This is a genomic window from Actinokineospora alba (assembly GCF_004362515.1).
Lineage (GTDB): Bacteria > Actinomycetota > Actinomycetes > Mycobacteriales > Pseudonocardiaceae > Actinokineospora > Actinokineospora alba.
On sequence record NZ_SNXU01000001.1, the window covers coordinates 1,939,746 to 1,995,277 of the forward strand.

Annotated in this window: 57 protein-coding genes, 2 tRNA genes and 1 other RNA gene (2 of these 60 cut by a window edge); 34 read left to right on the forward strand and 26 right to left on the reverse strand. The window is 69.7% G+C overall.

The window, feature by feature from the left end:
• Positions 1-325, forward strand: the 3' end of a protein-coding gene (locus C8E96_RS09305) for a DUF2786 domain-containing protein (RefSeq protein WP_133794295.1). The gene continues 848 nt to the left of window position 1, outside the view; the window shows 325 of its 1,173 coding nt (coding positions 849-1,173); the start codon falls outside the window, past its left edge; its stop codon occupies positions 323-325.
• An 83-nt stretch (positions 326-408) separates the two neighbouring features.
• Here the strand turns inward: C8E96_RS09305 and C8E96_RS34455 are convergent, their stop codons facing one another.
• Positions 409-951 (reverse strand): LysM peptidoglycan-binding domain-containing protein, encoded by a 543-nt coding sequence (locus C8E96_RS34455; RefSeq protein ID WP_324187093.1) that lies wholly within the window; start codon positions 949-951, stop codon positions 409-411.
• 296 nt (positions 952-1,247) lie between these two features.
• On the opposite strand from C8E96_RS34455, the gene C8E96_RS09315 reads away from it, so the two are divergent.
• Positions 1,248-1,334 (forward strand) — tRNA-Ser (locus tag C8E96_RS09315).
• 102 nt (positions 1,335-1,436) lie between these two features.
• Positions 1,437-1,531: signal recognition particle sRNA small type (gene ffs / locus C8E96_RS09320), an RNA gene on the forward strand.
• 14 nt (positions 1,532-1,545) lie between these two features.
• On the opposite strand, the gene C8E96_RS09325 is transcribed toward ffs, so the two are convergent.
• Positions 1,546-2,538, reverse strand: a complete 993-nt coding sequence (locus C8E96_RS09325; RefSeq protein WP_228770094.1) for an LLM class flavin-dependent oxidoreductase — start codon at positions 2,536-2,538, stop codon at positions 1,546-1,548.
• Positions 2,539-2,615: 77 nt separating this feature from the next.
• Between C8E96_RS09325 and C8E96_RS09330 the strand changes: the two genes are divergently transcribed.
• Positions 2,616-4,868 carry a DNA polymerase III subunit gamma and tau gene (locus tag C8E96_RS09330; RefSeq protein ID WP_133794297.1) on the forward strand — a complete coding sequence of 751 codons (2,253 nt, stop codon included), beginning with the start codon at positions 2,616-2,618 and terminating at the stop codon, positions 4,866-4,868.
• A gap of 1,006 nt (positions 4,869-5,874) precedes the next feature.
• Here the strand turns inward: C8E96_RS09330 and C8E96_RS33180 are convergent.
• Entirely contained in the window at positions 5,875-6,774 is a 900-nt protein-coding gene (locus C8E96_RS33180; RefSeq protein ID WP_166657932.1) for a TolB family protein, read from the reverse strand.
• Between the two features lie 25 nt (positions 6,775-6,799).
• Positions 6,800-7,687, reverse strand: a complete 888-nt coding sequence (locus C8E96_RS09335; RefSeq protein ID WP_228770093.1) for an N-acetylmuramoyl-L-alanine amidase — start codon at positions 7,685-7,687, stop codon at positions 6,800-6,802.
• A gap of 117 nt (positions 7,688-7,804) precedes the next feature.
• Between C8E96_RS09335 and C8E96_RS09340 the strand changes: the two genes are divergently transcribed.
• From C8E96_RS09340 to C8E96_RS09375, 8 genes are all read left to right on the forward strand, one after another.
• Positions 7,805-8,116, forward strand: coding sequence for a YbaB/EbfC family nucleoid-associated protein (locus C8E96_RS09340; RefSeq protein WP_228770092.1), 312 nt, complete (start codon positions 7,805-7,807; stop codon positions 8,114-8,116).
• A 7-nt stretch (positions 8,117-8,123) separates the two neighbouring features.
• Positions 8,124-8,720 (forward strand): recombination mediator RecR, encoded by a 597-nt coding sequence (gene recR / locus C8E96_RS09345; protein ID WP_091380237.1) that lies wholly within the window; start codon positions 8,124-8,126, stop codon positions 8,718-8,720.
• The gene (locus C8E96_RS09350; protein ID WP_228770091.1) at positions 8,717-9,262 is read left to right on the forward strand and encodes a uridine kinase family protein; all 546 of its coding nucleotides are present in this window, start codon (positions 8,717-8,719) and stop codon (positions 9,260-9,262) included. The genes recR and C8E96_RS09350 overlap by 4 nt, the downstream gene beginning before the upstream one ends.
• Before the next feature lie 302 nt (positions 9,263-9,564).
• Complete coding sequence (locus C8E96_RS09355; protein WP_091380233.1) at positions 9,565-10,569, forward strand: ABC transporter permease; 1,005 nt, start codon at positions 9,565-9,567, stop codon at positions 10,567-10,569.
• A 54-nt stretch (positions 10,570-10,623) separates the two neighbouring features.
• Positions 10,624-12,384, forward strand: coding sequence for an ABC transporter substrate-binding protein (locus C8E96_RS09360; protein WP_091380231.1), 1,761 nt, complete (start codon positions 10,624-10,626; stop codon positions 12,382-12,384).
• A gap of 95 nt (positions 12,385-12,479) precedes the next feature.
• Complete coding sequence (locus C8E96_RS09365) at positions 12,480-13,493, forward strand: ABC transporter permease (RefSeq protein ID WP_091380596.1); 1,014 nt, start codon at positions 12,480-12,482, stop codon at positions 13,491-13,493.
• Positions 13,490-14,575, forward strand: coding sequence for an ABC transporter ATP-binding protein (locus tag C8E96_RS09370; protein ID WP_091380229.1), 1,086 nt, complete (start codon positions 13,490-13,492; stop codon positions 14,573-14,575). Before C8E96_RS09365 ends, C8E96_RS09370 begins: the two co-directional genes overlap by 4 nt.
• A 20-nt stretch (positions 14,576-14,595) precedes the next feature.
• The gene (locus C8E96_RS09375) at positions 14,596-15,657 is read left to right on the forward strand and encodes an ABC transporter ATP-binding protein (RefSeq protein ID WP_166657933.1); all 1,062 of its coding nucleotides are present in this window, start codon (positions 14,596-14,598) and stop codon (positions 15,655-15,657) included.
• 46 nt (positions 15,658-15,703) lie between these two features.
• Here C8E96_RS09375 and C8E96_RS09380 read toward each other — a convergent pair whose 3' ends face one another.
• Positions 15,704-16,210, reverse strand: a complete 507-nt coding sequence (locus C8E96_RS09380) for a DinB family protein (RefSeq protein ID WP_091380224.1) — start codon at positions 16,208-16,210, stop codon at positions 15,704-15,706.
• A 113-nt stretch (positions 16,211-16,323) separates the two neighbouring features.
• On the opposite strand from C8E96_RS09380, the gene C8E96_RS09385 reads away from it, so the two are divergent.
• The 6 genes from C8E96_RS09385 to C8E96_RS09410 all read left to right on the forward strand — a co-directional run bounded on the left by C8E96_RS09385 (position 16,324) and on the right by C8E96_RS09410 (position 21,762).
• Positions 16,324-17,247 carry an alpha/beta fold hydrolase gene (locus tag C8E96_RS09385; protein ID WP_091380222.1) on the forward strand — a complete coding sequence of 308 codons (924 nt, stop codon included), beginning with the start codon at positions 16,324-16,326 and terminating at the stop codon, positions 17,245-17,247.
• Between the two features lie 73 nt (positions 17,248-17,320).
• Positions 17,321-17,644 carry a hypothetical protein gene (locus C8E96_RS09390; protein WP_091380219.1) on the forward strand — a complete coding sequence of 108 codons (324 nt, stop codon included), beginning with the start codon at positions 17,321-17,323 and terminating at the stop codon, positions 17,642-17,644.
• Positions 17,645-17,674: 30 nt separating this feature from the next.
• Positions 17,675-18,778 carry a flavin-containing monooxygenase gene (locus C8E96_RS09395; RefSeq protein ID WP_091380215.1) on the forward strand — a complete coding sequence of 368 codons (1,104 nt, stop codon included), beginning with the start codon at positions 17,675-17,677 and terminating at the stop codon, positions 18,776-18,778.
• A gap of 16 nt (positions 18,779-18,794) precedes the next feature.
• The gene (locus C8E96_RS09400; protein ID WP_091380212.1) at positions 18,795-20,420 is read left to right on the forward strand and encodes a helix-turn-helix transcriptional regulator; all 1,626 of its coding nucleotides are present in this window, start codon (positions 18,795-18,797) and stop codon (positions 20,418-20,420) included.
• A gap of 116 nt (positions 20,421-20,536) precedes the next feature.
• Positions 20,537-21,106, forward strand: a complete 570-nt coding sequence (locus tag C8E96_RS09405; protein WP_091380209.1) for an LppU/SCO3897 family protein — start codon at positions 20,537-20,539, stop codon at positions 21,104-21,106.
• A gap of 89 nt (positions 21,107-21,195) precedes the next feature.
• A complete protein-coding gene (locus tag C8E96_RS09410) occupies positions 21,196-21,762 on the forward strand; it encodes an AAA family ATPase (RefSeq protein WP_091380206.1) in 567 nt (188 codons plus the stop codon).
• 44 nt (positions 21,763-21,806) lie between these two features.
• On the opposite strand, the gene leuA is transcribed toward C8E96_RS09410, so the two are convergent.
• Complete coding sequence (gene leuA / locus C8E96_RS09415; RefSeq protein WP_091380202.1) at positions 21,807-23,597, reverse strand: 2-isopropylmalate synthase; 1,791 nt, start codon at positions 23,595-23,597, stop codon at positions 21,807-21,809.
• A 237-nt stretch (positions 23,598-23,834) separates the two neighbouring features.
• Here leuA and C8E96_RS09420 point away from each other — a divergent pair, with 237 nt between their 5' ends.
• From C8E96_RS09420 to C8E96_RS09430, 3 genes are all read left to right on the forward strand, one after another.
• Complete coding sequence (locus tag C8E96_RS09420; RefSeq protein ID WP_091380197.1) at positions 23,835-24,131, forward strand: hypothetical protein; 297 nt, start codon at positions 23,835-23,837, stop codon at positions 24,129-24,131.
• A 46-nt stretch (positions 24,132-24,177) separates the two neighbouring features.
• Entirely contained in the window at positions 24,178-24,516 is a 339-nt protein-coding gene (locus C8E96_RS09425; protein ID WP_091380193.1) for a hypothetical protein, read from the forward strand.
• A 70-nt stretch (positions 24,517-24,586) separates the two neighbouring features.
• Entirely contained in the window at positions 24,587-25,177 is a 591-nt protein-coding gene (locus C8E96_RS09430) for a hypothetical protein (RefSeq protein WP_091380189.1), read from the forward strand.
• Here the strand turns inward: C8E96_RS09430 and C8E96_RS09435 are convergent.
• Together C8E96_RS09435 and C8E96_RS09440 are read right to left on the reverse strand one after the other, a co-directional pair.
• Complete coding sequence (locus C8E96_RS09435; protein ID WP_091380186.1) at positions 25,174-25,758, reverse strand: nitroreductase family protein; 585 nt, start codon at positions 25,756-25,758, stop codon at positions 25,174-25,176. The genes C8E96_RS09430 and C8E96_RS09435 overlap by 4 nt on opposite strands.
• Positions 25,748-26,959, reverse strand: a complete 1,212-nt coding sequence (locus C8E96_RS09440) for a DUF2029 domain-containing protein (protein WP_091380183.1) — start codon at positions 26,957-26,959, stop codon at positions 25,748-25,750. Before C8E96_RS09440 ends, C8E96_RS09435 begins: the two co-directional genes overlap by 11 nt.
• A 179-nt stretch (positions 26,960-27,138) precedes the next feature.
• Here C8E96_RS09440 and C8E96_RS09445 point away from each other — a divergent pair, with 179 nt between their 5' ends.
• The gene (locus tag C8E96_RS09445) at positions 27,139-28,404 is read left to right on the forward strand and encodes an aspartate kinase (protein WP_091380180.1); all 1,266 of its coding nucleotides are present in this window, start codon (positions 27,139-27,141) and stop codon (positions 28,402-28,404) included.
• On the forward strand, positions 28,401-29,462 hold the full coding sequence (locus C8E96_RS09450; RefSeq protein ID WP_091380177.1) for an aspartate-semialdehyde dehydrogenase: 1,062 nt from the start codon (positions 28,401-28,403) through the stop codon (positions 29,460-29,462). The genes C8E96_RS09445 and C8E96_RS09450 overlap by 4 nt, the downstream gene beginning before the upstream one ends.
• Positions 29,463-29,527: 65 nt before the next feature.
• On the opposite strand, the gene C8E96_RS09455 is transcribed toward C8E96_RS09450, so the two are convergent.
• The 3 genes from C8E96_RS09455 to C8E96_RS09465 all read right to left on the reverse strand — a co-directional run bounded on the left by C8E96_RS09455 (position 29,528) and on the right by C8E96_RS09465 (position 32,382).
• On the reverse strand, positions 29,528-31,234 hold the full coding sequence (locus C8E96_RS09455) for an LPXTG cell wall anchor domain-containing protein (protein ID WP_133794299.1): 1,707 nt from the start codon (positions 31,232-31,234) through the stop codon (positions 29,528-29,530).
• A gap of 92 nt (positions 31,235-31,326) precedes the next feature.
• Positions 31,327-31,530 carry a DUF397 domain-containing protein gene (locus tag C8E96_RS09460; RefSeq protein ID WP_091380172.1) on the reverse strand — a complete coding sequence of 68 codons (204 nt, stop codon included), beginning with the start codon at positions 31,528-31,530 and terminating at the stop codon, positions 31,327-31,329.
• Positions 31,531-31,536: 6 nt separating this feature from the next.
• Entirely contained in the window at positions 31,537-32,382 is an 846-nt protein-coding gene (locus C8E96_RS09465) for a helix-turn-helix domain-containing protein (protein WP_091380169.1), read from the reverse strand.
• Positions 32,383-32,526: 144 nt separating this feature from the next.
• On the opposite strand from C8E96_RS09465, the gene C8E96_RS09470 reads away from it, so the two are divergent.
• Positions 32,527-34,260: a protein kinase domain-containing protein gene (locus C8E96_RS09470; RefSeq protein WP_091380166.1), complete on the forward strand. Its 1,734-nt coding sequence runs from the start codon at positions 32,527-32,529 to the stop codon at positions 34,258-34,260.
• Positions 34,261-34,327: 67 nt separating this feature from the next.
• Here the strand turns inward: C8E96_RS09470 and C8E96_RS33695 are convergent, their stop codons facing one another.
• Genes C8E96_RS33695 through C8E96_RS09485 form a run of 3 tightly spaced genes read right to left on the reverse strand, consistent with a single transcriptional unit; the run spans position 34,328 to position 37,504 of the window.
• A complete protein-coding gene (locus C8E96_RS33695) occupies positions 34,328-35,125 on the reverse strand; it encodes a hypothetical protein (RefSeq protein ID WP_176926804.1) in 798 nt (265 codons plus the stop codon).
• A 56-nt stretch (positions 35,126-35,181) separates the two neighbouring features.
• Positions 35,182-36,414, reverse strand: coding sequence for an MFS transporter (locus tag C8E96_RS09480; RefSeq protein WP_091380161.1), 1,233 nt, complete (start codon positions 36,412-36,414; stop codon positions 35,182-35,184).
• A 40-nt stretch (positions 36,415-36,454) separates the two neighbouring features.
• A complete protein-coding gene (locus C8E96_RS09485) occupies positions 36,455-37,504 on the reverse strand; it encodes an alpha/beta hydrolase (RefSeq protein ID WP_091380157.1) in 1,050 nt (349 codons plus the stop codon).
• An 81-nt stretch (positions 37,505-37,585) separates the two neighbouring features.
• Between C8E96_RS09485 and C8E96_RS09490 the strand changes: the two genes are divergently transcribed.
• Positions 37,586-38,143, forward strand: a complete 558-nt coding sequence (locus C8E96_RS09490) for an NADPH-dependent FMN reductase (RefSeq protein WP_091380593.1) — start codon at positions 37,586-37,588, stop codon at positions 38,141-38,143.
• On the opposite strand, the gene C8E96_RS09495 is transcribed toward C8E96_RS09490, so the two are convergent.
• Positions 38,144-39,985 (reverse strand): S9 family peptidase, encoded by a 1,842-nt coding sequence (locus C8E96_RS09495; protein WP_091380155.1) that lies wholly within the window; start codon positions 39,983-39,985, stop codon positions 38,144-38,146. It abuts the gene before it with no gap.
• Positions 39,986-40,046: 61 nt separating this feature from the next.
• Here C8E96_RS09495 and C8E96_RS09500 point away from each other — a divergent pair, with 61 nt between their 5' ends.
• The 3 genes from C8E96_RS09500 to C8E96_RS09510 are packed head-to-tail and all read left to right on the forward strand — an operon-like array spanning position 40,047 to position 41,579.
• The gene (locus C8E96_RS09500; protein WP_091380152.1) at positions 40,047-40,694 is read left to right on the forward strand and encodes a hypothetical protein; all 648 of its coding nucleotides are present in this window, start codon (positions 40,047-40,049) and stop codon (positions 40,692-40,694) included.
• A 32-nt stretch (positions 40,695-40,726) separates the two neighbouring features.
• The gene (locus C8E96_RS09505) at positions 40,727-40,936 is read left to right on the forward strand and encodes a ferredoxin (protein ID WP_091380149.1); all 210 of its coding nucleotides are present in this window, start codon (positions 40,727-40,729) and stop codon (positions 40,934-40,936) included.
• A gap of 58 nt (positions 40,937-40,994) precedes the next feature.
• Positions 40,995-41,579 carry a hypothetical protein gene (locus C8E96_RS09510; protein ID WP_091380145.1) on the forward strand — a complete coding sequence of 195 codons (585 nt, stop codon included), beginning with the start codon at positions 40,995-40,997 and terminating at the stop codon, positions 41,577-41,579.
• 38 nt (positions 41,580-41,617) lie between these two features.
• Here C8E96_RS09510 and C8E96_RS33935 read toward each other — a convergent pair whose 3' ends face one another.
• From C8E96_RS33935 to C8E96_RS09540, 5 genes are all read right to left on the reverse strand, one after another.
• Entirely contained in the window at positions 41,618-42,250 is a 633-nt protein-coding gene (locus C8E96_RS33935) for a hypothetical protein (RefSeq protein ID WP_228770090.1), read from the reverse strand.
• A gap of 28 nt (positions 42,251-42,278) precedes the next feature.
• A complete protein-coding gene (locus tag C8E96_RS09525) occupies positions 42,279-42,611 on the reverse strand; it encodes a hypothetical protein (protein WP_091380142.1) in 333 nt (110 codons plus the stop codon).
• 28 nt (positions 42,612-42,639) lie between these two features.
• Entirely contained in the window at positions 42,640-43,521 is an 882-nt protein-coding gene (locus C8E96_RS09530) for an AraC family transcriptional regulator (RefSeq protein WP_091380138.1), read from the reverse strand.
• 134 nt (positions 43,522-43,655) lie between these two features.
• Positions 43,656-43,729: transfer RNA gene (locus C8E96_RS09535), tRNA-Pro, on the reverse strand.
• Between the two features lie 17 nt (positions 43,730-43,746).
• On the reverse strand, positions 43,747-44,691 hold the full coding sequence (locus C8E96_RS09540) for a metallophosphoesterase (protein ID WP_091380588.1): 945 nt from the start codon (positions 44,689-44,691) through the stop codon (positions 43,747-43,749).
• A 90-nt stretch (positions 44,692-44,781) separates the two neighbouring features.
• Between C8E96_RS09540 and C8E96_RS09545 the strand changes: the two genes are divergently transcribed.
• Positions 44,782-45,252: a GatB/YqeY domain-containing protein gene (locus C8E96_RS09545; RefSeq protein ID WP_091380134.1), complete on the forward strand. Its 471-nt coding sequence runs from the start codon at positions 44,782-44,784 to the stop codon at positions 45,250-45,252.
• Between the two features lie 888 nt (positions 45,253-46,140).
• Here the strand turns inward: C8E96_RS09545 and C8E96_RS09550 are convergent.
• Complete coding sequence (locus C8E96_RS09550; RefSeq protein WP_166657934.1) at positions 46,141-48,636, reverse strand: penicillin-binding protein; 2,496 nt, start codon at positions 48,634-48,636, stop codon at positions 46,141-46,143.
• A gap of 268 nt (positions 48,637-48,904) precedes the next feature.
• Between C8E96_RS09550 and C8E96_RS09555 the strand changes: the two genes are divergently transcribed.
• Positions 48,905-49,219 carry a WhiB family transcriptional regulator gene (locus C8E96_RS09555; RefSeq protein ID WP_091380130.1) on the forward strand — a complete coding sequence of 105 codons (315 nt, stop codon included), beginning with the start codon at positions 48,905-48,907 and terminating at the stop codon, positions 49,217-49,219.
• Here C8E96_RS09555 and C8E96_RS09560 read toward each other — a convergent pair.
• The 3 genes from C8E96_RS09560 to C8E96_RS09570 are packed head-to-tail and all read right to left on the reverse strand — an operon-like array spanning position 49,177 to position 51,630.
• On the reverse strand, positions 49,177-50,337 hold the full coding sequence (locus C8E96_RS09560; RefSeq protein WP_091380127.1) for an ArsA family ATPase: 1,161 nt from the start codon (positions 50,335-50,337) through the stop codon (positions 49,177-49,179). The two genes, C8E96_RS09555 and C8E96_RS09560, sit on opposite strands and share 43 nt — an antisense overlap.
• Positions 50,334-51,338 (reverse strand): ArsA-related P-loop ATPase, encoded by a 1,005-nt coding sequence (locus C8E96_RS09565; protein ID WP_091380124.1) that lies wholly within the window; start codon positions 51,336-51,338, stop codon positions 50,334-50,336. The genes C8E96_RS09560 and C8E96_RS09565 overlap by 4 nt, the downstream gene beginning before the upstream one ends.
• A 43-nt stretch (positions 51,339-51,381) precedes the next feature.
• Positions 51,382-51,630, reverse strand: coding sequence for a hypothetical protein (locus tag C8E96_RS09570; RefSeq protein ID WP_091380121.1), 249 nt, complete (start codon positions 51,628-51,630; stop codon positions 51,382-51,384).
• Between the two features lie 49 nt (positions 51,631-51,679).
• On the opposite strand from C8E96_RS09570, the gene C8E96_RS09575 reads away from it, so the two are divergent.
• Genes C8E96_RS09575 through C8E96_RS09590 form a run of 4 tightly spaced genes read left to right on the forward strand, consistent with a single transcriptional unit; the run spans position 51,680 to position 53,834 of the window.
• Positions 51,680-51,838, forward strand: a complete 159-nt coding sequence (locus tag C8E96_RS09575) for a DUF4177 domain-containing protein (RefSeq protein WP_091380118.1) — start codon at positions 51,680-51,682, stop codon at positions 51,836-51,838.
• Positions 51,838-52,293: a RidA family protein gene (locus tag C8E96_RS09580; protein ID WP_091380115.1), complete on the forward strand. Its 456-nt coding sequence runs from the start codon at positions 51,838-51,840 to the stop codon at positions 52,291-52,293. The genes C8E96_RS09575 and C8E96_RS09580 overlap by 1 nt, the downstream gene beginning before the upstream one ends.
• Positions 52,290-52,895: a hypothetical protein gene (locus tag C8E96_RS09585; RefSeq protein WP_091380113.1), complete on the forward strand. Its 606-nt coding sequence runs from the start codon at positions 52,290-52,292 to the stop codon at positions 52,893-52,895. The genes C8E96_RS09580 and C8E96_RS09585 overlap by 4 nt, the downstream gene beginning before the upstream one ends.
• A gap of 24 nt (positions 52,896-52,919) precedes the next feature.
• Complete coding sequence (locus tag C8E96_RS09590; protein ID WP_133794301.1) at positions 52,920-53,834, forward strand: hypothetical protein; 915 nt, start codon at positions 52,920-52,922, stop codon at positions 53,832-53,834.
• On the opposite strand, the gene C8E96_RS09595 is transcribed toward C8E96_RS09590, so the two are convergent.
• Together C8E96_RS09595 and C8E96_RS09600 are read right to left on the reverse strand one after the other, a co-directional pair.
• Positions 53,831-54,703 carry a Gfo/Idh/MocA family protein gene (locus C8E96_RS09595; RefSeq protein ID WP_091380108.1) on the reverse strand — a complete coding sequence of 291 codons (873 nt, stop codon included), beginning with the start codon at positions 54,701-54,703 and terminating at the stop codon, positions 53,831-53,833. The genes C8E96_RS09590 and C8E96_RS09595 overlap by 4 nt on opposite strands.
• Positions 54,704-54,791: 88 nt before the next feature.
• Positions 54,792-55,532, reverse strand: partial view of a peptidoglycan-binding protein gene (locus C8E96_RS09600; protein ID WP_166657935.1) — the 3' portion only. 3 nt of this gene lie beyond the right edge of the window; only the last 741 of its 744 coding nucleotides appear in the window; the start codon falls outside the window, past its right edge; the stop codon is at positions 54,792-54,794.

Consider the following 55,532-nt stretch of genomic DNA (forward strand, 5'->3'; position numbering starts at 1 on the left):
CCGGTCCCTGCAGGTGCAGGCCGAACACGCCCTCGGTGGGTCGCCGTCGCGCGGCCGCGCGTACCGGCACTCGTTCCTGGTCGCCTACGCCCACCGCATCCGGGAGCGACTCGCGGGCGCGGGAGCACCGGCGGCTTCTGCCGACACCCGGCTCGTGCCGGTCCTGGCCAAGCGGGACGCGGCGGTGACGGCCAGGTTCGAGGCGATGTTCCCCGGCGTCCGCGTCCGCCGCTCGTCGGTGAGCAGCGCCGACGGCTGGGGCGCGGGCGTGCTGGCCGCCGACCGGGCCGACCTGCACCCGGGCCGCAGGCGAATAGCGGGCTGACCCCGGACATGGGCGAACGGGCCCACCGGTCATCCGGTGGACCCGTTCACAGTGCTCGATCAGAGCGGTCGATCAGTCTCCGCTTACGCGGGGATGGTCAGCACCTGGCCCGGGTGGATCATGTCCGGGTTGGAGACGCCGCTGGCCTGCGCGATCTTCATGTACTGGTTCGCGTCGCCGTAGAACTGCTTGGCGATCTTGGACAGCGTGTCACCCGGCTCGACCGTGTAGGTCTGGGTCGCGGGGGCGGCGGGCGCGGCCTGCGCCTGCGGGGCCGCCTGAGCGGGCTCGGGCTGCGGGGTGTTGCTGGCCCACACGTTGGTGCCGCCCTGGCGGACGCACAGGTTGCCGTCGTTCTCCAGCACCAGGCGGGAGCCGTCCTTGCCGCTGGTCTCGCTCGACCACACAGCCTCGTTGTTTTCCTTGTACAGAACGAAGTTTCCGTCGGCCTGCATCTCGGCCCGGACCGCGCCGGAGCCCTTGGCGTTGGCCGACCAGGTGGGCATTCCCTCGGTGGCCAGGACCAGGTTGCCGTCGTCCTGCATCTCCAGGTAGTGCCTGCCGTTGGCGGAGTGAATCTTCTGGCCCACGGCCAGGCTCGAACCGGATTCCAGTGCGTCAGCCACGTGATTTCCTTTGCTCTTCGACGATAACCGCGACCTGGGGCCGCGGGCCGAGGCTAAGCCCGCGACACCCATCCCCGCGCGTTGGTGGATCCGCTGCGCAGGACCCCGGGTTGCGTGCGCTTTTCCTGTGCCGCAACAACTTCTGACCACCGTTCACCGGGCGGCCATGGGGCATATTCACCCGACCGGGGGGTTTCCGGTGAACGTTGGGCCCGGCGGGGGCGCGCACGCCCGGACCTGCGTCCGACCTCCCGTTTTGGGTGGCCAAACCCGCCTGCGGTACCCTCTTGCGCGTTGGAGGATTCGCATAGTGGCCTAGTGCGCACGATTGGAAATCGTGTTGGGTGTAAAAGCCCTCAGGGGTTCAAATCCCCTATCCTCCGCACCGCGAGAGCCGGTCACCAGTGGTGACCGGCTCTTCGCTTTCACCGGTGTGGGCGAACAGGGTCTTCGGCACGCCGCCGCGGGGGACCGGTACACTCGTCCATGGACCCCGTGCGGTGTTCATCTCGCGAACCTCCCCAGGGCCGGAAGGCAGCAAGGATAAGCGGGCTCTGGCAGGTGCACGGGGTCCCCTTTATTGCCCGGGGTCTCCTATTCGCGCTCTTTGGCCACCAGCTCGTAGCTGCGGATTCGGTCGGCGTGGTCGTACACATTCGTGGTGATCATCAGCTCGTCGGCCTTGGTCGCCGCGAGCAGGTCGGCGATCCCCTTCCGCACGGTGTCCGGGCCGCCGATGATCTGTGAGTCGAGCCGGTCGTCGATGAACAGCCGGTCCATGTCCGTATACGGGTAAGCCGCGGCCTCGGCGGGTGTCGGCATCCGGCCCGGTGTGCCCTTGCGCAGCTGGAGGAACTGCAGCGCGCCCGGCTGGGCCAGCTCCCGGGCCGTCTCGTCGTCGTCGGCGCAGATCACCGACGCGGCCACCATGGCGTAGGGCTCGGCCAGCGCCGCCGACGGCTGGAACCGCTCGCGGTAGAGCGCCAGCGCGGGCAGCGTGTTCTCCGAGCTGAAGTGGTGGGCGAAAGCGAACGGCAGGCCGAGCATCCCGGCGACCTGCGCGCTGTAGCCGCTGGACCCGAGCAGCCACATGGCGGGCTGGTTGCCCAGCGCGGGGACGGCTGTGATGCCGTTCGAGTCCCGGCCGGTGAAGTAGTTGGACAGCTCCGCGAGCTGCTCGGGGAAGTCGTCGACGGAGAGCGGGCCGGTCGAGCGGCGCAGCGCCCGCGCGGTCACCTGGTCGGTGCCGGGCGCGCGGCCGATGCCGAGGTCGACCCGGCCCGGGTGCAGCGCCTCCAACATGCCGAACTGCTCGGCCACCACGAGCGGCGGGTGATTGGGCAACATCACACCCCCGGACCCGATCCGCAGCGTCGAGGTGGCCATCGCGATGTGCGCGAGCAGCACGGCGGGCGCGGAGCTGGCGATGCCGGGCATGTTGTGGTGCTCGGCCACCCAGTACCGGTGGTAGCCGAGGCGCTCGGTGCGCTGGGCGAGGTCGAGGCTGTTGCGGAGGGCGGCGGTCTCGGTGGAGTCGCTGGCGACGGGCGCCAGGTCGAGCACGGAGAGGGGGACGTCGGTGGGCACAACACTGTGCAACGCCCGAAGGCCGCCGGTGCTTCCCGGGCGCGGGGATGTCGGTCGAGCCAGGTAGGGTCGGGCCCGTGGCGCTTGCCCTTTATCGGAAGTACCGACCGGCGACCTTTGCCGAGGTCGTCGGCCAGGAACACGTCACCGACCCTCTGCGCGTCGCGCTGTCGGCAGGCCGGGTCAACCACGCCTACCTCTTCTCCGGCCCGCGCGGCTGCGGGAAGACGTCCAGCGCGCGCATCCTCGCCCGGTCGCTGAACTGCGAGCAGGGCCCGACGGATGAGCCCTGCGGCACCTGCGACTCGTGTGTCGGCCTCGCGCCGAACGGGCCGGGCACGGTCGACGTCGTCGAGCTCGACGCGGCCAGCCACGGCGGTGTCGACGACGCCCGCGAGCTGCGCGACCGCGCCTTCTACGCGCCCGCCCAGTCGCGCTACCGCGTCTTCATCGTCGATGAGGCGCACATGGTCACCACCCAGGGCTTCAACGCGCTCCTCAAGATCGTCGAGGAGCCGCCGGAGCACCTGGTCTTCATCTTCGCCACGACCGAGCCGGACAAGGTCCTCGCGACCATCCGCTCCCGCACGCACCACTACCCGTTCCGGCTGATCCCGCCCGGCGCGATGCGCGAACTGCTCGAACGCAACTGCGCCGCCGAGGGCGCGACCGTCGAACCAGCCGTGTTCCCGCTGGTCATCCGCGCGGGCGGCGGCTCGGCGCGCGACACCCAGTCGGTGCTCGACCAGCTGCTCGCGGGCGCGGGTCCCGAAGGCGTCACCTACGAGCGCGCGGTCGCCCTGCTCGGCGTCACCGACGTCGCCCTGATCGACGACATGGTCGACGGCCTCAGCGCGGGCGACGCCGCCGCTGTCTACGGCACGGTCGACCGGCTGGTCGAAGCGGGCCACGACCCCCGGCGCTTCGCCTCCGACCTGCTCGACCGCCTGCGCGACCTGGTCCTGCTGCGCGCGGTGCCGGACGCCGGAACCCGCGGGCTGGTCAGCGCGCCCGCCGACGAGATCGACCGGATGGTCGGCCAGGCCGAGCGCATCGGCCCCGGCACCCTGACCCGCTATGCCGAGATCGTCCACACAGGACTCGTCGACATGCGCGGCGCCACCGCCCCGCGCCTGCTGCTGGAACTGCTGTGCGCGCGGATGCTGCTGCCCGGCGCGGTCTCGACCGACGCGGCCGCGGATTCCGCTGTGCTGCAACGGTTGGAGCAGATGGAAAGGCGGGTCACCGCGGGCGGCAGCGCGCCGGTCGCCGCGCCCGAGGCCGACACGCCGGCCCGCCCGGTGATCACCCGCCCCTCGCAGCGCCAGGCCGAACAGCCTGCCCAACCCGCCCGAACCGCCGCCGCGACCGGGGCAAGCCCGGCTACCGCACCCGGTCGGACCGCCGCCGCGGCGAACGCTGCTGGTGCACCCGGCCAAACCGCCGCAGCGACCGCATCCGGCCGGACCGCCGCCCCGACCGCGGCGAATGCAGCTGGTGCACCCGGACAAGCCGCCGGCGCACCCGGCCGAACCCCGGCGGTATCGCCTGCCGACGCCGGCTCGCCCGTGTCCGGCACCGCAGCGGGCGCACCCGGCCGACCCGCCGCGGTATCGCCTGCCGACGCGGGCCCGCCCGCCGCCCGGCCAGAGGCCGCGGGTTCGCCTGCCCGGCCGTCCGGCTCGCCCGCCGCAGGCGCCCCGGCGAACGACTGGCCCACGCCGAGCACCCCCGCGAACGGCGCCGCCCCCAGTGCACCCGCTCCGGCGCCCACCCCGTCGGCCCCCGGAGCGCTGGACGCCACCGCCATCCGCCGGGTGTGGTCCGAACTGCTCGGCGCGGTGCGCAAAGCCAGCCGCAGCACCGAAGCCATGCTTACCAACGCGACGGTCCAGTCCGTCGAGGGCAGCACGGTCGTCATCGCGCACACCGCCGCCCCCTTGGCGCGCAGGCTCGGTGAGCCGCGCAACGTCGAGGCGATCGCGCAGGCGCTCAACGCGGTTCTCGGTGGCACGTGGCAGGTTCGCTGCGTCCACGCCGAGCCGGGCAGCACCCCGACAAGCGCGGCCCCCGCCCGCCCGGTCGCCCAGTCACCGCAGCGCACGTACGAGCCGCCCAGCCGGGTGATCAACAACCGCCCGCCCGCCGAGGACGCGCCGCCTCCGCCGCCGGAGCCGGAACTCCCGCCGGAGCCGGAAGACGAAGAAGAGCTGATGGCACAGGCCGCCCACGCCCCGGAACCCGGCGCGGAGGGTTCCCGGCAGGACCCGGAAGAGGCCATGCTCAAGCTGCTCGCCGAGAAACTGGGTGCCAAACCGCTGAAGTCGTGACCGCGCGCCCTCACATCGGCCACCGGTCCGCCTCCGCGTGCTGGTGTCTGCCGTGGTCGCACGGCTAGAGTCCAACGACTTTGCCCACGGGTGGCCGCCGTCCGCGACCCCGAACAGGGGGAGACGATGACCACGGCACGGAAGCGCCGCTGGGTGCGATGGACGGTTCCGTTGGTCGCGGTTGTAGCTGGCTTGCTGGTGGCGAAAACGGTGTCCTTCAACGGAAACCGCCATCTACGAGCGCCGCCGCGGCCGCCTTCAACGCCGCCGCCGACGGTGGGTCGGCGCGGCCGACCCACCGGTCGGTCCCGGGCAGTACCGCTACCTGGGCATCCACGCCTGGCACCTGGGCGGCACGCAGCTGACAGACCGTCGCGAGCAGTTCGCCTACCTCGCGAAAAGCATTACGGAGACGTGGACTCCGGCGGACTACCGGCAGGAATGGTTGCTGCGCAGCCAAGACACGGGCAACCGCCGTTGGGGTTGTCGGCAGCCGGGCGCAAGCGCTGGCCGCGGGCTACCCGATCGACGCGCAGCGGATCCCCGACCGCGAAGAGCGCGCCCCTTGTGGTGACTTCGGGGCGGCCTCCGAGGGTAGGCAGCCCGGTTCGCGTGACGGGACATGGCAGGTACCGACGCCGGAGTTCCTGGCAGGCCTGCCCAAGGACCCGCGTCAGCTCCACGACCGGCTGAGGGCCGACACCGCGGGCCACGGCAAGGGCCCGGACCAGGGGGTGCTCGCCTACGTGGCTGACGTCCTGCGGTCGGGCGTCGCCCCCGCCGACATTCGCGCCAACCTCTACCCCGGCGCCGTCGTCAGCCTCACTTCAGTGGAAACCGCCATCGTCGACTGATCGGCACCCCCCAACCAACCGCGAGTCGCCCCCTCCAGCAAGTGAGTCGCCCCTTCCAGCGACTGAGTTCGACATTCGTGCCATCGCGAATGGCGAACTCACTTGCCGGGAGGGGCGACTCGTTTGCCTGGAGGGGCGACTCGCGGGGTGGGTTAGGGGGTGATGGGGCGGATTCGGGCGGAGTCGGCGGCGACCAGGGCGGCGTCGCCGGATTCGGTGGTCACGGCGACGGTGCGGGAGGAGGGGGACCAGAGCAAGCCGTCGGGGCGCACCGGGGTGGGGAGGTCGGCGGAACGGAGGAAGCGGCCGTTCTCCGTCTGGTGGAACGAGATCCGGAGGCCGTCGACGACCGCGATGCGTCTGCCGTCCGGTGCGAGCCGTGCCTGGGAACCGGCGGGCAGGGACGGGACCAGCGGCTCCCATTCCTCCCCGCCGACCTTGTAGCGCACGATCCGTGCCTCGTCGCCCTGGTAGTCCGTGGCGACCAGGCGCATCGAGTCGGGGAGCCAGCGCAGGTTGCGCCTGCCCGCGTCGGCGGGTTCGGGGGAGATCAGCCGGACATGGTCGTCCTCGGTTACCGGCATCGTGTCGACCAGCAAGAGCTTGCGGGGCAGCCGAATCGCGATGTAGCGGCTGTTCGGGCTGACCGCCGCCTCCAGGACCGCGCCGCCGCGGTCGTACACGGCTTGTTCCTCACCGACCAGCACGTTGCGGATGACCACGGTGAACAGCAGCCGGTGCCGCCGGTTGGCGCGGTAGACGATGCGGCCGGGGAGCACCCCGAGCAACTCGGTGTCGTAGTCGGCCGAGCCGAGCAGCGGGACCATGCCCGCGCCGATCCGCAGCAGCGACAGCCGGGCCGGTTTCCCGTGCTCGACAACGATTTTGCGGTCGCCGGGGAGGTACTTCGCGGCCCGCAGGTCGGTCACCGTCTCCAGGTTTCGGCGCACGCCTTTGGCATCCAACTCGACCAGGCGCGCCTGGTCGCCATCGGTCACCGAGATCAGCAACCGTTCGCGCTCGTCGACATCGAGCACCCGCATCCCCGACATGATCTCCACCCTGTCACAACACGGGTCATCCAAGGAATCCGAGGATCCCGTTCGCAATCCCTTCGGCGTAACGCTGCCTGCCCGCGGCGCTCGACAGCGTCGCGGCCTCCGCGGCGTCACGCATGTTGCCGCATTCGACCAGCACGGTCGGCCGCTCGGTCAGGTTGAGCCCGGCGAGGTCGTCGCGGGCGGACAGCCCATCCTTGCCCGCGTAGTTCGACGTCGGGAACCCGGCCGCGACCAGCTTGTCGCGCACCGCCCTGGCCAGCCGCAGCGACGGCTCACCCTGCGCGGTGTTCAGCGGCGGCGACGAGTACGCGAGGTGGAAGCCGTGCGCGCCCGCCGCGGTCGAGCCGTCGGCGTGCAGCGACACCACGGCCGCCGCGCCCGACTCGTTGCCGATGGCCGCGCGCCGGTCGACGCAGGGCCCGACGCCCGCGTTGTCGGCCCTGGTCATGACGACCTTGACCCCGCGCGCGGTGAGGATCTCGCGCAGGCGGACCGCCAGGTCCCAGGCGAACGCGTGCTCCGGGTAGCCGGTCTGGGTGGCCGTCCCGGTGGTGTTGCACGGCTTGGTCCGCCCGCGCCCGGCGGGAACCTGCCGGTTGATCTCGGCGGTGTGCGTGGCGTTGCCGCCGTTGTGGCCGGGGTCGATCACCACGACACGCCCGGTCGCGGGCGGCGCTATCGCGGTGGTCGTCGTGGTCGGCACGCTCGGGGGCGTGGTGGTCGCCGACGTGCTCGACACAGCGGTCGACACCGCGGTCGACACAGTCGTCGTCGTGGACGGGGAGGTCGAGGTCGTGTCCGCGAGCGTCTGGCCGACCGGCTTGGCCTGCGGGCCGCCGCACGCGGACATGGCCGCGGCGAGGGCGCAGGCGGCGGCCAGCGCGTTCGCGTGTCTTCTCAGCACCGCGCCCACGATGCCACAGGTGGGTGCCCTCTAAGCTGGTAGCGACACCGACGTAGACCGTCGGGTCGTTCCCGGACGAGAGGGGCCGCGGTGTTTCCCGGTGGCGGTGCGCCCGACATGCAGGCGATCATGCAGCAGGCACAGAAGATGCAGGAACAGCTGCTCAACGCGCAGCAGGAGCTGGCCGACGCCGAGGTCCAGGGCTCCGCGGGCGGCGGCCTGGTCACCGCGACGGTGTCCGGCGCGGGCGAGCTGAAGGCCCTGGAGATCGACCCGAAGGTGGTCGACCCGGACGACACCGAGACGCTGGCCGACCTGATCGTCGCCGCCGTGCGCGACGCGGGCGCCCAGGCGCAGAAGCTGGCCGAGACCAAGATGGGCCCGCTCGCGGGCGGACTGGGCGGCGGGCTCGGCCTGCCGGGTATGTGAGCCGAAGATGTACGAGGGCCCGGTCCAGGACCTGATCGACGAACTCGGCAGGCTGCCGGGGGTCGGGCCCAAGAGCGCGCAGCGCATCGCCTTCCACCTGCTCGGCGCCGAACCCGCCGACGTCACCCGGCTGCAGGAGGTCCTGCAGAAGGTGAAGGAAGGCGTCGTGTTCTGCGACGTCTGCGGCAACGTCTCGGCCGAGACGACGTGCCGCATCTGTTCCGACGCCCGCCGCGACCCGTCGGCAGTGTGTGTGGTCGAGGAGCCCAAGGACGTCCTCGCCATTGAGCGCACCCGCGAGTTCAAGGGCCGCTACCACGTGCTCGGCGGCGCGCTCGACCCGTTGTCCGGTGTCGGCCCGGAGCAGCTTCGCATCCGCCAGCTGCTCACCCGGATCGGGTCGGAGGAGATCACCGAGGTGATCCTGGCGATGGACCCGAACACCGAGGGCGAAGCGACCGCCACCTATCTGATCCGGATGCTGCGCGACTTCCCCGGCCTGACGGTCACCCGGTTGGCGTCGGGGCTGCCGATGGGCGGCGACCTGGAGTTCGCCGACGAGCTGACCCTGGGTCGCGCGATGTCCGGCCGCCGCACGGTGTGAGCCTCGCAGGCGACATCCTGGCCGCGCCCGCTCGACTGGGCGCTGTCCGGCTGGTCGCCGTGGACGGTCCGACGGGCGCGGGCAAGTCCACTGTGGCCGCTCGGCTGGCCGACGACCTGCGAACACGCAGCGTGGTCACGACCGTGGTCCCGACTGATCACTTCGCCACCTGGGACGACCCGGTCGCCTGGTGGCCCCGGCTCGTCGAAGGCGTGTTGAACCCGCTGGAGAACGGCGTTCCCGGCGCCTATCAGCGCACTGAATGGCCTGGTGGGGTGCCCTCACCTGGAGCTTGGATCACCGTCGAGGTGCCCGAGGTGCTCATCGTCGAGGGTGTGTCCTCCGGCAGGCGCTCCGTGCACCCCCGGCTCTCCCGGTTGATCTGGGTCGAGTTCGGCGATTTCGCGACCCGCCTGGAGCGCTCGGTGGCCCGCGACGGCGAGTCGAGTCGGGCCGAACTGGTGCGCTGGCAGGCTTTCGAGGCCGGGTGGTTCGCCGTCGACCACACACGGGCGCGCGCTTGCGTGCGTGTCCGTTCCTGACCATATGACGCAGTCGGGTGTCCGCTGAACGGACGAACGATCAAGAATTCTCACGGAACGTAGGCGAACCGTCGCGTAACGGTGATTCTCCGTATACCAGTTGGCCGGATCGTGACCTGACGTAGCTGAGGGAAGTAGTTATGAGCGGCTATGGTCGGCGACCACACGGTGAGATCCCGTGCACAGTTTTGAGCTGAATACGAGGAGTGCGTGATGGCTTACCAGCGATCCGCGCGACTTAGCCGGCAGGCGTACACGCCTCGGCTCGTCGCGCAGTCGCCTCGGCACGGGCGGTACGTCGGATGACGCCGCCGCTCGAAGTGACCGAGTCGACCGCTGCGGCACCGCCGGAAGTCACGCTCGCCGGGATGAGCAAGAAGGCGATCCAGGGCCGTTCACTCAGCCAGATCGCGTGGCTGCGCCTCAAGCGCGACAAGGTCGCCATCGCCGGCGCGTTCGTGATCATCGCGTTGATCCTCGCGGCTATCGCGGCGCTGGTCTTGGACCGGGTCTTCAACGTCATCGGTCCGAACGACTTCCACCAGGACCTGATCGACACCGAGGGCGGGACGCTCGCGCCCAAGGGCACCTTCGGCGGGATGAGCCTTGAGCACCCGCTGGGCATCGAGCCGGTCAACGGCCGCGACCTGCTGGCGCGCATCTTCGCCGGGTCGTGGATCTCGCTGCTGATCGCGTTCCTCGCCACCGTGCTGTCGGTCCTGATCGGCACCGTCATGGGCGTGATGGCCGGGTTCTTCGGCGGCTGGATCGACACCATCATCAGCCGCTCGATGGACGTCTTCCTGGCGTTCCCGCTGCTGGTCTTCGCGATGGCACTGGTCGGTGTCATGCCGGACACGGTCTTCGGCCTCGGCTCGGAGACGGTCCGCATCGGCATGCTGACCTTCATCATCGGCTTCTTCAACTGGCCCTACATCGGGCGCATCGTCCGCGGCCAGACCCTGTCGCTGCGCGAACGCGAGTTCGTCGACGCGGCCAGGAGCCTGGGCGCACGTGGCCCGTACATCCTGTTCCGGGAGCTGCTGCCGAACCTGGTCGCCCCGATCCTCGTGTACGCCACGCTGCTGATCCCGACCAACATCCTCTTCGAATCGGCACTGTCCTTCCTCGGGGTCGGCATCAACGCGCCGACCGCGACCTGGGGCGGCATGCTTTCGGAGGCATCGCGCTTCTACACGATGCCGCACTTCATGCTCTGGCCCGGTCTGGCGATCTTCGTGACCGTGCTGGCCTTCAACCTGTTCGGAGACGGGCTTCGTGACGCCCTCGATCCGCGGGCTCGATAGGTGATTGGTTCCGGTAATCCCATTGCTCCGGGAAAGAAAGGGTGCAACCGCAAGATGAACAACAAGCGCTTGGTTACCGCGGTGGCCGCGGGCGCGGTTGTCGTCATGGGCCTCTCAGCCTGTGGTGGCAACGGCACCGATGGCAAGAACGGTGGCGGTGGCACCAAAACCCCCGCCTTCAATGCTGCGTTGACGGAAACGTTCAACCCTTCCGAAAAGAAGGGGGGAATCGTCAAGATCGCCAACGCGGGTACGTGGGACTCCCTGGACCCGGGTGAGACCTACTACGGCTACTCCTGGAACTTCCTGCGGCTCTACGGCCGTTCGCTGCTGATGTTCAAGCCCGCCCCCGGCGGCGCGAGCAACGAGCTGGTCCCGGACCTCGCCGAGAGCCTGGGCACGCCCAGCGAAGGCGGCAAGACCTGGACCTACAAGCTGCGTGAGGGCATCAAGTACGAGGACGGCACCACCGTCACCTCGAAGGATGTCAAGCACGCGGTGCTGCGGTCGACCGACAAGGAGACCTTCCCCAACGGTCCCGCGTACTTCGAGGGCTACCTCAACCTGCCCGAGGGCTACAAGGGCCCGTACAAGTCCAAGGGCGTGGACACCAATTCGGCGATCGAGACGCCGGATGACCGCACCATCGTCTTCCACCTGAAGCAGGCCTTCGGTGGCTTCGACTACTTCGCGCACCTGCCGCAGACCGTTCCGGTCCCCGAGGCCAAGGACACCGGCGCGAAGTACCGCGAGCACGTGATCTCCACGGGCCCGTACAAGTTCGACAAGAACGAGATCGACAAGCAGTTCAACCTCGTTCGCAACCCGGAGTGGAAGCCGGAGACCGACCCGAACCGTAAGGCGCTGCCGGACGGCTACGAGGTCACGATGAACGTCAACGCCGACGACATCGACAACCGGCTCATCTCGGGTGACATCCACATCGACATCACCGGCACGGGCGTGCAGCCCGCGTCCCTGAGCCGCGTGCTCAGTGACCCGGCGATCAAGGCGAACGCGGACAACCCGACGATCGCGCGTCTCTGGTACACCTCGATCAACCCGACGGTCGCTCCGCTGGACAACAAGGAATGCCGCAAGGCCGTCCTGTACGCCGTGGACCGCACCGGCTACCAGACCGCTTACGGCGGCACGTTCTCCGGTGGCGAGATCGCGACCACGCTGATGCCGTCGCAGATCCCCGGCGCCGAGAAGTTCGACCTCTACCCGGCGGGCCCGGACAACAAGGGCGATGTGGCCAAGGCCAAGGAGGCCCTGACGGCCTGCGGTCAGCCGAACGGCTTCGAGACCAACATCGCCTACCGTTCCGAGCGGCCGAAGGAGAAGGCTGCCGCGGAGTCCATGCAGCAGGCACTGGCCCGGGTCGGCATCAAGCTGACGCTGCGCCCGTTCCCGCAGGGTGACTACTTCTCGCAGTTCGCGGGCAACCCGCCGTACGTCGTGGCCAACAAGCTCGGCATGGCGCTCAACGGTTGGGGCGCCGACTGGAACGACGGCTTCGGCTTCCTGTCGCAGATCGTCGACAGCCGCGTGATCCGTGAGACCGGTGGTTCGTCCAACACCTCCGTGCGCATCCCCGAGGTCGACAAGATGCTCGACGAGGCCATCGGCGAGACCGACACGGCCAAGCGCGAGAAGATGTGGGGCGCGATCGACAAGCGCGTCATGGAGGAAGCAGTCATCCTCCCGGGCGTTCACAGCAAGAGCCTGATCCTGCGTGGCAAGGGACTGACCAACGTGTTCGTCTCCGACGCCTACGGCATGTACGACTACCTCGCCATGGGTCTCGAATAACCACCACGTCCCCTCGGTAAATCCACGTTAGGCAGGTGAAGGCAGCAGGTGGCAGGCCCGGGTGATCCCCGGGCCTGCCACCGGTGCCGGCCACGGTGATCACATACATCTTCCGGCGGCTGTTCGCAGCGGTCGTTCTGCTCTTCATCGTGAGCGCGGTGACGTTCTCGATCTTCTTCGTGATGCCCAAGCTTGTCGGCGGCACACCGGAGACCCTGGCCACCCGCTACGTGGGCCGGGCCGCGACCGCCGAAACCGTCAAGATCACCGCGGAGAAGCTCGGCTTCTACGACCCGGTGGTCGTCCAGTACGGCAACTGGGTCAAGGGCGTCGTCGCAGGCGCCGACTTCGACTACGGCGCCGGTGTGGAGCGTTGCCCCGCGCCGTGCCTCGGTTATTCCTTCCGCACCAAGCAGCCGGTCTGGCCCGAACTGCTCGACCGCGCCCCGGTGACGATGTCGCTGGCCGCGGGCGCGGCGACGCTGTGGCTGATCGGCGGTGTCGCGGTGGGCACGCTCTCCGCGCTGCGCCGCGGCACGTTCTTCGACCGCACGGCCATGGGTATCGCGCTGGCCGGCGTGTCGCTCCCCATCTTCTTCACCGGGCTGATCTCGCTGTCGTTCTTCAGCTATTCACTGGGCTGGGCGGCACCAGGAGGGGCGTACACACCGTTCCTGGAGAATCCGGGGGAGTGGGCGTACAACCTGCTCCTGCCGTGGATCACGCTCGCGTTCCTGTTCTCCGCCCAGTACGCGCGGCAGACCCGTGCGGGCATGCTCGACACGATGAACGAGGACTTCATCCGGACCGCGCGGGCGAAGGGCCTGCCCGAACGCACCGTGGTGGTCAAACACGGTCTGCGCGGCGCGCTCACCCCGATCCTCACGATCTTCGGCCTCGACGTCGGCCTGCTGCTCGGCGGCGCCGTCCTGACCGAGAGCGCGTTCTCGCTGCAGGGCCTGGGCAAGTACGCCATCGAGGGCATCACCAACTACGACCTCCCCAAGGTCATGGGCGTCACGATGCTGGCGGCGTTCTTCGTCGTGGTGGCCAGCCTGATCGTGGACCTCCTTTACGCCGTCGTCGACCCGAGGGTGCGCACCAAGTGACCGAGTTTTCCGAAGACAGCCTCGACGGCGGCGCCGCGACCCGGCCCGAGCCGTCGACGAAACCGGACGCGTTCCTCGAGGTGCGCGGCCTGCGGGTGCATTTCCCCACCGACGACGGTGTCGTCAAGTCGGTCGACGACCTGTCGTTCAGCGTCGCGCGCGGCAAGACCCTGGGGATCGTGGGCGAGTCCGGGTCCGGCAAGAGCGTGACGAGCTTGTCGGTCATGGGTCTGCACAAGGCGGGCACGGCCAAGATCACCGGTGAGATCCTCCTCGACGGCCAGAACCTGGTCGGCATGGGCGCGGAGAAGGTGCGCGCGCTGCGGGGCAAGCGGATGGCGATGATCTTCCAGGACCCGCTGTCGGCGATGCACCCGTTCTACACGGTGGGCCACCAGATCATCGAGGCGTACCGGGTGCACAACAAGGTCACCAAGGCGGTGGCCCGCAAGCACGCGATCGACATGCTCGAGAAGGTCGGCATCCCCAACCCCAAGGGCCGGGTCGACGACTACCCGCACCAGTTCTCGGGCGGCATGCGGCAGCGCGCGATGATCGCGATGGCGCTGTCCTGCGACCCGGAGCTGCTGATCGCCGACGAGCCGACGACCGCGCTCGACGTGACGGTGCAGGCGCAGATCCTCGACCTGATCCGGGATCTGCAGCAGGAGTTCAACTCCGCGGTCATCATCATCACCCACGACCTCGGCGTTGTCGCCGAGCTGGCCGACGACATCATGGTGATGTACGCGGGCCGGGCCGTGGAGTACAGCACCGCCGAGGACATCTTCAACTCGCCGCAGCACCCGTACACGTGGGGTCTGCTCGGCTCGATGCCCAGGCTCGACCGCGACCGCACCGAGCGGCTGCTGCCGATCCCGGGCACGCCGCCGAGCTTGATCAACGTGCCGGACGGCTGCCCGTTCAACCCGCGCTGCGCCTACGCCAACCTCAACGGCGATCTCAGCATGACCGAGCGGCCCGAGTTCCGTGACATCGGTGGCGACCACCACATCGCCTGCCACCTTTCCGCCGAGAACCGGGTCCGCATCTGGGACACCGAGATCAGGCCGAAGCTGTGAGTATCGAAAACGGGGACGCCGTGAGCGCACAGACCGAAACCCAGCCAGTCGAGGCCAAGCGCACCGACGAGGCGCTGCTGTCCGTCGAGGGGCTGACGAAGCACTTCCCGATCCGCAAGGGTCTGCTGCAGCGCCAGGTCGGGGCCGTGCAGGCGGTCGACGGACTGACTTTCGACGTGAAGAAGGGCGAGACGCTCTCGCTGGTCGGCGAGTCCGGCTGTGGCAAGACCACGACCGGCAGGCTGCTGACCAGGCTGCTGGAGCCGACCGCGGGCAAGGTCATCTTCGACGGCAAGGACATCTCGCACCTGTCCGTCGGCAAGATGCGCCCGCTGCGCCGCGACATCCAGATGATCTTCCAGGACCCGTACTCGTCGCTGAACCCGCGGCACACGGTCGGCACGATCGTCGGGGCGCCGTTCAAGCTGCAGAAGGTCAAGACCGAACACGGCGTCAAGCGCGCGGTGCAGGACTTGTTGGCGCTGGTGGGTTTGAGCCCGGAGCACTACAACCGGTACCCGCACGAGTTCTCCGGCGGCCAGCGCCAGCGCATCGGCATCGCCCGCACGCTTGCCTTGCGCCCCAAGCTGATCGTCGCCGACGAGCCGGTCTCGGCGCTGGACGTGTCGATCCAGGCGCAGGTCGTCAACCTGCTGGAGGACCTGCAGACCGAGTTCGACCTGACGTACGTGATGATCGCGCACGACTTGTCGGTCGTTCGGCACGTGTCCGACCGGGTGGCGGTGATGTACCTCGGCAAGATCATGGAGATCGCGGACCGCACCGCGCTCTACGAGCGGCCGATGCACCCGTACACGGTGGCGCTGCTCTCGGCGGTGCCGATCCCGGACACCTCCCGGCGCGGCAACCGTGAGCGGATCCGGCTGCAGGGAGACGTTCCCAGCCCGGTCAACCCGCCGTCGGGCTGCCGTTTCCGCACCCGGTGCTGGAAGGCGCAGGAGATCTGCAAGGTCGAGGAGCCGCCGCTGGCGGAGCTGGCCCCCGGCCACCGCGCGGCGTGTCACTTCCCGGAGAACACGGACAAGCTGACCATCGACCCGACCGGTGCGTCGCATTCCTGAGTAGACAGACCCGAGAGCGGCCGGGGATTCCCTGGCCGCTCTCGCTTTATTCGCCGGTGGCTCCGTCGATGCGCTCGCGGAGAAAGTCGGCATGCCCGTTGTGGCGGGCGTATTCCTCGATCATGTGCGTGAGCACGTAGCGCAGCGAGTACTCCTCATCCCCGTGCCGCCCGATGACGTCAAGCGACTCGGCGGCGTCGACGATGGCCCGCGACTGGGCGCATGCGTCGTGCCAGACCTCGAACGCCTTGTCCGGATCAGCGTCGTCCACGTCGAAATCGGCGCGGTACCCGTCTGCCCCGCGGCCCCAGTAACTCGGAACCTGCTCCCCGTTCATGACGTTGCGGAACCAGCTCCGTTCGACCTCGGCCAGGTGTCGGACCAGCCCGAGCAGCGAGATCGCTGACGGTGGAACGGCTTTCTCCTTGAGCTGGTCCGCGTTCAGGCCCGCGACCTTCATCTCGAGGGTCTGCCGCTGCCAGTCCAGGAACTGAGTCAACGAGGCGCGTTCGTCGGCTACGTATGAGGGTTCGGTTCTCTGCTGCTTGTCCACTCCGCCATGATTTCACCAACCGACCCCGGATCTGACTGAAACAAGCAGGTCATCGGCAGACAACAGAGCCGTGGCCTACTGGGTAGGTGCACACCGGAGGTGGTGATCGCCTTATGCCCGGAGCCGACCCGCTCGCGGTCACCTTGCGGTTCAAGGACATTCACGGTCACCGGCGGGCCTACCGGATGGGCGGCAGCGGCCCGGTGCTGCTCTTCATCCACGGCATCAGCGACTCCTCGGAGACCTGGCGGGACGTGCTCCCCGACCTCGCCGAGCGCTACACCGTCATCGCCCCCGATCTCCTCGGGCACGGTGACTCCGACAAGCCGCGGGCCGACTACGCCGCCGCGGCCTACGCCTGTGGGATGCGGGACCTGCTGGCGGTCCTCGACATCGACAAGGTGACCGTTGTCGGTCACTCGCTCGGCGCCGGTGTCGCGATGCAGTTCGCCTACCAGTTCCCCGAGCGCTGCGAGCGGTTGGTGCTGGTCAGCGGGGGTGGGGCGGGTCGGGCGGTGCATCCGCTGCTGCGCCTGGCGGCCGGGCCGTGGGCGGAGGCGGTGATCCCGCTGGCGGTGTCGCGGCCGGTCAACGCGATCGCCGACGGTCTGCTGGCGGTGCTGCCCCGGCTGCCCGTCTCCAGCCACACCACCGACCTGACCTACGTCCTGCAGCGCTACCGCCTCCTGCGCGAGCGCCGCGCGCGGGCCGCGTTCCTACGGACTCTGCGGGCGGTGGTCGATCACCGCGGCCAAGTGGTGACCATGCTCGACCGCAGCTACCTGGCCGTCGGCATGCCCACCCTGCTGATCTGGGGCGCGCGGGACCGGATCGTCCCGGCCGCCCACGCCGAGGTCGCCCAGGCCGCACTTCCCGGAAGCAGGCTGGAGATGTTTCCCGATTCCGGCCACTTCCCGCACCACGACGATCCGGCGCGGTTCGTCAAGCTGATCGACGAGTTCCTGGAGGGCACCGACCCCGCCGAGTACGACCCGGCCCGGTGGCGGGACATCCTGCGCGGCGGCCGTCCCGACTGACCCACGACGGGGCCGAAGCGGATGCGTGGTTTGCCCGATGCGCCCGCGGACACTGGGCTCCTAGCGTGAGTCCATGACCAGCATGCCGATGTTCGCCGGAATCGCCTCGACGGTGATCTTCGCGTCGAGCACGCTGCCGATGCTCCTCAAGGCCCACCGGACCCGGGACCTCGGCTCCTACAGCCTGGGCCACATGCTGCTCGCCAACCTCGGCAACCTGATCCACTCGCTGTACGTGTTCAGCCTGCCCGCCGGCCCGATCTGGGCGCTGCACGGCTTCTACACCGTCAGCACGGCACTGATGCTGGTCTGGTTCCTGCGCTACGCGAACCTACCCACTGCCCGCCGCCGGCAGATGGGTGTTCTGTCCGACGCGGCGGCCGCGCCCGGTCCATAGCGTCGAAGCCACCACTTCAGGAGGCGCGACATGACCACCCAACACATCGAGACCCTGATCATCGGCGCGGGCCAGGCGGGCCTGTCCACCGGCTACCACCTGCGCGAACTCGGCCGCCCGTTCCTCATCGTCGACGGCAACGACCGGGTCGGCGACAACTGGCGCAGGCAGTGGGACACGCTGCGGCTCTACACGCCCGCCAAGTACGACGGCCTGCCCGGCCTGCCCTTCCCGCAGGACGGCTGGTCGTTCCCGCACAAGGACGAGGTCGCCGACTACCTCGAGAGCTACGCCCTGCACTGGGACCTGCCGGTGCGCATGAGCACCCGCATCGACCTGCTCGAAGCGCGCCCCGGCGGCGGGTACACCGTCGCCATCGGCGCGGACACGATCACGTGCGACAACGTCGTCGTCGCGACCGGCACTTTCGGGCGCACGCCTTACGTTCCCGCCTTCGCGAGCGAGCTCGACCCAGACATCCGGCAGTTGCACTCCAGCGAATACCGCAGGCCCAGCCAGCTCCAGCCCGGCAAGGTCCTCGTCGTGGGCGCGTCGCACTCGGGCACCGACATCGCCTACGAGCTGGCGTCCACCCACGAGACTGTCCTCTGTGGACGAGACTGCGGTCAGATCCCCATGCGCCTGGAGTCGCGCAAGTTCCGCGCGGCGTTCCCCGCGATGCTGTTCGTCGCGCGGCACGTGCTCAACCGTCGCAACCCGATCGGCCGCAAGGCGATGGACGAGATCCGTGCCCACGGCGGCCCGATGCTCCGGGTGAAGCGCGCGGACCTTGAGGAACGCCACGTCGAGCGGGTCCTGTCCCGGGTGACCGGCGTGTACGGCGGCCTTCCCGTGCTCGGCGGCGACCGGGTCGTCGACGCGGCGAACGTCGTGTGGTGCACCGGTTTCAAGCAGGTGTTCGACTGGATCAAGCTGCCGGTCTTCGGTGAGAACGGCTGGCCGACCGAGTTCCGCGGCGTCGTCGACGACGCGCCCGGGCTGTACTTCTGCGGCCTGGCCTTCCAGTACTCGTTCAGCTCCATGGTCCTGCCCGGCATCGGCCGCGACGCCGAGTACCTCGCCCGCCGGATCGCCGCCCGCGCGCCCGTTCCAGCCGGAAAACGTACTCTTTGACCTAGGGAGATGCGTGATGGGCGTAGTCGACGACCTGGCGAGAGCCCGCGCGGCTTTCGAGCACCGCGAGTGGATGGCGGCCTACGAGGCGCTGTCCGAAGCGGACGACGCCGTGCTGACCGCCGACGACTTCGCCCAACTCGCCACCGCCGCCTACCTGGTCGGCCGGACGAACGACTGCGTCCAGGCGATGCAGCGCGCCTACCAGGGACATGTGGACGCGGGCGACACGCTCGGGGCCGCCCGCTGCGGGTTCTGGCTCTCCATGGTCCTGCTCATGAGCGGTGAACCGGCGGTCGCGGGCGGCTGGGGAAGCCGCTGCCAGCGCCTGCTCGACGACGTTCCCGGGGACGTCGTGGAGCGCGGCTACCTGCTGATGCTCGCGATGCTGCGGAGCTTCTTCACCGGCGACCACGAGACCGCCCACCGGCTGGCGCTCGAAGTCATCGACTACGGCCACCGGTACCGCGACGCCGACCTGCTGGCCAACGGCCTCAACGCGCAGGGCAGGCTGCTGCTCTACGCGGGCCGCGTCCCCGAGGGCCTGGCGCTGCTCGACGAGGCGATGATCGGGATCTCGACCGGCGAGGTGTCGCCGGTGTCCGCGGGCCAGGTGTACTGCTCGATGATCGAGGCCTGCCAGGAGGTCAGCGACTACGGCCGCGCCGCGGAGTGGACCAGCGTGCTCACCACGTGGATCGACGCGCAGCCCGGCCTGGTCAAGTTCACCGGCCAGTGCGCGGTGCACCGCGGCCAGATCATGCGGGTCCGCGGCGCGTTCACCGAGGCGGTCGAGGAGTTCGAACTCGCCGCGCACCGCTACGCCGCCGCCGAGACACCGGGGGCGGCGGGTCTGGCGCTGGCCGAATGCGGCGACGTCCTGCGGGTCCGCGGTGACTTCGCCGCCGCCGAGGCGGCCTACGCCCGCGCGGCGGGTTACGGGTATGAGCCACAGCCCGGCCTCGCCCTGCTCTGGTCGGCGCGCGGCCGTGGCCAGGCCGCGGTGGCGGCGGTGAGCAGGCTGCTGGGCGAGCAACGCGGCCCGGTGCACCGCTCACGGCTGCTTCCGGGCGCCGTCGAGGTGTTGCTGGCCGGGGGCGACACCGACCAGGCCGACGAACTCAGCGTCGAACTCGCCGCCATCGCCGGGTCGTTCGGCTGCCCCGCGCTGCGCGCCATGGCGGGCTACGCCCGCGGCGGTGTCCTGCTCGCGCGCGGCGAACCCGCCGCGGCGCTGCCGGAATCGCGCATCGCGGCGCAGGAATGGCAGCGACTCAGCTCGCCATACGAGTTGGCCCGGTGCCGCGTGCTCATCGGCCGCGCCCTGCGTGAACTGGCCGACGAACAGTCCGCGACCACGGAGTTCGCCGCCGCCCGCCAGGTCTTCCACGACCTCGGGGCACTCCCCGCCGAACAGGAAGCGGCCCACCTGGTCGCCCCCGCCGCCCCGGGCGGCCTCACCGCGCGCGAGGTCGAGGTGCTGCGGCTGGTCGCGGCCGGACGCAGCAATCCGGAGATCGCTGCCCGGCTGGTGCTGAGCGAGAAGACCGTGGCTCGGCACCTGTCGAACATCTTCACCAAACTCGACGTCACCTCCCGCACCGCGGCCGCGGCCTTCGCCTACGAGAACCGGCTCGTCTGAAGTGGGCTCAGTTTGGTAAATCGGCCACCCACTGCTGATCAGACTCGGTAACGTGCCGCCGGCCCGCCATGCGATCCCGCGTGTAATTGAGGGCATTCCAGGAATTGAAGGTATTCATGAGCACCGACACGCCCACGCCCGCGCCCGCTCCGCACGTTCCCGCGGAGGAGCCCGCGCCGAAGAAGAAGAGCATCGGCGTCAAGATCCTGTCCTACATCGTCGGGGCGATCGTCGTGGCCGGACTCGTCTACGGGTTCAACTACTTCTCCAGTGACGCGGCGCAGGCCAAGGCAGGCGAGTGCGCGAGTGTCACCGGCACCACCACCAAGCCCGACTTCAAGGTCGTCGACTGCGGCGCCGCCGAGGCGAACTACACCATCGGCAAGGTCCTCGGCTCGACCACCGAGAAGTGCGGCGGCGCGTACGACGAGTACACCGAGACCGCGCGCAAGGGCCCGGACTCGAAGCTGTGCCTGGTCCCGAACCTCGTCGAGGGCGCGTGCTACGAGGACCCCACGACGTCCAAGGCCATGGGCATGGCGAAGACCGAGTGCAAGGCGGGCGCCATCAAGGTCGTCAAGAAGGCCGATGGCGTCGTCGACGAGAAGCTGTGCACGGACTCGTCGCCGCTGTCCTACACCGAGCCGAAGCTGACCCTCTGCCTCACGCAGGTCGAATCCTCCTGACGCTCTGACACTGGAAAGGTGCGCGTGCCGCTCGTCGGCACGCGCACCTTTCGTTTGTCCTCCCGGCCAAGATCGGACACGATCGGCGCATGTCGGGACTGGATCGGCCGGTGGTCGTCGCGGTGTGCGGAAGCCCTGGGGCCGGGAAGACCACCGTCGCCCGCGCGACGGCGCGCCGCCTCGGGGTGCCGTTCCTGACCCGCGATGAGATCAAGACCGGCCTGGGACTGTCGTCGGCTTCGGCGGCCGAGGACGGCGGCGTCCGGTTCACCCCGGACTTCCACGTCGCGGGCGGTCCGGTGAGCCGGCGGGCCGAGGCGGCGATGGTGGACGCGGCCCGGCTGTTCGCGTCGGCACGGGTGAGCTTCGTCGTGGAGTCATCGGTGTTGTCCGACAAGCTGTTGGCCGCCCTGGCCGACGCCAGAGTGCTCGCCGTTCATGTCACCGCTCGCGAAGCGGTCATCGACGGACGCCTCCGCGCCCGGGTGTCCGCGATCGACCGGCAACTCGCGTCCCAGTTCCAGCGGGGTGAGATGGACCCGTCGATCTTCAAGCCGCCCAGCGGGGTCGGCGCCGTCGTCGAGGTCGACACTTCGGATCAGGAGATCCCGGACGTCGGCCCGATCGAGGCGGCAGTCAACGCTTTGCTTCGGTAACCGAGAAGGTGCGCGCGCCGCCGGGCGGCACGCGCACCTCGGTCCTACTTGTGCGCCCGGTTCACCGCGGACACCACGGCCCGCAGCGAGGCGGTGACGATGGAGCTGTCGATCGCCACGCCCCACAGGACCTGGTCGCCCACCGCGCACTCGACGTATGCCGCCGCGCGGGCGTCGTCGCCGGAGGTCAGGGCGTGCTCGGAGTAGTCGAGCACCCGGACGTCGTAGCCCACGCTGGCCAGACCGTCGACGAACGCCGCGATCGGGCCGTTGCCCGCACCGGTGATCTCGTGGTCCTCGCCCTCGACGCCGACCGTCGCCGTGATCTCGTCGCGGCCCTCGCCGTCGTCGGAGATGCGGCTGCGGCGCAGGCGCAGCGGGGAGACCCGGTCCAGGTACTCGCCGGCGAAGACGTCCCACATCTCCTTCGGGCTGACCTCGCCGCCCTCGCTGTCGGTGACAGCCTGGATGACCTGCGAGAACTCGATCTGCAGCCTGCGCGGCAGCTTGAGCTGGTGCTCGGTCTTCATCACGTAGGCCACGCCGCCCTTGCCGGACTGCGAGTTGACCCGGATGACCGCCTCGTACGACCGGCCGATGTCCTTCGGGTCGATCGGCAGGTACGGGACCTCCCACGGGTGGTCGTCGACCCCCACGCCTGCGGCGTCGGCGTCGGCGCGCATGGCGTCGAAGCCCTTGTTGATCGCGTCCTGGTGGCTGCCGGAGAACGCGGTGAACACCAGGTCGCCGCCCCACGGGTGGCGCTCGGCGACGGGCAGCTGGTTGCAGTACTCGACCGTGCGCCGGATCTCGTCGATGTCGGAGAAGTCGATCTGCGGGTCGATGCCCTGGCTGAACAGGTTCATCCCCAGCGTGACCAGGTCGACGTTGCCGGTGCGCTCGCCGTTGCCGAACAGGCAGCCCTCGATGCGGTCGGCCCCGGCCAGGTAGCCCAGCTCGGCCGCCGCGACGCCGGTGCCCCGGTCGTTGTGCGGGTGCAGGCTCAGCACCAGCGAGTCCCGGTTGTCCAGGTTGCGGTGCATCCACTCGATCGAGTCGGCGTAGACGTTCGGCGTGGCCATCTCGACGGTCGCGGGCAGGTTGACGATCATCGGCCGCTCGGGCGTCGGCTGCCAGATCCCGGCCACCGCGTTGCACACCTCGGCGGCGTAGGACAGCTCGGTGCCGGTGTAGGACTCGGGGGAGTACTCGAACCGGAAGTCGGTGTCGCCGTACTTCTCGGCGAAGGACAGCACGACCTCGGCGCCGTCGGTGGCGATCTTCTTGATGCCGTCGCGGTCCTGCCGGAACACCACGCGCCGCTGCAGGATCGACGTGGAGTTGTACAGGTGGACGATCGCGCTGTGCGCGCCCTCGACGGCCTCGAAGGTGCGCTCGATCAGCTCGGGCCGGGCCTGGGTGAGGACCTGGATGCGCACGTCGTCGGGGATCGCGCCCTCGGTGACGATCTCGCGGACGAAGTCGAAGTCGGTCTGGCTCGCGGCCGGGAAGCCGACCTCGATCTCCTTGTAGCCCATGCGCACCAGCAGGTCGAACATGCGGCGCTTGCGGGCGGGCGACATCGGGTCGATCAGCGCCTGGTTGCCGTCACGCAGGTCGACCGCGCACCACAGCGGCGCCTTGGTGATGCGTTTGGTGGGCCAGGTGCGGTCGGGTACGTCGATCGGCTCGACCAGCTCGGGGAACGGGCGGTACCGGTGGAACGGCATCGAGCTGCCGCGCTGCGGGTTCCACGCGGGCTGGCCGTCCGGGATGGGACGCGACGGCGTCCGGATCCGGCTGTTGGCGGAGGAGTAGGCGTCTGAACTGCTCATTGCGGGGGCTCCTGCTTAACGGTGTCGGGGACCGGCGGCATGCCCGAACTCCGCGACGGGGAGCCGGCCTGAATCAGGCCCCGTCGCGGCAGCGAAGCAGGAGGAGAGCGTGAGCCACGCACTCAGAGTAGCCATGGACCGGCCCGATATGGAAACGTGCGTCCACATGGTGGGCGGCAACGCCGTTACGCCAACTGGCCGAGTTTGCGAATCGGCAGGTCGGGGCACTCTTCGGGCATGACTACGCGCAGATGGTACGCAACACGAGGCACCGGCACCGCGGCCCGGATCGTGTCCGGCATCGGTGCACTGTTCGCCCTCATCATCGTCATCTACATCCTGCTGATGATCTTCGGCGCGAACATGGCGAACGCGTTCTCCAGGTTCATCCAGTCGATGGCGGAGCCACTCGCGCTGTTCTTCCCCGGCCTGTTCCCGATCGCCAACGCGACGCTGAACGTGATCGTGAACTACGGCCTCGCGGCGCTGTTCTGGATCGTCGTCACGGGCATCATCGCCCGCGTCGTCTCCTGATCCCGCACGCATAGCCCCGGGCGGGCTGCCGTGCCAGACTGCCCGCATGGCTGACAGCACCGAGGAAACCGGCCGCGAGGGCCGCACGGGCGCGCAGTGGCGGGCCGACATCGTGGGCCTCATCGCGAACCTCGTGCGGTGGGCGGGCCTGCTGATCGCCTTGGTCCTGGTCGTGCACGTCATCCTGGTGATGGGCAACGCGAACACGGCGAACGGCATCACGACCTTCGTCCGCGACACCGCGGACGTCTTCGTGCTGGCGTTCAAGAACCTGTTCGCGCCCGAGGACGCCAAACTGGGTGTGCTGATCAATTACGGCCTGGCCGCGATCTTCTGGCTCGTCGTCACGACGATCGTGGCCAGGTTGATCCGCAGGCTCGCTTAGCCGTGTCTCGGGCGGCCATCCAGGTGATTGGGCTGCCGTCCGAGCGTGATCAACCTCTACGCTGGCGATCATGTCCGCGGAGTGGGCGTCAATTGTCGTAGACATTGTCGGCATAGTGCTGGGTGTTGTCGGCTGGTGGGCTCAGCCATTGATCGAACGCCGAATAATGGAATCGCGCAGGACTGTTCACCCGATACCCGGCGCCCCGCACGGGACCGACCTGACGCGACGGGTGCAAAAGTGGCTCACCGCCGCCACCTTGATCGTCCCGAGCACGATGCTGGCTTATGCCGTGATCGACGTCCGGGTGGGCGTCCAGCACGTCGATCTGGCCGTTTTGCCTGCCGCGGTGCTGGGACTCTTGTTCACCGTGGTCACTTCCCTGCTGGTCGGGCTGATCGGTGTGGGTGATCACCGCGCCATCCGCGTAGCGGCGGTGATCTGCGCTGTCTTCGACAAGGTGTTCATTCTCGCGGCAATGGTTTATCTCTGGTTCGCTTTGACCGCGTTGACCCATGTTCTCGGTATCAGGTATTTCGTAGCCGAACTGGACAGCCCGGTGCTCACCACTTTCCAGGCGGGCGTTCTGGCCGCCCTGTCGACAATCGCGTGGCGGGTTGTCGACAACAGTGCCGACCTGTTGGCGGGTCTCAAACGCTAGAAGGGCGTGCCCCACTCGGTGAAAGCCAGGTCGGAGAGCGGCAGCCGCTTCCGGGGCCGGGTCTCGCGTTCCCGCTTCTCCGGTGGGAGCAGCTCCGGCGGTCCGAGCACGCCGACCGCCACCGCCACCAGCGGCCTGATGTCCCCGGGAAGGTCGAACTCCGCCGCGATCCCCGCCTTGTCGAACCCCGCCATCTGGTGCGCGACCAGCCCCTCGGCCACCGCCTGCAACACCAGGTTCTCCGTCGCCAGCCCCACGCCGTACTCCGCGTACGGCACCTCACCCTTGGGGTTCACCGTCGCCGCGCAGGCGATCAGGAGCGCGCCCGCGTTGACCGTCCACGCCTGGTTTCCCCGGTTGAGCTGCCCGAAGATCCGGTCGAACGTCGGCGTCCCCCGCATCCCCACCAGGTAACGCGCGGGCTGGGTGTTGCCATACGACGGCGCCCACCGGGCCGCCTCCAGCATCCGCCGCATCGCCTCCTCCGGCACGACACCGGAAGGGTCGAGCGCGCGCGGACTCCAGCGCGCCTTGATCAGCGGGTGCAGGTCAGGGTCGGTGGGCCCAAGGTCAGATGGCATAGCCCCAGGCCGTGATCGAGTACGCGCCGAACCACGCCGACGCCACCGCGATCCCGGCGAGCGTGAGCACCACGGTGGACGGGCGCCGCTTGGCCAGCGCCAAGGCGATCGGGATCAGCAGCGTGAACGCCGGGAGCATCAGCCGGGCCTTGGAGTTCATCAGCCCGTTCGAGCACAGGTCCATCGCCAGCACCCCGGCCGCGTACACCAGCAGCGGCCACTCCAGCCGCCGCCGCCAGCCGATGACCAGCAGGGCCAGCGCGCCGACGATCAGCCCGACCGTGGCCACCTCCAGCACCGACCGCGCGTTGCCGAGCACGTCCATCGTGAACCGGACGGTCGCGACCCCGCCGTCGAACTCCGAGTCCCAGCCCCGCCGCTGCAGGGCGAACCAGCCGTCCCACTCACCGGTCTGCACACCGACCCACGCGAGGTAGCCGATCAGCCCGACCGGGGCGAGCACCCCGCCCAGCCAAGGCCGCCAGGAGTCGCGCCGCTGGAACACCGCCACCAGCGCCGCCAGCCCCACGGCCAGGATCAGCGCCGACGCCGTGGGCCGTACGAGTCCCGCCGCCGCGCAGCACAGCCCGGCCCCGATCCACTGCCGTTCGAGCACGAACACCAGCGCCCACACGGCCAGCGCGCAGAACATCGCCTCGGAGTACGCCATCGACAGCACGATCGCCATGGGCGACGCGGCGAACAGCGCGACCAGGATCAGCCCGACCGTGCGGGAGCCGCCGGTGATGATCGTCCCCAGCCGCGTCAGCCCGTACGCGCACACCACACCGAAGGCGACGGTCACCGCCAGCGCCGAGGGCAGCAGCCGGAACCCCAGGTCGCTGAGCCAGCCGACGACGGTCGGGTAGCCGGGGAAGAAGGCGAGCGGTGTCTCGAAGCTGCGCTTGCCGAACGCGTCGACCAGGCCGGACGGGACACCGGCGTAGCCGTTCCCGGCGATCGCCAGGAACCACTGCCCGTCCCACGATTTGAGCGCGTCGGTCGTCGAGATGTCGTTGCGGCCGGCCATCCAGCTCAGGATCAGCAGCCCGAACTCGCGGATGCCGAGGAAGATCACCCCGGGTGCGATGACGTGGGTGATCCGCCGGGCGGTCCACCGCCGCACACGCCTAGGGGCCACCTCAGGCTGTGCCGTCGTGGTTTCCTCAGCGCTCGCGGGCGCCACGTCCGTCGCAGACACCCCGATCCTCTCCACATCTGCTGGCCGTCCGGCCCAGCGTAGCCGCCCGTGCGCAGGCGGTCGGGGAGTGGCGGGAGACACAGAGCACCTCGGGACGAAGCCGGTGCGCAGGTAGGCTCTCCTGCGATAAGCGTGGCGGCCCCGGCCGCCCGCCCGCGGGCCTGAGGAGGTTGCACGCAGTGGCGCTCGTCGTCCAGAAGTACGGCGGATCCTCGCTGGAGAACGCCGACCGGATCAAACGGGTCGCCGAGCGGATCGTCGCGACGCGCAAAGCGGGGAACGACGTCGTAGTGGTCTGCTCCGCGATGGGTGACACCACCGACGAACTCCTCGACCTGGCCAAACAGGTGAACCCGGTCCCGCCGGAGCGCGAGATGGACATGCTGCTCACCGCGGGTGAGCGGATCTCCAACTCGCTCGTCGCGATGGCGATCAGCGCGCTCGGCGCCGAGGCCAGGTCGTTCTCCGGCTCCCAGGCGGGCGTGATCACCACGTCGGTCCACGGCAAGGCCCGGATCATCGACGTCACCCCCGGCCGCGTGCAGGCCGCGCTCGACGAGGGCTACATCGTCCTCGTCGCCGGCTTCCAGGGTGTCAGCCAGGACACCAAGGACATCACCACTCTGGGCCGCGGTGGTTCGGACACCACAGCGGTCGCTCTCGCCGCGGCGCTCAACGCCGACGTGTGCGAGATCTACACGGACGTGGACGGCGTCTACACCGCCGACCCGCGCATCGTGCCCGACGCCAAGCGCCTCGACCGCGTCACCTATGAGGAGATGCTGGAGATGGCCGCGGGCGGAGCCAAGGTGCTCATGCTCCGCTGCGTCGAGTACGCGCGCCGCTATGGCGTCCCGATCCATGTCCGCTCGTCGTACAGCACTAAGTCCGGCACGATCGTCGCCGGATCAATGGAGGACTTGACCGTGGAACAGGCGATGATCACCGGCGTCGCGCACGACCGGTCCGAGGCCAAGGTCACCGTGACCGGCGTCCCGGACCACGCGGGCGTGGCCGCCCGGATCTTCCGGACCGTGGCCGACAGCGAGATCGACATCGACATGGTGCTGCAGAACGTGTCCAGCACCGCGTCCGGCAAGACCGACATCACCTTCACCCTGTCCAAGAGCAACGGCCCCACGGCCGTGGCGGCGCTGGAGAAGATCCGCGAGGAGCTGGGCTTCTCCGCGGTGCTCTACGACGACCACATCGGCAAGGTCTCGCTGGTCGGCGCCGGGATGCGGTCGCACCCGGGTGTCACGGCGACCTTCTGTGAGGCGCTGTCCAAGGCGGGCGTGAACATCGAGATCATCAACACCTCGGAGATCCGGATCTCGGTCCTGATCCGCGACACGCAGCTCGATGAGGCTGTGCGCGCGATCCACGAGGCGTTCGACCTCGGCGGCGACGAGCAGGCCGTCGTGTATGGGGGGACTGGACGATGAGCAAGCCGACGCTGGCCCTGGTCGGCGCCACCGGCGCCGTGGGCACCGTGATGATCGACATCATGAACGGCCGCAAGGAATGGCCGTGGGGTGAGGTCCGGCTGATCGCGTCGCCGCGGTCGGCGGGCAAGAAGATCACCGTGCGCGGCGAGGAGCTGACGGTGATCGCCCTGGCGCCGGAGGTCTTCGACGGCGTCGACGTGGCGATGTTCGACGTGCCCGACGAGGTGTCCGCGCAGTGGGCCCCCATCGCCGCCGAGCGCGGCGCGGTCGCGGTCGACAACTCGGGCGCGTTCCGCATGGACGCCGATGTGCCGCTGGTGGTGCCGGAGGTCAACAGCGACAAGATCGCCGACCGCCCCCGGGGCATCATCGCCAACCCGAACTGCACGACCCTGTCGATGATGGCCGCCATCGGCGCGCTGCACCGCGAGTTCCAGCTCCAGGAGCTTGTGGTGGCCTCCTACCAGGCGGCTTCGGGCGCGGGCCAGGACGGAATCGACCGCCTCCAGGCCGAGTACGCCGCCGTCGCGGGCAAGGACCTGGGCGGCAAGGCAGGCGACGTCCGCGAGGCGCTCGCGGCGGCCGGCCTGTCGCAGGAGGGCTCGCCTTTCCCGGCCCCGCTCGCGCTGAACGTCATCCCGTGGGCGGGCTCGCTCAAGGAGGACGGCTGGGCCAGCGAGGAGCTGAAGGTCCGCAACGAGTCCCGCAAGATCCTCGGCATCGAGGACCTGAAGGTCTCGGCGACGTGTGTGCGCGTCCCAGTGGTCACCACGCACTCGCTCGCCGTCCACGCGCGGTTCGCCGAGCCGGTGACGGTGGAGCAGGCGCGCGCGATCTTCTCGGCGCAGCCGTCGGTGGTCTTGGTGGACGACCCGGAGAAGGGCCAGTTCCCGACCCCGGCCGACGTGGTGGGCGGCGACCCGACCTATGTCGGACGCATCCGCCAGGCGCTGGACTTCCCGAACACCCTGGACTTCTTCGTCTGCGGTGACAACCTGCGCAAGGGCGCGGCGCTCAACACCTACGAGATCGCCGAGCAGCTGGCCAAGCGCTAAAGCCAGTACAAACAAGCGGGCCGCGACGGAGATCCGTCGCGGCCCGCTTGCTTGTCTCAGGTGGTTCAGTTCGCCTTGGTGCGCCTGCGGTTCGCGGCGATCAGGAACACCGCTCCGGCGAGCAGCGTGGCCAGGCCACCGACGGACAGCCAGATCACGTTCGCGCCGGTGTCGGCCAGGTTTCCGGACCGCGCCTGCGGAGCGGGCGCGGCCGGGGGCGCGGTGGGCGGGGTCGTCACGGGGTCCGGCGTGGGCTCGTCGTCCGGTCCCGGCGTCACCTGGACGGGGAAGTCGCAGGTGTACCAGCAGCCGTTGCCCTTCACCAGAACGTCACGGTCCTCGGCGTTGACGACGGTCCACGGCCCCTTGACGTCGGTGGAGTAGATCCCGGCGGGAGCGTCCTTGAACTCGGCGACGCCCTTGTCGTTGGTGCGCGCGGTCGCCACGACCTTGGCCGTGTCCGGCTCGACCAACTGCACGTCGATACCGGCCATGGTCTCGCCCTCCTCGGGCCATCCGTTTCCGTCGCCGTCCTGGAAGACGGTGGTGCGCACGGTCCCGGTGGCGTTGGTGATCAGCCGGGCGTAGTCGACGGCCTCAGGGTTGCCGTCGCCGTCCCAGCCGAAGTCGCAGCCGGCGAAGACGACGCCGTAGTCCCCGTAGGCGACCGGGATGGTCTCGCTGACCTGGAAGGTCTCGGTCTTGCCCGGTGCGATGCTGACACCCTTGCGGTTCCAGGCGAGGTCGCCCCAGCCCGCGCCGGTCCCCTTCAGGCCGGGACCTTCACCGCTGCGGTGGCAGACCGCGTGGACGCCGGCCATCGGGATGGTGCCGATGTTCGTCAGTGTGACGACGAGGTGGGCGGTGTCGCCCGGCTTGTAGCTGTCCTGCTTGAACTTGAGCGACGCCGTCAGTCCCTCGCCGAACGGTCGGACACCGCGCAGCTTGAGGTCCAGGTTGCCGTTGGACAGGTCGACCTTCACCGTCGTGTACCGGAACGTCCAGTCGTCGACCTTGGTCGACAGCGAGTACTCGACTGGAGCGAGCCGGTCGAAGGCGAACCGGCCGGCGGCGTCGGTCTTGACGGTTTGGCGGTCATCGCCGAAGTGGTTATTGCCCGCCGTCACGTCGGCGTCGGCCACCAGCTCACCGGCGTCGATCGTCTCGTTGCCGTTCTTGTCGAGGTAGACGACGCCCGCGATCTTGCCGTGGACCTGCTTGAGCGGGGCGGTCACAGTGAAGCCGGTCGAATGGTGGCCGGATTCGCGCGGCGTGACGTGACCCACGAAGACCGCGGAGGTGGCGTTCGGATCGGCTGCGAACCCGTCAAGCTTGTGGGTATAGGTCTTGCCTGCGTCGATCTTGATGCCGGCGTGGAGCGCGCGCAAGCTCTCATACCGAAAGCTGATGCCGGTGTCGGACGCCGGGTAGGACGATGCCGTGAGCGGGCCCGCCGTCGTGTTGGTGATCTTGAGTGTGGCCTTGACCGGGTCACCGGTCTGGTAGGAGGCCTTGTCGAGCGTGGCCTCCACCGCGAATGACAGCGCCTGGGCGGAATCGGCGTTGTTCGGCGGCTGCACCAGGTCGGTGGGTGCGCTGGGCACGGTGGACGGTTCCGGCGCGGGCTCGGACACCGGGGCCGAGGGTTCGGCCGACACCGACGACGGCGCGGGCTCGCTCGGTTGGGCGTGGGCCGGTGCGGTGAACAGCATTCCCACGGCCACGGCGGCGCACGTGGCGGCCGTGAGGCGGGCATGGCGGAATAAGGACATGAAAGGAAACTCCAATGACCACGGCCGTCCCCGAGCCGGCCCCCAGCGCCGGCTGCGGTCGCGTCCGGCGCGGGAAGACTAGACGGTCGGTGTCACGCGATCGCGGTCGGGCGCACGGGATTGGGCCATTCGGAGCAGGTCAGGCGTGCCGGATCCCAGGCGCTCGCGGGGAAGCGGAGCGTGCCGCCGGTGGGGTTCTTGGAGTCCCGGACGCGCACGGTGGCTGAGTAGGCGATCTCCACATAGTCGGCTTGGCCGGCACCGCTGAAGCTCGATTTCCGCCACTCAGCGTGCATGCTGTTTCAGCTCCGCTCGTAATCGGCCGCCATGCACTTCAGAAAATTCACCGTATCGGTGGGCGGCAACGCCTTCTTCTCCAGGCTTGCCGTGTGGCGCTGAAACAAGCCGACCTGGTCTGGGGAGTCGAGGAACCCAGATGCCCCATCGTTCTCCACATAGATGATGGGCGGCTCCGATCGGAACTCCAGCTTGCTAAAGGTGCCTGGGTTGGCGTATCCGCCATGTTTGAACGGGATCACCAGAATCTTCACGTGGGGGAGCGCTGCCCTGCCGATCAGCCAATGAATCTGTTGAGCCATGACCTCAGGCCCGCCGATTGGCCGTTGCAATACCGCTTCATCGAGAATGGCCACGTATTTCGGGCTGACCAGCTTGGTCAGCACCTTCTGGCGTTCCAGGCGCGCGGCCACCCGTTCTGCCCGCCCGTGATCATCGGTGTCCGCGAAGGCCATCAGAGCCCGAAGATAGGCCGGTGTTTGTAGCAGGCCAGGCACGTAGGTCGGTGCGAAGGCGGTGATGGTGGTTGCCACGCTCTCGAACCCCGCCAGGGCCGGGCGCAGCCAGGGGAGCAACCGATCCCCGCTCTCCAGCCACTCGCGGGCATCCAGGTTCTCCGCCATCTCCAGAAGCCTCGCCCGTTCCGGCCCGGTCACCCCGTATATGGCCAGAAGCGCGGCGATATCTGTGATGTGTGAGATCCGCTTCGCCTTCTCGGTGCGATTCAGCGTGGCCGTTGACGTTCCGATCTGTGCGGTCGCATCCCGGGTGTTCAGCCCAGTTCGGGCCCGCAGCACTTTCAGCTCCATCGCCAAGGCCCGCATCCGGGCGGGCAGCCTGTTACTGATCATCCATCTATGACACTGGTCCTTCTCGCCGTCCGCAACTTCCCCGATCGGCGTAGTTGTTGCAGGTGGTGAGATCGATGACCCGGCAGGATCGGTGTCACCTCCCTTTCGTAGGCTGTCGCGCGGACAGCGCGGAGGGGGACACTCATGGCCGAGCCGAGACTGGTGGCCGGGCGCTACGCACTACTTGGGGAACTGGGCCGCGGCGGCATGGGTGTCGTCTGGCTCGCTGAGGACCGGGTCATCGGCAGGCGGGTCGCGCTCAAGGAGCTGCCGTTCCCGCCCGGGCACGACCCGGCGGTCTTCCAGGAACGCGTCCTGCGCGAGGCGCGGACGGCGGGCGGGCTCAACGACCCCGCCATCGTCACCGTGTACGACGTGTCCTTCGAGCGGGGCTTCGCCTACCTGGTCATGGAACTGGTCCAGGCCCCCACGCTCGCCGACCTCATCGCCGCGGGACCGCTGGCCGAGGCCAGGGTCGTGACGATCGCCCGGCAGGTGCTCGGCGCGTTGAAGAGCGCGCACGACGCGGGGATCGTGCACCGCGACGTCAAGCCCAGCAACATCATGGTGCTGCCCGGCGACCGGGTGAAGCTCGCCGACTTCGGCATCGCCCGCGGTGTCGACGACCCGAGCCTCACCGCGACCGGCGGCATCATGGGCTCCCCGGGCTACATGGCGCCGGAGCTGTTCGCCGGGTCGCAGCCCGGGCCCGCCGCCGACCTGTGGTCGCTCGGCGCGACCCTCTTCCACGCCGTCGAGGGCAAAGCGCCGTTCACGCGGACCACCACGGCCGCCACGATGCACGCCATCCTCACCGAGCGTCCCCAGCCCAGCCGCTGCGGCGAGCCGCTCAGCTCCCTGCTCAACGGCCTGCTGAGCCAGGACCCGGCGCAGCGGCTCAACGGCACCAGGGCCGCCGCCCTGCTCGGCGCGCCCGCGGACGCGGAAACGACCGTCACGTTCCCGCCGGTCGCCGTCGCGGACGGCTCCACCGAACTCGTGGCCCCGGTCGCCGACTCGACCGAACTCGTCGCCGGACCGACGATGGCGGTCGTCTCCCCACAGCGCTCGACCCGCGAGAACGTCATGGACGCGGCTGCCCCCGCGGCCCCGGCGTGGGTGAGCGACGACCCGTGGGACGAGAAGAAGAGCCCCAGCCGCAAGGTGCCCGCGCTCCTCGCGGGCGCGGCGGCGGTCGTCGTCGCCACTCTGGTCGCGGTCTTCGTGCTGGTCCCCGGGGATGAGGAAACCCCGACGGCGATGCCGGTCGTCGACAAGCAGACCCAGTCGTCGACACCGCCCGCCACCCTGACGGAGACCCCGACGTCCTCCTCCGGCGCGCCCAGCTCCACCGCGCCGCCGAGCAGCAGCACCTCGGGCGCACCGTCGTCGGGGGCCGCGGCCTCCGGCTCGGTCAAGCCCACGACGGCCTCCGCGGGCCAGCCCGTCCCGCCGAAGCCGACCACCGCGGTCACCACGACCAAGCCGCCGCCGACGTGGACGCGAACCGTGGTCACCCGCTACAACCACCCGACCGGCTGGCACGTCCTCACCACCCCGGCCAGTCCCGCGCCCGCGGGCTTCAGCCGCGAACACCCGCTGGGCGCGCTGTCCGCGAATCCTGCGCCCGGCACCAAGAAGATGTACTCCTGCAAGCAGAACACCTCGGAGGACCACTTCACGTCGGTGGACCAGAGCGGTGGCTGCGAGGGCCACCGGCTGATCGGCCTGCTCGGCTACGTCTTCACCGCGCCCCCGGAGGGCGCGCGGTCGGCGTCGATCTACCGCTGCACGTACTCGGGTGGCCACTTCGACTCGGTCCACGCCGACTGCGAGGGCTACAACCAGGAATATCGGATGGGCTACCTGCTGATCTGACGATGAGCGAAGGCCGCCGCTGTGCGCGGCGGCCTTCGCTCATCGGTGCCAGTGCTGATCGGTACCGCTAGGGAACCGGAGCAGGCTCCGGTGCCTCATCGATCGGCGGTGCGGGTTCCTCAACGGGCGGTGCGGGCTCCTCGACAACCGGCGGCGCGGGCTCCTCGACCGGCGGTGCGGGCTCTTCAACCGGCGGTGCCGGTTCCTCGACCGGCGGGGCAGGTTCCTCAACGGGCGGTGCGGGCTCTTCAACCGGCGGTGCGGGCTCCTCGACCGGCGGGGCAGGTTCCTCAACGGGCGGTGCCGGTTCCTCAACTGGCGGTGCGGGCTCCTCAACCGGCGGGGCCGGTTCCTCAACCGGCGGTGCGGGCTCTTCAACTGGCGGGGCAGGTTCCTCGACCGGCGGCGCAGGCGGCTCCTCCGGCGGAGCCTCGTCCTTCACGCACTCGCCCTCGATCAACTCGTCGAGTGCCTTGGCGGCGCCCTCGGCCTCCGTACCCACCGCGGCGGGCTTGGGCTCGGCCGTCGTCACCAACGCGACCGCACTGTACAAATGGGACAGTAGTTTCGCCGTGGCCTCGTGACAGCTGTCGAGTGCCACGCCCTCACCCGGCGGCACGTCCGGCAGGCACTTGTCGCTCTGCAGCGTGGTCACGAGGGTCCGGAACGACGAGACGAGATCAGTGGTCGTCGCGAGATCCGGCTCCTCGGCCTGCGCCTCCGCGCTCAGTGCGGCGAGGTTGTCCTTCAAGCTGGTCAGCGATTCACTGCATTTCTTGGTCGGTTCAGCGGCGGCCGAGGGCACGCCGAGGCCCACCAGACCGGTGGCAGCGGCGGCCAAACCAATGGCCAATTTCCTGAACATTCGGCTCACTTCCCCTGTTACGAGTTGAAGATCCGAAGTGCGTTCAGTCGTACGACTCAGTCGATGCCCGGGCCAGCCGATCGTAAGCACAGCTCCGACGGTTCCTCTTGCCGGGAACCGACATTCACCTTTTCGTGAAAGTGCCAGGTAGCCGCCGCGACGCCCGCCACGACCAGTCCACCCGCCCCCGCGACAGCGAATCCCCAAGCGGGTGAACCATGATCGACAACGAAGCCAACCAGGGGAGTTCCCGCCGCGGCGCCGAGGGTGAACGCCGAACTCTGCAAGCCCGTCGCGACCCCGCGCATCGACGCCGGGGCAAGGCTGCTCACCTTCTCGTTCGTGGCGGCCAGCGTCGGCGCGCACAGCGCCGTCGCCGGGATGAGCGCCAACGCCAACAGCCACCACCACTGGCCGGACGCGATACCGACCGGCAGGATGAACAGGCTCATCAGTCCCATGAGGACAAACTGCTCGAAGGGCTTGCGCAGCGTGCCGTAGACGACACCGCCGACTGCCGAGGCGACACAGGTGATCGCGATGACCAAGCCGGTCCACTCCAACTGGCCCGTCTCGCGCAGCGCGGCGACCACGGCGACATCGATGCTGGCGAGCACGAAGATCGCGCCCGCGCCGACCGCGAGCACACCGAGCAGGCGCGGGGTCAGCCATTCGCGGAGCGGCAGTCGTCGCCCACCCGCGACCTCTTCGTGGTCGGCCCGCATCTTGGGGTTGATCACGAACAGCAGCGTGCCGCTGAGGAACGCCGCGACCGCCATCGCCGTCAGCGTCCACGAGGTCGACAGCTGCGTCGACAGCGCGACCGCCGCCGCGGGACCGATCATGAAGGTCAGCTCGGTCGAGACCGAGTCGAGCGAGTACGCCGTGCGCCGCAGGTCGGCGGTCACGGCCGCGGCGATCGCCTGGCGGCCGATCGACATCGCGGGGATCACCAGGAAGCCGCCGAAGAACGCCAGGGCGAGCAGGGTCCCGTAATTCATGAACCGGGCCGACGCCCAGAACGCCGTCTCGCCGACCGTGACGATCATCAGCAGCCTGCGCAGGCCGTAGCGGTCGACCACCCGGCCCATGATCGGCGAGCCCACTGCGATCCCGACCGTCGCCGAGGCGCCCACGAGACCGGCCTGGCCGTAGCCCAGGTCCATGCCGACGGCGACATGCAGCATCAGCACGATCCCCGCGGCCGACACCGGGATTCGCGCGAAAAGCATGACGATCATCAGCGTGCGCACACCGGGGAGACCGAGCGTCCGGCGGTATTGCTGCATGGAGTCATCCGACCCCGTTCGGCTGCCCCAGGCAACCGAATTACGTGAGGGCGAGTGCCGTCTTCAGCGTGGCCGCCGCTTCGTAGGTCGCTTCCTTGAACCTGGTCCCCACGCCGATGAACGTCGCGTAGCCGTGGATCAGGTCCGGGTGCCTGCGGGCGATCGTCGCGACCCCGGATTCCTTCAGCTTCTCCGCGTACGCCTCGCCCTCGTCCCGCAGCGGGTCGAAGCCCGCGGTCGCGACGTAGGCGGGCGGCATGTTTGTGAGGTCTTCGGCCAGCAGGACGGAGAACCGGGGGTCCGACCGCTCGGCGAGGTCCGGGCAGTAATGGTCGCTGAACCAGTCCATGTCGTCGCTGGTCAGGAAGAAGCCCTCGGCGAACAGCTCGCGGGACCGGCGGCGCACGGAGGCGTCGACGGCCGGGTAGAAGAGCAGCTGGAAGACCGGCTTGGGGCCGCCTGCCTGGACTGCCTGGTGGGCGGTGACGGCGGCCAGGTTGCCGCCCGCGCTGTCGCCGCCGACGGCGATGCGGTCGGGGTCGATGCCCAGCTCGGCGGCGTTCTTCACAGCCCAGTGGAAGGCGGTCAGCGCGTCGTCGGCGGCGGCGGGGAACCGGTGTTCCGGGGCCAGCCGGTAGTCGACGGAGAGAACCTTCACGCCTGCCTCGATGGCGAGGAAGCGGCAGAGGTTGTCGTGGGAGTCGAGGGAGCCGACCACCCAGCCGCCACCGTGGTAATAGACCAAGAGCGGAACGTCCTCGCCGAGGCCGTCCGGGGTGTAGAAGCGGGCCGGGATGTCGTTCTCGATGGTGAGACCGCGCACAGCGACCGGCTCGATCGGCGGGCCGCTCACCAGTGCCTTGGAGGCCGCCAGCCGCTCACGCGCCTGCACCGGTGTGCCATCGGCGAGCTTGTACCCGGCGAGCTTCTCCAGGACCAGCAGCAGCTGGGCGTCGAGCGCCAATTCCTGGCCGTCTATGCGAATCGGGGCGCCGACGAGGAGCCTTCGCAAGGCCTTCGGCAGGGCGTAGGTCGCCCGGACGGTCGCGGCCTGGACGCGCGGGGGGACGTTGTTCATCAACTTTGACATCAAGCCTCCTCGACTTCCCGCTGGACGTTACCCGCCGGTAGGGCCCAGGTCACCCATCTGTCGGGTGGAAGGATGGAGGGCGTGACGGTCTCGGTAGTCGGAATCGGCGGGTCGCTTCGCGCGGACTCGCAGTCGGAGCGCGCCCTGCGGGTCGCGCTGGCCGGAGCGGCGGAGGCAGGGGCGAAGACGACGATCCTGTCCGGCCCCGACCTGGTGCTCCCGTTCTACGACCCGGCGGTCCCCGAGCGGTCCGCGGCGGCCATGCGGCTCGTCGAGGAACTGCGCGAGGCCGACGGGGTCGTGCTGGTCTCGCCCGGCTACCACGGGACGGTGTCCGGGCTGGTCAAGAACGCCCTGGACTACGTCGAAGACCTCCGCGACGACGAGCGCCCCTACCTGCACGGCCGCGCCGTGGGCTGCGTGGCCACCGCGTCCGGCTGGCAGGCCTCGGTGACCACGCTGACCGCGCTGCGCTCGGTCGTCCACTCGCTGCGCGGCTGGCCGACGCCGCTGGGCGTCGCGGTCAACTCGGCCGAGGTGCTGTTCGACGGCTCCGGCGAATGCGGCGACGCGCAGGTCTCGACGAACCTGCGGACCATCGGCCTGCAGGTCGTCGAGTTCGCCCTGGCGCACTCCTGATCAGCGCAGCTTGAGCGCCTTCAGCGCGAAGTACACCTCGATCAGCGACTGCTTGATCGTCTCGGCCACCACCAGCGAGCCGTGGCCCGCGTCGTAGCGGTAGACCTCGTACGGGACCGCGCGCTCGGCCAGTCGGTCGAGGTAGTTGTCGATCTGCCGGATCGGGCAGCGCGGGTCGTTCTCGCCCGCCACCACCAGCACCGGCACCCGCACCTGGTCGACGTAGGTGATCGGGGAGCACTCGACGTAGCGGTCGGGCAGCTCCTCCGGTGAACCGCCGAACAGGGCGCGGTCGAACGCGCGCAGCGGCTCCATCTCGTCCTCGTAGGCGGCCAGGTAGTCGGCCACCGGGACCCCGGCGACGCCCGCGGCCCACAGCTCCGGCTGGGTGCCGAGGGCGAGCAGGCTCAGGTAGCCGCCCCACGAAGCGCCGTTGACCACGCAGCGCGCGGGGTCGGCGAGACCGGACTCGACCGCCCAGGCGTGCACGGCGGCGACGTCGGTCAGCTCGGTCAGGCCGGGCCTGCCCTCGATCGCGTCGCGCCAGGCGGAGCCGTAGCCGGTGGAGCCGCGGTAGTTGACGTGCACGACGGCGAACCCGGCGTCGAGCCAGAGGGCGCGGTAGGCGGAGAAGCGGTCCTCGTCGGCGGCGTGCGGGCCGCCGTGGAGGCTGAACACCGTGGGCAGCGGGCCGTCCGGGGCGTCCTGCGGGCGGGAGACGAGGGCGTGGACGCGACCGTTCTCGGTCTCCACGAACACGTCTTCCAGCTTCACCGACTGCGGCGCGGCGTCGCCCGGGGCGGCGAGCAGGACGCGCTCGGTGCCGTCGGTGAACAGGGCACGCACGACGGTCGGCTCGGCGGCGCTGGACCAGGAGTATTCGACGGTGCCGTCCGGCCGGGGGCTCGCGGAGCCGATCGTGCCCTTCGGGGTGTCCAAAGTGGACAGTTCGCCGGTGGCGATGTCGTAGCGGTGCAGAGAGTCGCGGGCCTCGTGCGTGTGCGCGACCAGCAGGGCGGTGCCATCGGTGAACCACGCGGCGGTGACCTCGCCGGGCAGGTCGATGGTGAGCTCCTGCTCGGTGTCGGCCTCGACGTCCCAGATCAGCAGCTCCTCGCGGCCCCGGCGCTCATGGGAGACCAGCAGCCGCGGGTCGCCCTCGACCGGGCAGAACGCGATGCCGTCGAGGCCCTTGCCCTTGCCGTCCCACTTCTCCGCGACGGTCGACCCATCGGCCACCGACAGCACCCGCAGGGCGGGGTGGCGGTTGTCGCCGTGCTCGGAGTGGGCGATCGCGACCAGCCGCTCGTCGAACGACAGCGCCGAGACGCCGCCGTCGTGCTCGTCGCGGTAGATCACCTCGGCGTCGGCGTCGCCGCGGGCCAGGAAGATCGTCGTGCCGTCGTCGTCCGCGACGCCCACCACGGCGACCTCGCGGCCGATCTCGACGCCCGCCGGGTAGCCGTCCTTCGTCCCGGCGACCGCGGGGACGGGCTTGCCGTCGCTCGGCAGGCCGGCGAACGGCTCGCGGACCCAGCCGCCGAACTCGTCGCCATCGGTGTCGGCGAACCACCAGATGTGCTCGCCGTCGGGGGCCACCTCGGCGTGCAGCGTGCCGTTGGGGCGGTCGGTGACCTGGCGGTGGGTGCCGGTGGCCCGGTCCCAGGCGTAGACCTCCCACACGCCGCTCACGTTGGAGACGTAGACGTTGCGGTCGGGCGCGTCCCTGGCCCAACTGGGCAGCGAGAGCCGCGCGGCGTGGAACCGCGCGCGCCACCGCTGCTCGGCTTCGTCATCGGCGAACAGGCGGTCGGGGACCTCGGCGAGAGGATGGTTGGTCACGGGTCCAATCCTGCCAGGCGGGTAGCCTGGACGTCGTCCGCTGTGCTGGTGGGGAGGCGCGATGTCAGAACCCTGGCAGGGTCAGTTCGCGCCACAACCGGCCTTCTTCACCCCGCGCGCGCCGGAACCGCCCCCCAAGAAGCCGGTCAAGCTGTGGGTTCTGCTGTCCCTGCTGGTCGTGGCGGTGCTCGCGGCCGTGACGTGGTTGATCGTCGAGACCAGCCGCACCCCGTCGCGTCCGGCCACGTCGGCCGCGGAGTTGGACCGCTCGACCAAGACGGTGACGGCGGAGGACGGGCGCAGCGCCATGACGGTGCCCGCCCAGTGGGTCGACCTGCCCTCGGAGTACCGGGTGCCCGGCAGCGTGCTGGCGTTGGGGCAGGTCTACCAGGAGCGCTACCTCATGGTGGTCTCGGACGACAAGGCTGATTTCAAGGACTTCGCCGACTACGAGGAGACCGCGGAGATTGCCCTGACCGAGTTGTCGGGCGCGGTCGTCGGGCAGCCGGTGGACGTCACGCTCGGTGGCATGCCCGCGGTGCGATACGAGGTCAACGGCACGTTCGACGATGTCGCGGTCGTGTACTGGTGCACGGTGGTCGAGGGTGAGCGCGCCTACCACCAGATCCTCACCTGGACCCTCGCCGACCGCCGCGCGGCGAGCGAGCCGGCGCTGCGGGAAGTCGTGGATACCTTCCGGGAGAAGTAGTCTCGGCCGCCGTTGCGCCTTATGTTGGATCAGTGACCTGGAAACTGGAAGTGAACGCGGGGGCGTGCGTTGCCTCCGGTCTGTGCGCGAGCATCGCCCCCGACCACTTCGCCCTCGAGGGCGTCAGCGCGGTGGCGAACACCCCCGAGGTCGAACCCCACGACGACGTCATCGAAGCGGCCGAATCGTGTCCCGTGATGGCCATCTCGGTGACCGAGAACGGCCGTGATCTACTGGCCTGAATTGTCGTACCCCTCGGGTAGTTTTCCTTGGTAGGCAAGGGAAACGAGGGGAGCCACGATGATCAGCACGACATCGCTCGCGGAGTACGCGACGGGCAGTCGGCGCAGGCGCACGGAGATCGTCGCCGCCCAGTTGGTGGCAGGCGACGTCCAGTTCTACCGCCCCATCCTCGACGCGATCCGGGTCGCCGTGTCGGTGGGCGACCTGTCGGTCTTGGCACGCACGGTGGAACAAGCGGAACTGACCGGCCAGCCCCGAGCATTCGCCGAAATCGCCGACGGCTTCATGGGCTGGTGGTCCAAGGCGAAGGCGGTGCCGATCCGCTGCGGGGCAAGCGCTTTGCGGGTGGGGGACGTGGATCTGTCGGTGGTTCCGCACCTGGCGGTCCGGTCGTCGGCGGGGGACCAGGTGATCATGTTCCACTTCAAGGAACAACCCCTGGAACGGGACGCCGCCCACGCGGCTTTGCGGATCTTGCAGATCTGCATGGACGACTTGGTGCCGGGGGGATCGGCACTGATGGTGGACGTGCGGCGGGGGAAGGAACACCGCCTGGCCCGCAACGTAAACCTGGCCTCGGTGGACGCCTGGTTGACGGCGTCGGCAAGCGCTTTCGCCTCCCATTTGCGCGCCGCTTTGTAGGGACGTGATCAGGCCCTGTCCACGCGGACAGGGCCTGATCATTCAGCCAGGTAATCGACCGCGCTGGAGTAGCCGTTGTCGGCGAACCGCCGCAATTCGTCGAGGTCTTCGCGCCAGTAGGCGAGTTCGATCAGCCGCTCGGCAGCCGCCGCGATGCCCTTGTCGGCGAACCTCCGCAAGTCGTCCACATCGCCCAACTCGGCGGCGCGCGCGACCAAGTTTTCGACGGCTGTCTCATCGCCCGCGTCGGCCCGCTCCCGCAGGACGAGGAGCTCGGCACCGGTCATCACCGACCACCTCGCGCGGCTCAGGAAGCTCCGCATGTCGTCCCGCCCATCCAGGACCCGGGTGTCGACGTCGGCCGGATCCGCCTCCGCGCGGCAAGCGAGGGCTCCGACGAGTGCGACCGATGCCTCGCTCAGGCTGCCGAAGCGTCGGGCCGCGTGGCCCAAGCAGAGACCGGCCAGCCCAAGCAGCGGACTTCCCACCACCGCTCGCGTTCCCAATGTCAGACAACAGTGTTCGATGAACCGAAGGTCATCGCACCGCAGCGCGATATTGACCAGAACCTTCGCCGCCTCGCCTTCGCCCGATCGGTCGCCCAGCGCACTTTCCAAGATCGCGAATAGCTCGGGATGGACGAGCGCGTCGGGACATTCGGTCTGCGGCACCCGGCGAGACTAGGCGAACCCCTGCGCTTCACTCGTCGGTGAGCTCTTGTAGCTGCTCCGCGGCCGTGGAGTTGCCGCCGGCGGCGAGCCTGCGCAAGTCGTTCAAGTCGCCCAGTTCGATCAGCAGATCGGCCGCGTCGGAACTGCCACCATCCGCCAGGCGCCTGAGCTCATCCAGGTCACCGCGTTCCTCGGCGAGTTGGACCAGTTCGTCGGCCGCGTCGGAGTAGCCGGCGTCGGCGAGCCTGCGCAACTCAGCCATGTCCCCAAGTTCACCGGCGAGCTGGATCAACTCGTCGACAGCGTCCCGGTCGCCTGCGTCGGCCTGCTCGCGCAGGCGGGACATCGCGGAGTCAGTCACGAGCGCAAGCGTTGGTCCTGGCCGTCATTCACGCAAGTGCTGGAACCGGTTCGATGGGTAGCCACAGCTCGCACGTGGCGGTGCTGAAGTCGTCCGCGCGTTCGAGGACCGCGACGATCGAGGGGCCCGGCCGCAGCCGCCACGGGTTCGACGGGAACCACTCGGTGGCGGTCGCGGCCCAGGTGTTCTGCAGGGTCTGCGGGTGCGGCCCCGCGGTGTGGAAGACCGCCCACCTGCCTGCCGGCACCTCGATGGCGTCGAGGTCCCCGGGGGCCGGGGTGTCCTGGGAGACGGCGACCCCGTGCAGGTAGGTCAGTTCGCTGCCCTCGGTGGCGTCGGGGTCGAGGTCGTCGCTGACCTGCAGCAGGCCGGCCGGTTCGCCCTCGCTGAGGGCCTTCAACCGCAGGTGCGCCTCCTGAGGCAGTCCGGCGATGTGCCGCTGGATGTGCGGGTTGACGCCCTCGTGGATGAGCGGAACCCGGGCGGCGTGTCCGACGAGCCGGAACGCGGGGCGGTCGACGATGCGGGTGTCCATGGGGGTAGTCCCTTCGACGGTCAGGCGGAACCTGAGCTGCGGTTGCGTACGAAGGGGGCCACCGTCGCGGCGGACGTCACTCGGCGCGGCGCCGTGGACCGCCCGGAACGCACGGCCGAACGCCTCCGTCGAGCCATATCCGTGCCGGACGGCGATGCTCAGCAGATCGTCCACACCCCGGACGACGTCGGCGGCGGCCGCGGTCATGCGGCGCCTGCGCACGTACTCCGACAGCGGCATACCGGCCAACGACGAGAACATCCGGCGCAGGTGGTACTCCGTCGTGCCGAGCGTCCTGGCCAACCCGGCGATGTCGAACTCCTCGCCGAGACGCTCCTCGACCAGATCGACCAGCCGGTTGAGTGCCGAGATCATGCGGCCCCCTTTCGACGTCGACTCTGGCGCAACCCACCCCACCCGCGCCCGACCGCCGCGATCCGATCCGATCAGGCGATTGATCACCCGGAAACAAGATCAGGCCCTGTCCAATGGACAGGGCCTGATGTGCGTCGGGGTGACAGGATTTGAACCTGCGACCTCTTCGTCCCGAACGAAGCACGCTACCAAACTGCGCCACACCCCGAGTGCGACGAATGAAGTCTAGCGAACCTTCGCGCGGGCTCCGAATCGGGCTCCCCTTGTGCCCTCGCGGGCCGGATCGCCGCCGGTGGTGCGGGGGACGAGGGTCAGCAGGCTCGCCTCCGGCGGGCAGGCGAAACGCACTGGGGCGTAAGGGGAAGTGCCCATGCCGGCGGACACGTGCAGCCAGGTGTGCGCGCCCCAGCGCGACGAGCCGCGGGCCCGGGAGCGGTCGAGTTCGCAGTTGGTCACCAGGGCGCCGTAGCCGGGGATGCGGAGCTGGCCGCCGTGGGTGTGGCCGGCCAGGACGAGGTCGTAGCCGTCCTCGGCGAAGCGGTCGAGGACGCGCGGCTCCGGGGAGTGGGTGACGCCCAGCCGGAGGGTGGCCGTCCGGTCGGGGCGGCCTGCGATCTCGTCGTAGCGGTCGCGCTTGAGGTGGGGGTCGTCGACGCCGGCGGCGGCGATGAGGCGGCCGTCGATGGTCAGGCGGGTGCGTGTGTGGGTGAGGTCGTGCCAGCCACGCTCAAGCATGGCGGCGCGCAGGTCGCGCCAGGGGAGGGAGATGCCGTGGATGCGCTTGTCCGAGGGGAACAGGTACCGCGCGGGGTTCTTCGGCTTGGGCGCGTAGTAGTCGTTGCTGCCGAAGACGAACAGCCCAGGCCGGTTGAGCAGCGGGTTCAGCGCCCGGATCACGGCGGGAACGGCCTGCTTGTGCGCGAGGTTGTCGCCGGTGTTGACGACCAGGTCCGGGTTGAGGCTGTCCAGCTCGGCGACCCACGCCTGCTTCGACTTCTGCCCGGGCATCATGTGCAGGTCGGAGATGTGCAGCACGCGCAGCGGGCGGGAGCCCTCGGCCAGGACCGGCAGGGTCGCCTCCCGCAGCGTCCAGCGGGTCCGTTCGTATCCCGCGGCGTACGCGAGGGTGGCGGCGCCCAGGGCGGTCGTGCCGACGGCGATGCGGCGCAGGGTCGTGGCTAGGTCACTCACGCCAACGAGGGTACGGGGCGCGGTGTGCGTGCCGGGTATTGCGTTTGTGCGGCCAGTAGGGTTCTCGTCATGGCTGAGCTCAAGAACCGGTTGCAGGCGGACCTGACCGCCGCGATGAAGGGCCGCGAGAAGACCCGAACGGCCTCCCTGCGGATGGCCCTCGCCGCGATCACCACCGAGGAGGTCGCGGGCGACTCGGCCAGGGAACTCACCGACGAAGAGGTCCTGAAGGTCCTGGCCCGCGAACTGAAGAAGCGCAAGGAAGCCGCGGAGGCCTTCGCGGGCGCCGGCCGCGCGGAGTCGGCCCAGGCCGAACTCGACGAGGCGGAGGTACTCGCCGCCTACCTCCCCAAGCAACTCGACGACGCCGAACTCGCCGGGCTGGTGTCCGACGCTGTGGCTGAAGTCACAGAGCAGCTGGGCTCGGCGCCCGGCCCGAAGCAGATGGGCCAGGTCATGAAGGCTGCCAACGCCAAGGTCGCCGGCCGCGCCGATGGCGGCCGGGTGGCCGCCGCGGTGAAGGCCAAGCTCACAGGCTGAGCGGGCGAACCGAACGACTCTGGGCCGCTATCCCTCGCTGGGATAGCGGCCCAGAGTGTTTCCGGCGGCCGTGTGACCAGCCCGGGCTGGTCGGGTCGGCTGGTTGGGCTCGGCAGGTTGGGCAGGTGGTAGGTCAGTGGATCAGTAAGGGCAGCGGGCCGGTTGCGCTGGCAGGACAAGCGGCGGACTTACGAGGCTGGTTAGGCGGCGATCGGTTCGGGCGGACCGAGCGGGCTGCCTAGGCGGGCGATCGGTTCGGCCGGTTACCGGCGGGACGGTCTGTGATCAGGCGCGTGGGGTGGCCGGGGTGGGCCGATCGAGTTGGGCTGGGTGGGCGATGGGTTCGGTCGGGTCGACCGGCTGGGCGGTCTGTGTGCAGGCGCGGGGGCTGGTTGGGGTGGGTCGGCTGGGTGGGCGGACGGCTCGGTCGGTCGACCGGCTGGACGGCCTGTGATCCGGCGCGTGTGCCGGGCCGACCGGGGCGACCGGGCCGACCGGGGCGACCGGGGCGACCGGGCCGACCGGGCTGGCTGGGCGGATGGTTCGGTCGGGTGGACCGGCTGGTGTTCGGTGGGGCAGGCGCGTGGGGTGGCCGGGTTGGCTGGGGCGGGCCATTCGGTTTGGTCGGGTCGACCGGCTGGACGGTCGGTGGATCAGGTGCACGGGGTGGCAGGGGTAGGTCGGCCGGGGTGACGGGGCTGGCCATCGATTCGGTCGGCGCCTGCCAGCCGGGTCGCCCAGCCGGGTGGGCTGGCAGGCCCGTGGAGTTGTGGCGTGGGGGATTGCGGTCGCCGCAGGTGGGTGGTTCTTCGCTGGTGCGGGCGTGCCTCACGAGGTTGGAAATGACGCTGGGCCGCTATCCCCGACAGGGATAGCGGCCCAGCGTTGTCATGGATCAACCGGTCCGATGGTGATCGGTGGCCCGTTGCCCCCGCCATTGCCTGGTGGCCCGGTTCCGGGGCCGCCTGGTGGTGGCGGTAGGCCTGGGCCGCTGCCCGGTGGGGTCTCCGACGGCGGGGGCGGGGCGTCCGAGGTCTTGGGTGGTGGGACGTAGCCCGAGCTCACGAAGATGGTGATCATCTCGCCCGCAAGGGCGGCCCCGCGGGGTGACTGGCCGACGACGGTGCCCTTCTTGGCGGCGTCGTTGCGGGTCTTCGCGGTCACCTGGTAGCCCGCGTTCTGCAGGATGCCCGTCGCCTCTTCCTGGGTCTTGCCGATGACGTCGGGGACCTTGATCTCCGGGCCGCCATCGAGGTACCGCTGGTCCGCTGGGGGCAGACCGAGAGCGGGTTGCCCCTCCAGGACCTTCGACATCGTGTTGAACCAGGTGCGGGCGGGAACCCGGCCGCCGTAGATGTTGCCGCCGCCGCCGCACAGCCGCGGGGGGTCGCCGTCGCAGATGCCCTGTGGGCGGGGGCTGTCGTTGAAGGTCAGCACAGCCGCCGCGAGCTGCGGGGTGGCGCCGACGAAGCCCGCCGACTTGTGGTCCTGGGTGGTGCCGGTCTTGCCGATCATCGGCCGGTTCCAGCCGACCTGACCCGCGGCGGTGCGGGCGGTGCCGCTGCCCTCGTGGTCCTTGCCGAGCCCGTGCGCGAGCGTGTTGGCCAGCGGCTCCGCCACGGCCTGCTCACACGGCTGCTCGTTGATCTCGATCTTCTTGCCGTCCCGGTCGAGCACCTCGACCAGCGGCGTCGGCGGACACCAGACGCCGCCGCTCATGATGGTGGCGCCGACGTTGGCCAGCTCCAGGGTGCTCAGCGGGCCCGGGCCCAGGGTGAACGAACCCTCACCGGGGCTGTTGGGCTTCGGCTTGAAGAAGTCGGACTGGCTCAGCTTGACCTCGGCCCGCTTGCCGTTCGGGTCCGGGTCGACGCCGGCCAGGCTGGCCTGCATGGTGTCGCGCAGGCCGAGCCTGCTCGCCATGTCGACGACCGGGCCCATCCCGACGCGCTCCTCGAGGATGACGAACCCGGTGTTCGGCGACGTGGCCAGGGCGTCCTGCAAGGTCATCTTGGACGGGTAGTTCGGGCCCGCGTTCTCCACGCAGTACCAGCGGGTGTTCGGCTGCCCGGTCGCCGGACAGCTCTTGCCGCCACCGCGGAAGACGCCGGAGACGTGCTTGAACGGCACATCGATCAGGTTCATGATGCCGCCGCCCTTCTCCAGGTAGGCCGCGGCGGTGAAGATCTTGTAGATGGACCCGGCGCCGAACTTGTTGGCGATCCGGCTCGGCAGACCGTAGGTCGTCTGGCCTTTCGCCTGGTCCAGGCCGTAGTCACGGTTGGCGACCAGGGCGATGACCTGATGGCGTTCCTTGCCGGGCCGCACCATCGCCATCGTGTTCGCGATACCCGGCTGCGTCTTCGGGACCTGGGCCTCCGCCGCCGCCTTCGCCAGCTGGGTGGCGCGGGCGTCGAAGCTGGTCTTGATCGTGTAGCCGCCGGTCTGGATCTGGTCCTGGGTGAAGCCGAGCTTCTGCAGGTACTCGTAGACGTACTGGCAGTAGAAGCCGTACTCCGGTCCGGCGCCGACGCAGTTCGCGGCGGGCTTCTTCGGGGCGGGGAGGATCCCCAGGGCTTCCTTCTTCGCGGCCTCGGCGGCGTCGGGGGAGAGCTTCTCGTTCTCGACCATCTTGTCGATCACGACGTTGCGCCGGGCGAGCGTCTCCGTCGGCTTGCGCCACGGGTTGTAGAGGACCGGGTTGTTCACCGCGCCGGCGAGCAGGGCGGCCTGGGCGACCGAGAGCTTGTCCGGCGTGGTGCCGAAGTAGGCGCTCGACGCGGCGCCGATGCCGTAGACCTCGTAGGCGAACTCGACCACGTTGAGGTAGCCGGTGAGGATGTCTTCCTTGCTCATCTTCTGCTCGAGCTGGATCGCGATCCGCGCCTCGCGCAGCTTGCGCGCGATGGTCTGCTCCTGGGCCTTGGACTGCTCGGTCTTGTTGCCCCGGTTGACCACGTTGATCAGGTAGTTCTTCACGTACTGCTGGGTCAGCGTGGACGCGCCCTGCACGTCGCCGCCGGTTTGGTTCGACACGGCGGCGCGGATGGTGCCCTTCCAGTCGACACCGTTGTGTTGGTAGAACCGGCGGTCCTCGATCGAGACCAGCGCCGCCTTCATGGTCGGCGAGATCTGATCCGGGGTGACCGGGATCCGGTACTGGTCGAACAGGGACGCGATCGGCGCCCCCGCGCTGTCGGTGATCGTGGTGATCAGCGGTGGGTCGGTCGCGACAAGGTCGGCCGACACACTGTCGATCGTGTCACTGGCTCGGTTCGACACCACCCCGAGTGCCCCCATGACAGGGAACAGCATCCCGGCCACGAGCACACCGGCGAGCAGGCAGAGACCGAGAAGTTTCAGCAGGCTGTCTCCCAAACGCACATGGGTCAGCGTACGCGCCTGGCGGTCGGCTCACCGTGAGACGACGCGCGCCTGTGGATAACTCGCGGGGGCGCGGGATTCTCTCACCTCGGGAGGTTGCGAGTTCATCAAATTAGGTAACGCACGTCTCCCCGATGTTTTCGATGGAACCGATACCTACTAAGGTTCGTCAACGTCTCACGACAGGCAGAACAGCCCACGGGCTGGGACGCAACCGGTACCGGGGGGTATTCGGTTCAGGGTCGCGACGACGACAGGGGTGGGGGCTATGCATCTCGAAACCAAGGTCGACTGGCGAGTTCGCGCGACGTGCCGTGACGAGGATCCGGACGGTCTGTTCGTCCGCGGCGCCGAGCAGCGCAAGGCCAAACTGGTGTGTATCGCGTGTCCGGTGCGGACCGAGTGCCTCGCGGAGGCGCTGGACAACCGCATCGAATTCGGCGTGTGGGGCGGCATGACCGAGCGGGAACGCCGGGCGCTGCTACGCCGTCGGCCGGACGTGCTGTCCTGGCGCGACCTGCTGGACAACGCGCGGCGGAGTCACTCCTTCGACGACGAGGAAGAAGACGTCCGCGTCGGCTGATCTCCGGCCAGGCTCGTCCCGATCCGGCGCAGGCCATCCAGGTCGTGCACGTCGGCGGGCATCGCGGGCACGTGGACCAGCGCGACCGCCGGGTGTGCCTTGGTGAAGCGGGAGATCAGTCGACGCTCCCGCTGCGCCAGCGCCACCCGGTCGGCGTGCAGCCGCAGCACGGCCGCGGCCAGAGGGGCCTCACCGGCCGACTCCAGGCTGTCGGCCGCGGCGATCGCCTTCGGCGCGGACAGCGCGGTGAGCACCGGGTGGGTCCGGTTGACGACCAGCCCGGCCAGCGGCATCGACTCGGCGGCCAGCCGCTCGACGAAGTAGCTGGCCTCGCGCAGCGCGTCCGGTTCGGGCGCGGCGACCACGACGAACGCCGTGCCCTCCGACCGCAGCAGCTCGTAGGTCTTCTGCGCGCGCTCGCGGAAGCCGCCGAACATGCCGTCGAACGCCTGCACGAACGCGGACGCGTCGGCCAGCAGCTGACCGCCCACGATCGTGGACACAGCCTTCGCGAACAGGCCGAACCCGGCGCTGACGACCTTGCGCAGACCCCAGCCGCCCGCCCGGGCGGGCCCGGTCAGCAGCTTGATCATGCGCCCGTCGAGCGCGGTCGACAGCCGCTGCGGCGCGTCGAGGAAGTCCAGCGCGGACCGCGACGGCGGGGTGTCGACGATGATCAGGTCCCACTGCGCCTCGCCGGCGAGCTGGCCGAGCTTCTCCATCGCCATGTACTCCTGCGTGCCGGAGAACGACGTGGAGATCGTCTTGTAGAACGGGTTCTTGAGGACTTCCTGCGCCCGCTTCTCGCCCGCGTGCGCCAGCACCATGTCGTCGAACGTCCGGCGCATGTCGAGCATCATGGCGCTCAGTTCGCCCGCGGGCTCGAAGCCGTCGACGGACACCGACTTCGGGGTGTTGCCCAGTTCCTTGAGGCCCAGCGCCTGGGCCAGCCTTCGCGCGGGGTCGATCGTCAGCACCACGGCCTTGCGGCCGCGCTCGGCCGCGCGCACGGCGATCGCGGCGGCGGTCGTCGTCTTGCCGACGCCTCCGGAGCCGCAGCAGACGATGACGTGGGTCGCGGGGTCGTCGATCAGCGCGTCGACGTCGAGGCCGCTCATCGGACGCCTTGGTCGACGAGGGCCTCGGCCAGCTCGTACAGCGCGGCCGTGTCGACACCGTCGACGAGTTCTGGCAGCTCGACGGCGAGCAGGTCGACCTCCGCGAGTTGAGCGCGCGCGCTCTGTTCGGCCTGGACCCTGATGGCGTGTTCCACGGTTTCCTCGACCAACCCGTCGATGTCCTCGGCGGAGAGCTTCAGCCCCGCCGACATGAGCCCGTTGCGCACCCTGGTCGCGTCGACCCGGCCGTCGGCGGCGGCGGTGACCGAGCGGGCGGGCAGCCGCGGCGGCCGGACCCGGTTGACCATGATCGCGCCGGGGCGCAGGTCGGCGTCGTCGAGTTCCTCGACGGCCTCGACGGTCTCCCGCACCGGCATCTCCTCCAGCAGGGTGACCAGGTGGATGGCGGTGTCGCCGGAGTGCAGCAGCCGGATCACGCCGTCGCTCTGCCCCTTGATCGGGCCGACCTTCGCCAAGTCGGCCATGGCCTTGGTGACGTCGAGGAACTTCACGATCCGGCCGGTCGGCGGCGCGTCGAGCACGACCGCGTCATAGACGTGCCTGCCGTGGTCGTCGGTGCGTGTCACGCACTCCTTGATCTTGCCGGTGAGCAGCACGTCGCGCAGGCCCGGCGCCAGGGTGGTGGCGAACTCGATCGCGCCCATACGGCTGAGCGTGCGGCCCGCGAAACCCAGGTTGTAGAACATCCCCAGGTATTCGAGCAGCGCCGCCTCGACGTCGATGTGCAGCGCCTTGACTTCCCCGCCCGCCGCGGTCAGGGCGACCCGCTCCTCGGAGTACGGCAGTGGCTGGGTGTCGAAGAGCTGGGCGATGCCCTGCCTGCCCTCGACCTCGACCAGCAGCACCCGCTTGCCCGCCGACGCGATGGCCAGCGCGAGCGCCGCGGCGAGGGTGGTCTTGCCGGTGCCGCCCTTGCCCGTGACCACGTGCAGTCGGGCGCGGGCGACTTCCTCTGTCCAGCCGACGACGGGTGTAGTCACGCCATTCAGCGTAATTGCCCGCCGGGCGCACCCGCCCGACCGGTCAGCCGACGAGCAGCATCGCGCAGCCCGCGATCCCGACGACGATCACGACGCCCCAGGCCACGGGCGGCGCGAGCACCGTCAGCGTCAGCACACAGAGCAACGCCAGGACAGTGACGCAGATCGCGCCCGCGATCGCGACGCTTCCCGCGGAGCCGGTGCGTTCGCGCACCTTGGCCATCGTGACCAGCAACAAGACGATTCCGCCCGCGCCGAGCAGGGCGGTCGCGAGCACACGCCAGGTCTCCACTTCGCAACCGTACCCATCAACTGTATGAAGCTGTTCTAGGCTGCCGCCCATGACGAAGTGGGAGTACGCCACGGTGCCACTGTTGATCCACGCGACCAAGCAGATCCTCGACCAGTGGGGCGAGGACGGCTGGGAGCTGGTGAGCGTCGTCCCCGGGCCGACCGGTGAGCAGATGGTCGCCTACCTCAAGCGTCCCAAGGGGGCCTGATGAGCGTGCGCGACCGACTCGCCGAACTGGGGATCGAACTGCCCAAGGTGCCCGCGCCCGCGGGGTCCTACCTCCCGGCCGTGCGCACGGGCTCGCTGGTCTACACCTCGGGCCAGGTGCCGATCGTCGACGGTGAGGTCGTGGCCACCGGCAAGGTGGGCGCCGACATCAGCCCTGAGTTCGGCGCCGAACTCGCCCGGATCTGCGCGCTCAACGCGCTGGCCGCGATCGACGGCTTCATCGGGCTCGACGCGGTGACGAGGGTCGTCAAGGTCGTCGGGTTCGTCGCCTCCGCCGAGGGCTTCACCGGCCAGCCCGGTGTGATCAACGGCGCGTCCGACGTGCTGGCGGAGATCTTCGGTGACGCCGGGCGGCACGCGCGTTCGGCCGTCGGGGTCGCCGAGCTGCCGCTGGGCGTGCCGGTCGAGGTCGAGCTGATCGTCGAGGTCGCGTGAGCGCGGCGGCCGAGTGCCACGAGCTGCTGCTGCGGCTCGCAGGCCGACTCGGCGACCGGGAACTCTGGCGGCTGCGCGACTGGCTGGCCAGCGACTCGCTCGACGCGGTCGCGCGCGCTCTGCCGCTGACCCTGCTGCGGGAACGGGTCGCGATCACACCGGCCGAGTTCACGCTGATCAACAGCGCGCTGCTGCCGTCCGGCGCGGACGGCGAACGGCTCAATGCGGTCTCGTGGGTAGACGAAGTCGACGATGTCGACTACACCTTCTCTGCGGAGTCGCCCGAATGGGTGAGCATGGGCGACTCGGTCGCGGTCGTCCTCATGGCGATGCTGCGCGGTCGGCCCGACGTGGTCGAGGCGCGGTCGGCGTGGCGGCGCGACCGGGCCGGGGGCGGTGCGGCGACCAGGGTCGTCCTGGTCATCACCACCGGTGACGCGGCCCGGCTCACCGGGGAACTGCAGCGGGTGCTGCGGGCCCTCGGGACCTACGAACCGGCCGTCGAGGTCCTGCCGGACGACCTCGAGATGCCCGCGTACCACGAGGCCGCCTACGCGGCCTCGGAACCGCTGGTGGCCAAGGGGCACTTAGTCCCGAGCTAGCCCGACTACGTGGAGGGGTCCATCGTGACGAAGGTCGCCGCTGGTGCCGGATGGGCGGGAGTGACACTCCCGGTCCGCGTCCATGATCTTTTGTTGTCCCTCGCGGGCAGGCTCGACGACGACGCCTTGGCCGACGCCCGCGAACTGCTCGCCTCCACCGAAGTCGACCGGGCGCTGGAGCTGATCGTCGGCTCGCTGGCGGCGGGTCCGATCCCGGTCACCCGGGTCGAGCGCGATGAGCTGACCGAGCTGATGGTGGCGGCGCACTGCGACCCGGCGGTGGTCGAGCGGATCGAGCTGATCGAGACCGCGGTCAGCACGACCCACAAGTTCTCCGCGGGCAAGATCGGCGGCGTCGGCGCCGACCAGGGGGTCGCCGAGGCGACGATCCAGGTCCTCGACGTCCTCCCCGACATCCGCGCGGTGTGGGCGGTCTGGCGGCTGACGCCCGCGGGCGCCGCGTCCGGCCCGGTGCCGCACCGGATCGTGCTGATCCGGATCGGCCCGACCGGCTCCGGCCCGGCCACCGCGTACCGCGTCGAGCACGCGCTGCGCCGCGCGGGGCTGACCGCGTCGGTCGAGGTTCTGCGCGACAGCACGGAATCCAGCGACTACCACCACTCGGCGATGCGCTACGCGACGTCGGTTCCGCTGGAGCGCACGTCGTCCAAGCCGCCGGTCACGAAGGCGTGGAAAGAGCGGGCCACCGCCGACACCAAGCCAGTTGCCACGCCGGAGCCCTGGATTCCCCAGGCGAGCGACGGCGAGGCCGACGACGACCAGGAACTGACCCTGCTGCGCGAACTGCAGGAGGAACTCGCCCGGCGCGAGGGCGGCGACAAGCCAGGCTGGAAGTCGAGCGAGTCCTACGACTGGCAGGAAGCCAACCGGTCGACCCTGGTCAACGGTGTTCCGTTGCAGCAGAAGGAAAAGAGCTAGAGCTTCTTGGTCACCGCGGCGAGCAGCCGCTGAATCATGAGTCCCCTGTGGACGTTCAGCGGATGCTCGGCGCGGCGGTCGCGGACCATGCCGGTGAAGTCGTCGAGCAGCGCGGCGTAGGCGTCCTGGGCGCTGCTCGCGCGGCCGCCCAGCTCGCGGTATCCGCCGTCGCCGTAAACCGACACGTCGGTGACCGTGGGGTCGACCGGCATGAACATCGACAGGGTCGACGTGCTGGTCGCGCCGCTTTCGTGGCCCAGGACGACGGTCCAGAGGTCGGCCGCGCCATGGTGGGCGGCGACGACCTCGACGACGGGCCCGAGGGCGGCGTCGAGCAGGTCGAAGACGTGCGGGCCGACGTCGATGAGCGCGCCCCCGGCGTGCCGCCAGGCCGACCCCGAGTACCTGCCGCCCAGCAGCGCCCCGGACAGCCACCGCGCGTTGCCGCCCGCCCAGGTCTGCCCTTGGACGTCATCGAGCCACTGGATGGTCTCCGGGGCGAACCGGCGGATGAAGACGACCATCGACGCCACGCCCGCCTTCTCGACGGCGTCGACGAGGCGTTCCGCGGTCTCGACGGAGTCGGCGATCGGCTTCTCGAGGATGACGTGCTTGCCCGCGTTCGCTGCCTTGATCGCCATCTCGGCCTGGATGGCGGGCGGGACGGCGAAAGCCACTGCGTCCACAGTGGACAGCAGTTCGTCGAAGTCCGCGACGACCGGGGCGCCCAGGTCGGCCGCCGCCTCCGGTCGCCGCGCCCACACCGCCGCCAACTCGGTGCTTGGGTGCGCGGCGATGCCCGGAGCGTGCACCGCCGTCGCCCATGGCCCGGCCCCGACCAACCCGACTCGCAAAACGCTGTCGCCCATGCCGCCATCTTGCCGGAGTGGTCTATACCGCGCGAAGGTGGTCGTGGCGGTAGGCCGCAGGTCTCAGCTGCGGCCTGCCGCTACCTGCTCAATATCCGAAGATGTTGTTCGACCTGGGGGAGCCCGCCTCGAACCGGGTTTCCACGTCCTCGTAGCTCTGCCAGCTCTCGGTGTCGTCCGGGTCGAGCACGTGCAGCCACGTGCCTTCCGCCGTCCCGTCGGTCTTGGCGCCGGCGATGACGATGCGGTGCCACGGCGCGCCGGGGACGATGATGCCCTTGGGGCCGTTGTCGAGCAGCTGCAGCCAGCCCTCGGGGGTGTAGCAGGCGGGGGCCACCAGGAACATGTCGAGCTGCGCGAGCGCCGTGTCGACCTCGGACACCGTCGCGCCGTCCCTGGGCAGACCGACGTGGTCGCACAGGGTGTGGTCGTCGAAGTTCGAGCCGTCGCGGTAGTTGACGATCATCGCCAGGCACGCGGCCCAGCAGGTTTCCTGGCTCTGTTGGGCGATGTAGGTGACCGCGTGGTCGACCTCGCCCGGCTCCCAGCCGGTGGTGGTTCCGTCACCGGTCGGCTCGGTGCCTTCCGGGTCCGGCTCGCCGGGTGGGAGGGACACGTGGTCACGCAGCCCGCCCCAGGTCTGTCGGCCGACGATGCCGTCGACCTGCATGTTCATCGCGGTCTGGTAACTACGGACGGCGGCCTCGAGGGCCTCGTCGAACACCCCGGTGTCGTCGCCGTCCCAGTAGCCCTCGTTGCGGAGGAGCTGTTGAAGGTAGGTCACCCAGTCCGACTCGGTTGACCCCGTGCGCAGAAGGATTTCGCCAGC

Excerpts from the sequence above, each read along its gene's own strand:
- C8E96_RS33180 (WP_166657932.1), bottom strand. The coding sequence starts at position 6,774 with ATGTCGGGGATGCGGGTGCTCGATGTCGACGAGCGCGAACGGTTGCTG.
- C8E96_RS09340 (WP_228770092.1), top strand. The coding sequence starts at position 7,805 with ATGCAGGCGATCATGCAGCAGGCACAGAAGATGCAGGAACAGCTGCTC.
- recR (WP_091380237.1), top strand. The coding sequence starts at position 8,124 with ATGTACGAGGGCCCGGTCCAGGACCTGATCGACGAACTCGGCAGGCTG.
- C8E96_RS09355 (WP_091380233.1), top strand. The coding sequence starts at position 9,565 with ATGACGCCGCCGCTCGAAGTGACCGAGTCGACCGCTGCGGCACCGCCG.
- C8E96_RS09360 (WP_091380231.1), top strand. The coding sequence starts at position 10,624 with ATGAACAACAAGCGCTTGGTTACCGCGGTGGCCGCGGGCGCGGTTGTC.
- C8E96_RS09385 (WP_091380222.1), top strand. The coding sequence starts at position 16,324 with ATGCCCGGAGCCGACCCGCTCGCGGTCACCTTGCGGTTCAAGGACATT.
- C8E96_RS09390 (WP_091380219.1), top strand. The coding sequence starts at position 17,321 with ATGACCAGCATGCCGATGTTCGCCGGAATCGCCTCGACGGTGATCTTC.
- C8E96_RS09395 (WP_091380215.1), top strand. The coding sequence starts at position 17,675 with ATGACCACCCAACACATCGAGACCCTGATCATCGGCGCGGGCCAGGCG.
- C8E96_RS09400 (WP_091380212.1), top strand. The coding sequence starts at position 18,795 with ATGGGCGTAGTCGACGACCTGGCGAGAGCCCGCGCGGCTTTCGAGCAC.
- C8E96_RS09405 (WP_091380209.1), top strand. The coding sequence starts at position 20,537 with ATGAGCACCGACACGCCCACGCCCGCGCCCGCTCCGCACGTTCCCGCG.
- C8E96_RS09410 (WP_091380206.1), top strand. The coding sequence starts at position 21,196 with ATGTCGGGACTGGATCGGCCGGTGGTCGTCGCGGTGTGCGGAAGCCCT.
- leuA (WP_091380202.1), bottom strand. The coding sequence starts at position 23,597 with ATGAGCAGTTCAGACGCCTACTCCTCCGCCAACAGCCGGATCCGGACG.
- C8E96_RS09420 (WP_091380197.1), top strand. The coding sequence starts at position 23,835 with ATGACTACGCGCAGATGGTACGCAACACGAGGCACCGGCACCGCGGCC.
- C8E96_RS09425 (WP_091380193.1), top strand. The coding sequence starts at position 24,178 with ATGGCTGACAGCACCGAGGAAACCGGCCGCGAGGGCCGCACGGGCGCG.
- C8E96_RS09430 (WP_091380189.1), top strand. The coding sequence starts at position 24,587 with ATGTCCGCGGAGTGGGCGTCAATTGTCGTAGACATTGTCGGCATAGTG.
- C8E96_RS09435 (WP_091380186.1), bottom strand. The coding sequence starts at position 25,758 with ATGCCATCTGACCTTGGGCCCACCGACCCTGACCTGCACCCGCTGATC.
- C8E96_RS09450 (WP_091380177.1), top strand. The coding sequence starts at position 28,401 with ATGAGCAAGCCGACGCTGGCCCTGGTCGGCGCCACCGGCGCCGTGGGC.
- C8E96_RS09455 (WP_133794299.1), bottom strand. The coding sequence starts at position 31,234 with ATGTCCTTATTCCGCCATGCCCGCCTCACGGCCGCCACGTGCGCCGCC.
- C8E96_RS09460 (WP_091380172.1), bottom strand. The coding sequence starts at position 31,530 with ATGCACGCTGAGTGGCGGAAATCGAGCTTCAGCGGTGCCGGCCAAGCC.
- C8E96_RS09465 (WP_091380169.1), bottom strand. The coding sequence starts at position 32,382 with ATGATCAGTAACAGGCTGCCCGCCCGGATGCGGGCCTTGGCGATGGAG.
- C8E96_RS09470 (WP_091380166.1), top strand. The coding sequence starts at position 32,527 with ATGGCCGAGCCGAGACTGGTGGCCGGGCGCTACGCACTACTTGGGGAA.
- C8E96_RS33695 (WP_176926804.1), bottom strand. The coding sequence starts at position 35,125 with ATGTTCAGGAAATTGGCCATTGGTTTGGCCGCCGCTGCCACCGGTCTG.
- C8E96_RS09480 (WP_091380161.1), bottom strand. The coding sequence starts at position 36,414 with ATGCAGCAATACCGCCGGACGCTCGGTCTCCCCGGTGTGCGCACGCTG.
- C8E96_RS09485 (WP_091380157.1), bottom strand. The coding sequence starts at position 37,504 with ATGTCAAAGTTGATGAACAACGTCCCCCCGCGCGTCCAGGCCGCGACC.
- C8E96_RS09500 (WP_091380152.1), top strand. The coding sequence starts at position 40,047 with ATGTCAGAACCCTGGCAGGGTCAGTTCGCGCCACAACCGGCCTTCTTC.
- C8E96_RS09510 (WP_091380145.1), top strand. The coding sequence starts at position 40,995 with ATGATCAGCACGACATCGCTCGCGGAGTACGCGACGGGCAGTCGGCGC.
- C8E96_RS09530 (WP_091380138.1), bottom strand. The coding sequence starts at position 43,521 with ATGATCTCGGCACTCAACCGGCTGGTCGATCTGGTCGAGGAGCGTCTC.
- C8E96_RS09545 (WP_091380134.1), top strand. The coding sequence starts at position 44,782 with ATGGCTGAGCTCAAGAACCGGTTGCAGGCGGACCTGACCGCCGCGATG.
- C8E96_RS09555 (WP_091380130.1), top strand. The coding sequence starts at position 48,905 with ATGCATCTCGAAACCAAGGTCGACTGGCGAGTTCGCGCGACGTGCCGT.
- C8E96_RS09560 (WP_091380127.1), bottom strand. The coding sequence starts at position 50,337 with ATGAGCGGCCTCGACGTCGACGCGCTGATCGACGACCCCGCGACCCAC.
- C8E96_RS09575 (WP_091380118.1), top strand. The coding sequence starts at position 51,680 with ATGACGAAGTGGGAGTACGCCACGGTGCCACTGTTGATCCACGCGACC.
- C8E96_RS09580 (WP_091380115.1), top strand. The coding sequence starts at position 51,838 with ATGAGCGTGCGCGACCGACTCGCCGAACTGGGGATCGAACTGCCCAAG.
- C8E96_RS09595 (WP_091380108.1), bottom strand. The coding sequence starts at position 54,703 with ATGGGCGACAGCGTTTTGCGAGTCGGGTTGGTCGGGGCCGGGCCATGG.